The sequence below is a fragment of the Agrococcus versicolor genome (assembly GCF_039531815.1).
Classification (GTDB): Bacteria; Actinomycetota; Actinomycetes; order Actinomycetales; family Microbacteriaceae; genus Agrococcus; species Agrococcus versicolor.
The window spans coordinates 363,839-420,106 of sequence record NZ_BAAAQT010000005.1 but is presented as its reverse complement, the minus strand read 5'-3'; the positions used below and the strand labels follow the sequence as shown (position 1 = coordinate 420,106).

Genomic DNA, 56,268 nt, shown 5'->3' with positions numbered 1-56,268 from the left:
CCTCGGCATCATCACCGAGGTGTCGGTGCAGGTGCACCGCACGCCCGAGGAGCGCGTCATCCACGCGTACTTCTTCCCCCGCTGGGCCGTCGCCCTCGGGGCGATGCAGGCGATCGCCGCCTCCGACGCCGCCCCGTCGATCACGCGCGTGTCCGACGCGCGCGAGACGGCGTTCTCGATGTCGACGAGCAAGACGCGCACCGGCACCTCGCGCATCCTCGCCGAGGAGGTCCTCCCCCGCCTCATGCGCTCGAAGGGCTGGGACCTCGACGAGATCTGCATGTCGTTCATCGGCTACGAGGGCTCGCCGTCGCACGTGCGCAGGCAGCGCGCCGGCGTCGAGCGCATCGTCAAGCAGTACGGCGGCATGGGCGTCGGCACGGGCCCCGGCGTGCTCTACGACCAGAAGAAGTTCGACACCCCGTACCTGCGCGACTTCCTGCTCGACCGCGGCGCCGTCGCGGACGTGTCCGAGACGGTCGCGCCCTGGTCGCGCCTGCTCGAGCTGTACGACGCGACCGTCGCCTCCGCGAACGCCGCATACGAGTCGATCGGCCAGCCCGGCTGGATCATGTGCCACCTGTCGCACTCGTACCACGTGGGCGCGTGCCTGTACTTCACGTTCGCGTGGGTCGCCGGCGGCGACGAGATCGCCGAGTACGAGGCCGTGAAGGGCGCCATCCAGCAGTCCTTCGTCGACCACGGCGGCGCGGTGTCGCACCACCACGGCGTCGGCTTCGAGCACGCCCCGTGGCTCGAGCAGGACATCTCGACCGAGGGCGTGCGCATCATGCGCGGCCTCTTCGCCGCGAGCGACCCGCAGCGCATCCTCAACCCCGGCGCGATCGTCGCCGACTGAGGTCGCGCGCCGGCACGGCCCTCGGTCGTGCCGGCGCTGCCGCGGTCAGGGCGTCCTGGCGCGCAGGCGCGCGATCGCCGCGACGACCTGCTCGAGCGTCTCGCGCGCCGCGACGCTCGTGAAGTGCCCTGCCGCGCGCAGGTGCACGACCTGGGAGCCCGGCAGCGGCGCCGACGCGGGCACGTGCGGATCCCACGAGGGCACGAGCTCGACGATGCGCGCGTTCGCGGCGGTCTCGGCCGCGAGGGCGACGAGGGCGGGCGAGCCGTCGCGCAGCTCGGCGAGGGAGCGCCACCACGGCACGAGCCTCGCGCGCGAGGAGCCGGCGAACGGCGTCGCGATCGTCACGAGCCCGACGAGGCGCACGTCCCCCGGCGCCGTGCCCTCGATGGCGTCCCGCGCCCAGTCGACGAGGACGCGCTTGCCGGTCAGCCCGCCCTTCGAGTGCCCGACGAGCACGACGTCGCCGACGAGGTCGTCGATCGCGGCGCGCACGAGCGGCGCGGCGTCGACGAACGGCGCGAGGTTGTAGCCGAGCGACGGCACGGCGAGCACGCCGAGCCCGCGCGCGGCGAGGCGGCGCGCGAGGGGCTCGAGGTAGCCGGACGACTCCCACACGCCCGGCAGCAGCACGACCGTGACGCCGCCGGCGGGAGCGGGCACGTCGAACGGCAGCGCGCGGCGGGCGAGGGCGCGCAGCTGGCCGCGGGTCGCCTCGACGTAGTCGCGGCCCCACGTGACCGCGCGGGCGAGCACGCGCCCGAGCGCGCCGCCGAGCCGTGCGCCCGCGCTCCCCCGAGGCTCCCCGTCCGGCACGCGACGATCCTATTCGCGAGCCGGGCACGCGATGGGAGGATGGGGGCATGAGCGAGACGCAGACGCACGCGGAGGCAGGCACCGAGCACGAGGAGGCGGCTGCGGCCGCGCAGCGCAACGCCGGACGGTCGACGACGCCGACGTCGAGCCGCTTCGTCGAGCACGTGCAGCAGGGCTGGGCCGAGCGCGAGGAGGTGCTGCCCGCACCGCGCGCCGCGGCATCCGAGGCGGCCGCGCGCCGCGCCGCCCTGTCCGCGCTGCACCCCGGCACCCGCATCGTCGTGCCCGCCGGGCCGCGCAAGCAGCGCTCGAACGACACCGACTACGCCTACCGGGCCGCCCCCGACTTCGCGATCCTCACCGGCTGGGGCGCCGACGCCGAGCCCGACGCCGTGCTCGTGCTCGAGCCGCGCGGCGACGCGCACGAGGCGACGCTGTACTTCCGTCAGCCCGCCGGGCGCGACACGACCGAGTTCTTCGCGAACGCCGAGATCGGCGAGTTCTGGATCGGCGCGCGGCCCTCGCTCGCCCACGTCGCGGCCGACCTCGGCCTCGCCACGCGCGACCTCGCCGACGTGGGCGCCGTGCTCGACGACGCCTCGGTGCCGGTGCTCGTGACGACCGAGGGCGACCCCGCGATCGTCGCCCGCCTCGGCGAGCGCGCCAACGTGTCGGCCGAGGGCGTCGACGTCGCCGGTCGCGACCTCGCCGAGCTGCGGCTCGTGAAGTCGGCGTGGGAGGTCGACGAGCTGCAGCGCGCCGTCGACGCGACGCAGGACGGCTTCGAGGACGTCATCCGCGACCTGTCCGCCGCACGCGCCCACCCGCGCGGCGAGCGCGTCGTCGAGGGCACCTTCCACCGCCGCGCGCGCATCGACGGCAACGCCGTCGGCTACGACACGATCGCCGCGTCGGGCTCGCACGCGTGCATCCTGCACTGGACGCGCAACGACGGCGCCGTGCGCGACGGCGACCTCATCCTGCTCGACGCCGGCGTCGAGGTCGACAGCCTCTACACCGCCGACATCACGCGCACCCTGCCCATCTCGGGCACGTTCTCACCCGTGCAGCGGAAGGTCTACGAGGCGGTGCTCGAGGCGGCGGACGCGGCCTTCGCGATCGCGCGCCCCGGCATCGTGTTCAAGGAGATCCATGCCGCCGCCATGGAGGTCATCGCGCGCCGCACGGCCGAGTGGGGCCTGCTGCCGATGACCGCCGAGGAGTCGCTGCAGCCCGAGAACCAGCTGCACCGCCGCTGGATGGTGCACGGCACGAGCCACCACCTCGGCCTCGACGTCCACGACTGCGCGCAGGCGCGCCGGGAGCTCTACCACGACGGCATCGTCGAGGAGGGGATGGTCTTCACGATCGAGCCCGGCCTCTACTTCCAGCCCGACGACCTCACAGTGCCCGAGGAGCTGCGCGGCATCGGCGTGCGGATCGAGGACGACGTCGTCGTCACCGCAGACGGCGTGCGCAACCTGTCGGCCGGCATCCCCCGCACGGTCGACGAGGTCGAGGCGTGGATGGCGTCGCTCGCGGGCGACGCACGCTGACCGACGCGGGGCCGCGTCAGAGCGCGACGAGGGCGACGGCGATGCCGAGCATGACGACGGCGATGCCGGCGTCGAGGATGCGCCACGCGCGCTCGGTGCGCATGATCGGCGCGAGGTACCTGGCGCCGTAGCCGAAGCCGACGAACCAGATCGCCGAGGCCAGGAGGCCGCCGACGAGGAACGACCACCGCGCATCGCCGTGCGTCGCGGCGATCGAGCCCATCACGAGCGTCGTCTCGATGAGCGCGTGCGGGTTGAGCCAGGTGAGGGCGAGGATCGTCAGCACGGCGGTGCGCCGCGACGTGCGCTGCCGCACCGCGACGCCCGCGGGCGCGCCCGACGCGGCGTCGCTCGCATCGGCGGGGGCCTCGGCGAGCGAGCCGCCGCCCCGCCATGCGCGTCGGGCGCAGACGGCCGCGTAGCCGACGAGGAAGATCGCCCCCGCCCAGCGTGCGACGCCGTCGAGCCACGGCACGTGGGTGACGAGCGCCCCGACGCCCACGACGCCGGCGGTCTGCAGCACGACCTCGCTCGCGATGCACGCGATGACGATGGCGCCGACGTGCTCGCGGCGGATGCCCTGGCGCAGGACGTACGAGTTCTGCGCGCCGATCGAGATGATGAGGCCGAGGCAGATGGCGAGTCCGGCGAGGAAGGCGGCGAGGGAGAGCACGTCATGACGCTACGGCCGATGGACCTGCAGATCCAGCGCATGATCCTGCAGCACCGGAAGCAGCGCTTCAGGTAGCGTGCGAGGCATGGAGCTGCCCCGGGACCTGCTGCGCACCCTCGTCGCCGCCGTCGACGCCGGCACGCTCGATGGCGCCGCGCACGCGCTCGCCCTCACGCCCTCCGCCGTGAGCCAGCGCATCCGGGCCCTCGAGCGCCAGCTCGGCCGCGTCGTGCTCACCCGCACGCGTCCCGTGCGGCCGACGCCCGACGGCACCGTGCTCCTCCGCCTCGGCAGGCAGGTCGCGCTCCTCGAGCACGAGGCGCTCGCCGAGCTCGGCGCCGAGCAGGGCACGGCCGTCATGCGGCTGGGCGTCAACGCCGACTCGCTCGCGGGCTGGTTCCTGCCCGCCGTCGCCGCGGTCGCGAGCGCCCACGACGTCGTCGTCGAGCTGCACCGGGAGGACCAGGAGCGCACGGCGGCGCTGCTCGAGTCGGGCACGGTCATGGGCGCCGTCACGTCGCAGGCCGACCCCGTGCCCGGCTGCGTCTCCTCCCCCATCGGCGGCATGCGCTACGTCGCGGCGGCGAGCCGTGCGTTCGCCGAGCGCTGGCTGCCGCTCGGCGGCACCGCCGACGAGCTCGCCCTCGCGCCGTACGTCGACTTCGACGACTCCGACGTGCTGCAGGGTCGCCACCTCGCCGCGCGCGGCGTCGTCGGCTCGCCGCCGCGGCACCTCGTCTCTGCGTCGGCGGAGTTCCGACGCGCGATCGAGCTCGGGCTCGGCTGGGGACTGCTGCTGCCGTCGCAGCTCGACGACGCCGTCTTCGTCGTGCTCGACGGCGACCCGATCGACGTGCCGCTGCACTGGCAGCGGTGGAATCTCGCCTCGACACTGCTCGACGCCATGACCGACGCCGTGGTCGCCGCCGCCGCCGACGCGACCGACATCGTGCCGATCGCCGCGCGACGCGTCAGGCCTGCGGCGTCTCGGGGGTCGGCGCCACGGGGGCCGCAGCCGGCGCCGTGACCGGCGCGGGCGCGTCGCGCTGCCCGAGGACGTGCATCGCTCGCCCGGCGATCTCCCGCGGCGCCACGATGTCGTAGCGGCTCGCCATGACCTGCTGCACGCTCGAGAACTCGCGGCGCTTGCGCGTCATCGCGTGCGTGACGATCGCGAGCAGGATGCCGATCGCGGCGCCCAGCAGCGGCAGGATGAGCGCCGACTGCAGCGACTCGGGCATGAGCAGGTAGATGGCGAGCGCGAAGAAGACGCCGAACGAGAGGCCGCGCATGAGGCCCGTGAGCGCGACCTTGCCCCACGTGAGCCTGCCCATGACGCGCTCGACGAGCTTGAGGTCGTTGCCGACGATCGCGAGCCCGCGGATGTCGGTGTCGGACTCCGAGACCGTGTTGATCGCCGCCTGCGCCTCGGCGTACGTGGGGTACGAGGCCACGACGACGCCGTCGGGCAGACGCTGCTCGCCGCGGTCGGAGGGCTGGAGGATGCTCACGCATCCATCGTCCCACGTCGCATCGCGCCCGCGTGGGGCGTTCGCGGCCCGCGAAGCCCACGGGTAGCGTTGCACCGTGAGCAGCAAGGCGTTCGTCGCACGGCTCGCGGGCTGTCCCGTCTTCGACCCCCAGGGCGACAAGGTCGGCAGGGTCCGCGACGTCGTCATGGTGCCGCGCGAGGCCGGCCCCCCGCGCATCGTCGGCTTCGTCGTCGAGGTCACGGGCAAGCGCCGCGTCTTCCTGTCGATCGGCCGCGTCATGTCGATCGGCGGCGGCCAGCTCATCACGACCGGCCTCATCAACCTGCGCCGCTTCGAGCAGCGCGGCGGCGAGCAGCTCGTGCTCGCCGAGGTGCTCGGTCGCGGCGTCACGCTGCGCGACGGCGTCGAGGCGCGCCTCGAGGACCTCTCGATCGTCGAGTCGCCCGGCGGCGAGTGGACGGTCGACCAGGTCTTCCTCCGCAAGCCCCGCACGTCGCCGTTCGGCAAGGGACCGACGACGCTCGCCGGCTGGATGGACGTCCGCCACGACGACGAGGGCGAGCAGGAGTCCGACCACATCCTCGCCCAGCTGCAGGACCTCCCCGCCGCCGACGCCGCGACCGCGCTGCTCGACCTCCCCTCGCAGCGCATGCTCGAGGTCGCGGGCGACCTGCCGAACGATCGCCTCGCCGACGTGCTCGAGGAGATGTCGGAGGACGACCAGGTCTCGATCCTCGACGCGCTCGGCGACGACCGCGCCGCCGAGGTGCTCGACCAGATGCAGCCCGACGACGCCGCCGACCTCATCGCGCAGCTGCCGTTCGAGCGGGGCGAGGCCCTCCTCGACCTCATGGAGCCCGAGGAGGCCGAGGACGTCCGCATGCTGCTCGCGTACGGGCAGGACACCGCGGGCGGGCTCATGACCACCGAGCCGGTGATCCTCGCCTCCGACGCGACGGTCGCCGAGGCGCTCGCCACCATCCGCAAGCACGAGATCGCGCCGGCGCTCGCCGCGGCCGTGTTCGTGACGCTGCCGCCGTACGAGCCGCCGACCGGCGCCTTCCTCGGCGTCGTGCACTTCCAGCGGCTGCTGCGCTACCCGCCGAACGAGCGGCTCGGCACGTTGCTCGACCCCGCGCTCGAGCCCGTGCGCGTCGACGCGACGGCCGCGGAGCTCACGCGCATCATGGCGACGTACAACCTCGTCTCGGTGCCCGTCGTCGACGCGACGTCGCGGCTCGTGGGCGTCGTGACGGTCGACGACGTGCTCGACCACATCCTCCCGGACGACTGGCGCAGCCGCGACGGCGAGGTCCGTCGTGGCTGAGCGTCGCGACGAGCGCCAGGACCGCCTCGCGACGCCCAAGGGATCCGGCCGCAGGCTGCGCCGCGGCGGTCGCCAGTCGAAGGACCGCTTCGGCGGCTTCAGCGAGGCGCTCGCGCGCGGCATGGGCACGCCGTGGTTCCTCATCGGCATGACGATCTTCGTCGGCCTGTGGCTCGGGTACAACTCGATCGCGCCGCACGACTCGCAGTTCGACCCGCAGGACCAGGGCTTCCCGCTCCTGACGCTCGCGCTGTCGCTGCAGGCCTCGTACGCCGCGCCCATGATCCTGCTGGCGCAGAATCGCCAGGACGACCGCGACCGCGTGCAGATCGAGCAGGATCGCGTGCGCGCCGAGCGCAACCTCAACGACACCGAGTACCTCGCGCGCGAGGTCGTGGCGCTGCGCCTCGCGATCAAGGACATGGCGACGAAGGACTTCATCCGCGCCGAGCTGCGCAGCCTCCTCGACGACATCGAGGATCAGCGCCGGGCGGAGGCCCACGACGCGGCGGACGCGGCCGCGGACGCCGCGGACGCGGCGGCCGATGCGGCGGCGGACCGCCGACGACCGTGAGCGTCGAGGCCATCCGGGCGGCGCTCGCGACGGTGATCGACCCCGAGATCCGCAGGCCCGTCACCGAGCTCGACATGATCGGCGACGTCGTGCTCGAGGCGGGCACCGCGCACGTCGACCTGCGGCTCACGATCGTCGGCTGCCCCGCCGCCGACCGCATCGAGGCCGACGTGCGCACCGCCGTCGCATCCGTCGCGGGCGTCGACGCCGTCGAGGTCGAGGTCGGCGTCATGACGCCCTCCGAGCGCCAGGCGCTCGTGGAGCGGCTGCGCGGACGGCGCACGATGGCCTTCGGCCCGGACTCCCTCACCCGCATCCTCGCGATCACGAGCGGCAAGGGCGGCGTCGGCAAGTCGACGCTCACCGCCAACCTCGCCGTCGCGCTCGCCGCCGACGGCCTCAAGGTCGGGCTCGTCGACGCCGACGTGCACGGCTACTCGATCCCCGGCATCCTCGGCGTCGACGACGTGCCCACGCGCGTCGGAGACCTCATGATGCCGCCGAGCGCGCACGGCGTGCTCGTGGTCTCGATCGGCATGCTCGTCGAGGGCAATCGCGCCGTGTCGTGGCGCGGTCCCATGCTGCACCGCACGCTGCAGCAGTTCCTCACCGACGTGTGGTGGGGCGACCTCGACGTGCTCCTGGTCGACATGCCGCCGGGCACGGGCGACGTCGCGATCTCGCTCGGCCAGCTGCTGCCGCACGCCGAGGTCATCGTCGTGACGACGCCGCAGCGCGCCGCGGCGGACGTCGCCGAGCGCTCCGCCGAGGTCGCGCGGCAGACGGGCCAGCGCGTCGCCGGGGTCGTCGAGAACATGGCGGGGCTCGCACAGGCCGACGGCACGGTGCTCGAGCTCTTCGGCTCGGGCGGCGGCGCCGAGGCCGCCGCGCGCCTCGACGTGCCGCTGCTGTCGAGCGTGCCGCTGTCGATGGCGCTGCGCGAGGACGGCGACGCGGGCACGCCCGTCGTCGTCGCGCATCCTCAGGACCCGGCGGCCATGGCCATCGCAGCGCTCGCGCAGCGGCTCCGCGGCGGCCTGGGCCTCGCAGGGCGCTCGCTGCCCTTCACGACCCGCTGAGCGGGCCGGACGGCGCGGCGCGGGTCGGACGGCGCGGCGCGGGTCGGACGGCGCGGCGCGCCGCCGCCGGCCTCAGTCGCCGAGCTCGCGCGCGAGCAGCTCGACGAGCAGGCGGTGGACGACGGTGCGCGGCGTCGCCTCGATGACGGCGATGAGCTCGGCGCGGTCGGTGCCGAGCTGCTCGACGCCGAGCTGCGCGAGGATCGCGCCCGCGGTCGCCGCGTCGAGCGTCGTGCCCTCGAGCGCCTGCAGCGGCGCCGCGGCCTCCCCCGTCGCCGCCGGCACGCCGCGCACCGACTCCGCCGTGGACACGAGGGCTGCGAGCAGCTCGTCGAGGTGCGCGTGCAGCGCGGGCGTCACGGTGAGGTGCAGCGTCGTCGGCAGCGCGGGGCCGCCGACCTGCTGCAGGCCCGGCTGCGCCTGCGCGAGGAAGCCGCGGGCGACGAGGGCGTCGCCGAGCCGCAGCGGATCGACGGGCGAGTCGGACGTCGCATCCGCCGCGATCGCGATGGCGACGCCCACGGGCTCGCCGATGACCCGCAGGCCGTCGATGCCCTCGACCGTCGCGCGGATCGCGGCGGCGATGCTCGCGCATCGTCCCTGCAGCTCGCCGAAGCCGACGGTGCCGAGCGACTGCAGCACGGCCCACGCCGCGACGAGGCCCGCGGCCTGTCGCGAGCCGAGCAGCGTCGACGTCGCGACGGGGTAGCCCGGCCAGTCGGCGTCGGCGAACATCATGCCGCGCTGGCGGTCCTGCCCGCGCTGCAGCAGCACCGACGCGCCCTTCGGGCCGTACCCGTACTTGTGCAGGTCGGCCGAGATCGACGTGACGCCGGGGACGGCGAGGTCCCATGCGGGGACGTCCGGCAGGAAGGGCAGCACCATGCCGCCGAAGCACGCGTCGACGTGCACGTCGATGCCGCGCTCGGCGCAGGCGGCGGCGATCGCCTCGATGGGGTCGACGACGCCGTGCGGGTAGCTCGGGGCCGAGACGACGGCGAGGGCGACGTCGTCGTCCAGGGCGGCGACGAACGCGTCGACGTCCGCGACGCCGTCGGCCGTCACGGGCACGACGTCGAGCCGCATGCCCAGGAGGTGGGCGGCCTTCGCGAAGGCGGGGTGGCGGGTCGTGGGGGCCACGATGCGCGTCCGCCCGGGGTTCGCCTCGCGCGCGGCGAGCACGGCGAGGATCACCGACTCCGTGCCGCCGGACGTGCACGTGGAGACGACGTCGTCGTCGCCGTGCAGCAGCGAGCGCATCGTCTGGCCGATCTCGCGCTCGACGACGGCGAGCGAGCCGTAGACGAACGGGTCGAGGCCGTTGAGGTGCAGCACCTCGAGCGCCGCCTCCTCGACCAGGTGGTGCAGCTCGGGGACGCCCGGGTCGTAGACGTACGACAGGACGCGCCCGCCCTTCGTGGGGGCGTCGCGCTCGGCGCGCAGCGTGCGCAGGCGCGCGAGGACCTCGTCGGGCTGGATGGCGAAGGTCATCGGGACGTCTCCTGCTGGGGGTGCACGTCGGCGTCGACGACGGCGCGTGTGAGTCGGTAGCCGCGCAGCGGGAGCAGCGAGACGAGGGCGATGCCGGCGGGGACGACGCTGAAGGCGATGGCGATCGCGACGAGCACCTGCTCGGGCTGGTCGGTGCCGCCGACGCTCTCGACGTAGCCGGAGGCCGAGAGCAGCAGCGCCATGACGATGCCGCCGATCGCGAAGCCCGTCGTCTCCATCGCCGTCCACACGCCGCCGATGACGCCCGAGCGGTCGACGCCCGTGCGCCTGCGGTCGTTCGCCATGGCGTCCGGCAGCATCGCCATGGGCAGCGACTGCATGCCGGCGTAGCCGAGTCCCGCGAGCGCGACGGGCGCGTACACCCACGCGTCGGGCGTCATGAGCGCCGGGACGAGCAGGACGCCGCCGACGATGAACACGATCGACGCGAGCTGGAACGCGAAGCGCTTCGACGTGCGTCCCGACAGCCACTGCCAGCCGGGCGCCGCGATGATCGCGGGCGCGATGAGCGCGACGAAGAGGAAGGTGATGGCGTCCTCGTCGCGCAGCAGGTACGTCGCGACGTACTGGCCGCCCGCGAGCATGAGGCCCGTCGCGACGGCCTGCAGGAAGAACGGCACGACGAGGGCGCGCAGGCTCGGTCCGTGCGCGAGCACGTCGTAGGTCTCGCGGTAGATCGCGGCGATCGAGCGGCGCTCGACGGCGCGCGGGGCGTGCCTCGGGGCGCTCGTCACGGCGACGAGGCCGCCGATCGCGAGCAGGATCGCGCACGCGATGCCCATGAGGAGGTAGCCCGAGTGGTCGTCGCCGCCGAGGCTGCGGAGCGCGGGACCGCCGCCGCCGAAGGCGAGGATCGCGATCGTGAGGACGATGACGCGCGCCGTGAGCAGCCGCGTGCGCTCGTCGTAGTCGTGCGAGATCGACGCGGGCAGCGCCATGTACGGCACCTGGAAGACGCTGAAGGCCGTCGCGGCGCCGAAGAAGGCGATGCCCACCCAGATGGCGGCGGCGACGGGCGAGAGCCCGACGGGCACGGCGAACGTGACGACGAACAGCACCGGCAGCGCGATCGCGCCCGCGAGCAGCCAGCGCCTGCGGGAGCCCGTGCGCGCGTCGTCGTCGTCGGAGAGCGCCCCGATCACCGGGTCGGCGAGGATGTCCCACACCTTGACGGCGCCGATGACGAGGCCGGCCCACAGCGCGGCGATGCCGAGCGTGTCGGTCATGAAGTACAGGAGCACGAGCCCCGGCAGCGTGCTGAAGCCGCCGGTGCCCAGCGAGCCGATCGCATACCGCCAGACCGTGGCGCGAGGGATGCGGGCAGCGGACATGCGACCGAGCCTACGGCAAGAACTGAGACATCGTCACGAGACATCCGTCTCGTCCGACGATCACGCGTCGAGCGGCTGTCGCGATCAGGTGGCCTCTGCGTCGAACGGCGCGCCGTCGACGAGCGGATCGCGCGGCTCGACGCGCCGACGCGGGCGGCTCGCCGACCGCCCGGCCGCCGCCGTCGCGGCCACCGTCGCGGCTGCAGCCGCCGCGGATCCGGGCGCGGGCGCCGCGGACGCGTCGTCCTGCAGCGCCTCGCGCACGATGCGTCGCGGGTCGTACTGGCGCGGGTCGAGCTTGCGCCAGTCGACGTCGTCGAACTCGGGGCCCATCTCCTCGCGCATGCGGTCCTTCGCGCCGTTCGCGAGGTCGCGGAGGCTGCGCACGAGGCCCGCGAGACGCTCGGCGGCCGCCGGCAGCCGCTCGGGCCCGAGGATGATCGCGGCGATGACGCCGATCACGATGAGCTTGTCGAGGGTCAACCCGAGGATCGTCACCCGGCGCCTCCTCTCGACATGCATCAGCCTACGGCGTGCGCGCGGCGCGTGCGGCGCGGCGCGACTCCCAGCGTGCACCACGCGGCTAGCCTCTGCCGAGGGAGGCGCCGTGGAGACTGCATTGACGTCGAAGTACATCGACGGGCTCGCGATCGAGGACGACATCGTCGCTGGAGCGCGCGATGCCGCCGACGAGCTCGGCGTGACGACGATCGAGCCATCGGTCGGGGCGCTGCTCGCGCTCACGACCGCGACGCTCCACGCGACGTCGATCCTCGAGATCGGCACGGGGACGGGCGTCAGCGGCCTCTGGCTCCTGCGCGGCGCGCCCGGGGCGACGCTCACCTCGATCGACACCGAGCTCGACCACCACAGCCACGCCCGCGGCGCGTTCACGCGCGCGGGCTTCGGTCCGGCCAAGGTGCGCCTCATCACCGGCTCGGCCGGCGAGGTCCTCCCCCGCATGAACGAGGCGAGCTACGACGTCGTGCTCGTCGACGCCGACCCGGCAGACCGCATCGAGCACGTCGAGCACGCCCTGCGCCTCGTGCGCGTCGGCGGCACGGTGCTCGTGACGCACGCGCTCCTCGGCGGCCGCGTCGCCGACCCCGCGCAGCGCGGCGATGCCGTCGCCGACGCCCGTGCGCTGCTGTCGGAGCTCAGCACGAGCGACGCCGTCGCGATGGCGCTGAGCCCCGCGGGCGACGGCCTGCTGCACGTGACGCGCCTGCCGGAGCCGTGAGCGACCTCGCGACATGACGAAGGGCGGGCCCGCGGGCCCGCCCTTCGTCGTGTCGGACGCGTCAGGCCGAGACGACGACGCCGCTCAGCGCGGCGTGCAGCTCGGCTGCCTCTGCGTCGTTCACGGACACGACCAGTCGGCCGCCGCCCTCGAGGGGGACGCGCACGACGATGAGCCGTCCTTCCCTCACTGCCTCCAGCGGACCGTCACCAGTGCGAGGCTTCATCGCAGCCATCAGGGGTTCCCCTCTCGTTCCCAGACCCCCAGTATCCCATGTCCCAGGCAGCGAACCCTGGGTTCGCGACGCGATCCTCAGGGAATCGTCCAATCGACGCCCTCGACCCGCCAGCACGCCCACAGCCACGCGACCTGCCCGCACGCCCCCATGACGAGCGCGAGGGGACGCCACCAGCGCCCGGGCAGCACGGCGACGACCGCGACGAGGCCCGCGGCCGGCATGAGGATGCGCGCGGTGGAGGACTGCGGGAACCAGACCGCGAGCAGGTAGAGCAGGTACGCGATCGTCCACGCCCAGGACTCGAGGCCCATCGCCACGCGCGTCGCCCGCTGCGCGAGCAGCCATGCGAGCCCGCCGACGACGAGCACGAGCAGCGTCAGCCCCGCGCCGCCGAGCCACCACTGCGCGCCTGCGACCCAGCCCATCCCCGGCACGAGGCCCGACTCCCCCACGTACGGCGCGCGCCAGCGGAGCTCGGTCGCGACGTACGCGCCCGGCTCGCCCGTGCGCCACGCGGCGTACGCGGGCCAGGCGAGGCCGCACGCGAGCGCCCATGCCGCGAGCGCCGCGAGCGCGATGCGGTCGCGCCGCGCCCACGGCGTCCGCGCACGCTGCCACCATCGGGCCGCCCAGACGATGCCGAGCGCGAGGGCGAGGGCGAGCCCGGAGGGCCGGGAGAACGCGACGAGCGGCACGAGCGCGGCGAGCATCGCCCACCGGCCGTGCCGCAGCGCGAGGAGCGCGCCCACGAGGAGCGCGAGATGCAGCGACTCGGCGTAGCCGACCTGCAGCAGCGGCGAGAGCGGTCCGAGCAGCGCGAGCGCGAGGGCGAACGCCGCGTGCCGCGGGATCGTCTCGCGCAGCAGCCGCATCGCGAGCACCGCGAGCGCCCCCGACGCGACCCATGCGATCGCGAGCGCCGCGACCTCCCCGTCGAGGCCGAGGCGCACGAGGGCGCGCACGAGCATCGGGAAGACGGGCATGAACGCCCAGGCGTTGTCGTCGACCGCGCCCGTCGCGTCCCTCGGCAGCTCGTCGGGGTAGCCGTGCGTGGCGACGTGCTCGTACCAGCGCGCGTCCCACATCGTCGAGAAGTCGACGAGCGACGGCGACGCCCCCGTGTACGGGCTCGCGGGCTGGGCGGCCGCGAACGCCGCGAGCAGCGCCGTCGACACGACGCGGCTCGCCGCCCAGATCGCGAGGGCGTGCGCCCACCACGGCAGGCGCCCCCACGTCCGCTGCACGGCTGCGCCTCGCGACGCGCGCGTCAGGCGGAGGCGCCGGTGAGCCAGGCCCGCAGGCCCCGCTCGACGTCGACGATCTGGTGCAGCGCGACGCGCTCGTCGTCGGCGTGCGCCTTGAGCGGGTCGCCGGGGCCGTAGTTGACGGCGGGGATGCCGAGGCTCCAGAAGCGCGCGACGTCGGTCCAGCCGTACTTCGGGCGCGGCTCGACGCCGACGGCCTCCACGAACTCGCGGGCGAGCGCGGCGTCGAGGCCCGGGCGCGCACCCTCGGCCGCGTCGAGCACCTCGACGTCGAAGCCGTCGAACAGCTCGGTGACGTGGTCGATGGCCTCGGCGACCGTGCGCGAGGGGGCGAAGCGGTAGTTGACCTGCACGCGGCACTCGTCGGGGATGACGTTGCCGGCGACGCCGCCGGCGATGCCGACGGCGTTGAGGCCCTCGCGGTAGACGAGACCCTCCACCTCCACGTCGCGTGCGCGGTACTCCTGCAGCGTCTGCAGCACCTGCGCGGCGTCGTGGATGGCGTTGTGGCCCACCCAGGAGCGCGCGGAGTGGGCGCGGACGCCGCGCGTGCGCACCTCGGCGCGGAGCGTGCCGTTGCAGCCGCCCTCGATGTGCCCGTTCGACGGCTCGCCGAGGATCGCGAAGTCGCCCTGCATGAGGTCGCCACGCTCGTCGGCGAGGCGGCGCAGGCCGTTCTGGTCCTCACCCACCTCCTCGTGGTCGTACCAGATCCACGTCACGTCGACGATGGGCTCGGCGAGCTGCGTCGCGAGCAGCAGCTGGACGGCGACGCCCGCCTTCATGTCGACGGCGCCGCGGCCCCACAGGTGCTCGACGGCGCCGACGGTCTCGAGCCGCGAGGGCACGTTGCCGTTGATGGGCACGGTGTCGATGTGCCCGGCGATGACGACGCGGCGATCGCGGCCGAGCTCGGTGCGGGCGACGACCGTGTCGCCGACGCGCGTGACGTGCAGATGGGGCACGTCGCGCATCGCGGCCTCGATCGCGTCGGCGAGCGGCCCCTCGTCGTCGGAGACGGAGGGGATGTCGAGCAGCTGCCGGGTGAGGTCCACGGCGGATGCGGAGAGGTCGAGCGGGGGGACAGCCATGGCTCCCAGCCTAGGCTGGGACGCATGGTTCGCCTCGCCCACGGTCATGCCCTCGCGTCGTTCGCCGACGACCAGCTCCTCGACGCGTGGTTCCCGGAGCCGCGGCTCGGGGCCGCACCCGAGGGCGACGCGCGCTGGCTCGCCGCGCGGGCGCTCGACGAGCACGCGCACGCCGTGCCGGCGCTCGGCATCGAGCGCCGCGTCGTGCACGCCGAGATCGACCTCGACGCCACCCCCGTCGACGCCCTCGACGTGCACCTGCGCCTGCACCTGCTGAGCCATCGGCTCGTGCAGCCCAACGCCATCGTGCTCGACGGCGTCTTCGGCCTCCTGCCGGTCGTCGCCTGGACGACGCACGGGCCGACGACCCCCGAGCACGCGCGCGCGGCGATGCCGGCGCTGCGCGCCGCGGGCGTGCAGGTGCAGCTCGTCGACCGCTTCCCGCGCATGACCGACTACGTGCTGCCCGAGGGCGTGCGCATCGGCGACGCGTCCCGCGTCCGGCTCGGCGCGCACCTCGCGGCCGGCACGGTCGTCATGCACGAGGGCTTCGTCAACTACAACGCCGGCACCCTCGGCGCGTCCATGGTCGAGGGCCGCATCTCGCAGGGCGTCGTCGTCGGCGACGGGTCCGACGTCGGCGGGGGCGCCTCCATCATGGGCACGCTCTCGGGCGGAGGCACCGAGCGCATCACGATCGGCGAGCGCGTGCTGCTGGGCGCCAACGCGGGCGTCGGCATCTCGATCGGCGACGACTGCATCGTCGAGGCCGGCCTCTACGTCACCGCCGGCACGAAGGTCACGGTGCTCGCGCAGGGGTCGTCGGCGCCGGGCGAGCAGGTCAAGGCATCCCGGCTCTCGGGCGTCGCGGGGCTGCTGTTCCGCCGCAACTCCGTCACGGGCGCCGTCGAGGTGCTGCCGCGCGCCGGGGCGGGCGTCGCCCTCAACGCCGCGCTGCACTAGCGGGTCCTCCGCGCGGTCTCCCCCGCCGGACGGATGCCGCATCCAGGCCGCCCTGGTGGGATGGAGGCATGACCGCTCCCGTGCTCTCCCTCCGATCGCTGCACAAGCGCTTCGGCCAGAAGGTGGCCGTCGGCGACCTGTCGCTCGACGTGCCCGCCGGATCGATGCTCGGCCTCCTCGGCCCGAACGGCGCAGGCAAGACGACGACGCTCTCGATGGCCACGGGCCTCCTGCGGCCCGACGCCGGCACCACGACGGTGCTCGGCGTCGACGTGTGGGCCGACCCCGCCGCCGCCAAGGCGCGCATGGGCGTGCTGCCCGACGGCGTGCGCATGTTCGATCGCCTCACCGGCGCCGAGCTGCTGCGCTACACGGGGCTGCTGCGCGGCATGGCGGAGGCCGACGTCACCTCCCGCGCCGGCGAGCTGCTCGCGGCCCTCGGCCTCGCCGAGGCGTCCACGACGCTCGTCGTCGACTACTCCGCGGGCATGCGCAAGAAGATCGGCCTCGCGTGCGCGCTCATCCACGCCCCGCGCCTGCTCGTGCTCGACGAGCCCTTCGAGGCCGTCGACCCCGTCTCGGGCGAGGCGATCCGCTCGATCCTGCGCGGCTTCGTCGCCTCCGGCGGCACCGTCGTGCTCTCGAGCCACGTCATGGAGCTCGTCGAGTCGCTGTGCGACCGCGTCGCGATCGTCGCCGAGGGGCGGATCCTCGCCGACGGCACGCTCGACGAGGTGCGCGCGGGCTCGTCGCTGCAGCAGCGCTTCCTGCAGCTCGTCGGCGTCCACGAGCTCGGAGAGGGGACGCTCGCATGGCTGCGCTCCTCGTAGGGCTCCGGCTGCGGCAGCTCGGTCGCTCGCTCACGCGCAGCCGCTGGCACGTCGTCGGCCTGATCTTCGGCGTGCTCGGCGCGTTCTGGGTGCTCGGGCTCGTCGGCGTGGGCGCCGTCGGGCTCCGCGTGGGCGCGCCGCAGCTCGTGCCGCTCGTCCTCGTGCTCGTCACGAGCGTCGCGGTGCTCGGCTGGGCGGTCGGCGCCATCCTCACGAGCGCCGACGAGTCGCTCGCCCCCGAGCGGTTCGCGCTGCTGCCCGTGCGCGCCGGGCGCCTGCTGCCCGGCCTCGCGCTCGCGCAGCTCCTGGGCGTCGGCGGCATCTCCACCGCCCTCTCCCTCGCCCTCCTGCTCATCGCCTGGAGCGCATCGATCCCCGCGCTCGTCGCCGCCGTCGTCATGCTGCCCGTGACGCTGCTCACGTGCGTGCTCGGCGCCCGCGTCGTCTCCGGCGCGCTCGCCCGCACGCTCGCGTCCCGCCGCTCGCGCGACCTCACGGCCGTCGTGCTCATGCTGCTGCTCATCTCGTCCGGGCTCGTCCTCAACCTCGGCGTGCAGGCGGTCGCGACCTCCTCCTCGGTGCAGGCCGTGCTCGAGACCGTCTCGGCCGTGCTCGCCTGGACGCCGCTCGGCGCCACGGCGGGCGTGCCGGCGGCGGTCGCGACGGGCGACTGGCTCGCGGCGGGCATCCGCCTCGTCGTCGCGCTCGGCACCGTCGCGATGCTGTGGTGGGCGTGGGGCGCGCAGCTCGCCGCGCGGCTCGTCTCCCCCGTGCAGGCGTCCGGCGGCGGCAGCGTGCACTCCGGCGGCATCGTCGACCGGCTGCTGCCCGCGACGCCCGTCGGCGCGATCGCCGCCCGCGGCGTGCGGTTCCAGCGCCGCGACCCCCGCCACCTGCTCAACGCCATCGCGACGCTCGTGCTGCCGCTCATCCTCGTCGGCACGCAGCTCGTCTCCGGCGGCCTCGATGCGCGCTTCGCGACCTTCCTGCCGCTCGTGATGGCGCTCATGGTGCTGCAGATCGCCCAGCTCTCGCTCGCCTACGACAAGGACGCGCTGGCCCTCCACGTGCTCTCCGGCGTCTCCGGCAGGGCCGATCGCGCCGGTCGGCTGCTCGGCGCCGGCATCGTCATCCTCCCGATGATCGTGCTCGCGAGCGTGCTCGTGGCCGCGTTCACGGGCGGCTGGGCGCTGCTGCCCGCCGGGCTCGGCGCAGCGCTCGGCGCCGCGCTCGTCGCCGCGGGCACCGGATCCGCGGTCGGCGCGTTCCTGCCCGGTCGTGCGCCCGCACCCGAGGACGGCCCGTTCGGGCGTGGCTCGTCGGGCGGTGCGCAGTCGCTCGTCGCGCTCGCCATCATGGCGCCCGTCGCCATCGTCGCCTCCGCGCCCGCCGTCGCGCTCGCGATCCTCGGCGTCGTGTGGATGCCGTGGCTCGGCTGGCTCGCCCTGCCCGTCGGCCTCGGCATCGGCGCGCTCGCCGTGTGGCTCGGCATCCGCATCGGCGGCGACCGCCTCGATCGCGCCTGGCCCGAGGTGCTCGCCGCGGTCTCGAGCGACGACTGAGCCTCGCAGCCCGGGCGGTCGCCGTCGGCGACCGCCCGGCGCGCGTCAGAGGCCGAGCAGCGCCTCGATGGGCCCGCGGACGAAGAACACGACGAAGAGCCCCGCGACGATCCACAGCAGCGGGCTGATCGTGCGCGCGCGCCCCGAGACGGCGTGCACGAGCACCCAGGCGATGAAGCCGATGCCGATGCCGTTCGCGATGTTGTAGGTGAGCGGCATGACGACGATCGTGAGGAACGCCGGCAGCGCGACGCGGAACTCCGTGAAGTCGATCTCGCGGATCTGGCTCATCATGAGCGCCCCGACGATCACGAGGGTCGCCGCGGCCACCTCGAGCGGCACGACCTGCGTCAGCGGCGTCAGGAACATCGCCGCGAGGAACAGCACGCCCGTGACGACGGACGCGAGGCCCGTGCGGGCGCCCTCGCCGATGCCGGCCGCCGAGTCGATGAACACCGTGTTCGACGATGCGCTCGCGCCACCGCCCGCGACGGCGCCGACGCCCTCGACGATGAGCGCGCGCTTGAGGCCGGGGAACGTCCCGTCCTTCGCGGCGAGGCCGGCCTGCTTCGCCAGTCCCGTCATCGATCCCATGGCGTCGAAGAAGTTCAGGAAGAAGAGGGTGAAGACGAGCATCGACGCCGCGACCGGTCCGATGCGCGCGAAGGCGCCGAACGGGTCGACCCGACCCACGAGCGACAGGTCCGGCAGCGCGACGAGCGAGCCGGGCAGCGCGGGCGCGTTGAGGTTCCACGCGTTCGGGTCCTGGCCGAGCGACGGACCGACCTGGAGGATCGACTCGAGCACGATCGCGACGACCGTCGTCGCGACGATGCCGATGAGCAGCGCGCCGCGCACCCTGCGGGCGACGAGGATGCCCATGAGCACGACCCCCAGCAGGAACACGCCCGTCGGCAGCGACACGATCGAGCCGCCCTCGCCGAGCTGCAGCGGCGGCGACGCGCTGCCCGTCGCGCGCACGAACCCCGAGTCGACGAAGCCGATGAAGGCGATGAAGAGGCCGACGCCGACGGCGATCGCGCTCTTCAGCTCGCCCGGGATGGCCTCGAAGATGCGTCGCCGCAGCCCCGTGACGCTCAGCAGCACGATGAGCACGCCGTTCACGACGACGAGACCCATCGCCTCCGGCCACGTGAGCTCGCCCACGAGCGAGAACGCGAGGAACGAGTTGATGCCGAGGCCGGCGGCGAGGCCGAACGGCACGTTCGCGACGACGCCCATCGCGATGGTCATGAGCCCGCCGACGAGGGCCGTGACGGCCGCGACCTGACCGTTCTGGAGCCAGCCGCCCTCGACGTCCGTCGCCGCCTGATCCGGCGAGAAGCCGCCGATGATGAGCGGGTTCAGCACGATGATGTACGCCATCGCGAAGAACGTCACGAGGCCGCCGCGGACCTCCTGCGGGATCGTCGACCCGCGCTCGCGGATGTGGAACCAGCCGTCGAGCCTCGATGCGATCGCGGTGCGTGCCATGGTCTCTCGCTCCCTGGGGCTGCCGCGATCGCGGCTACTGGATGTGGCGCTCGGAGGGTCCGACGTACAGCTGCTGCGGGCGACCGATCTTCGTCTGCGGGTCGTCGACCATCTCGCGCCAGTGCGCGATCCAGCCGGGCAGGCGACCGATGGCGAAGAGCACGGTGAACATGCGCTCCGGGAAGCCCATCGCCTTGTAGATGACGCCCGTGTAGAAGTCGACGTTCGGGTACAGCTTGCGCTCGATGAAGTACTCGTCCTCGAGCGCGACCTGCTCGAGCTCCTTCGCGATGTCGAGCAGCGGGTCGGAGACGCCGAGCGCCTCGAGGACCTCGTCGGCCGACGACTTCACGAGCTTCGCGCGCGGGTCGTAGTTCTTGTACACCCGGTGGCCGAAGCCCATGAGGCGCACGCCCTGCTCCTTGCGCTTCACGCGCTCGACGAAGCGCTGCACGCCCTCGCCCGACTCCTGGATGCCGCGGAGCATCGACAGCACGGCCTCGTTCGCGCCGCCGTGCAGCGGACCGGAGAGCGCGTGGATGCCCGCGGAGACCGACGCGAACAGGTTCGCCTCGGTCGAGCCGACGAGGCGCACGGTCGACGTCGAGGCGTTCTGCTCGTGGTCGGCGTGCAGGATGAGGAGGCGCTCGAGCGCCTTCACCATGACGGGGTTCAGCTCGTACTGCTCCGCCATGAGGCCGAAGTTCAGCTGCAGGTAGTTCTCGGTGAACGACAGCTTGTTGTCGGGGTAGAGGAACGCCTGGCCGATGGACTTCTTGTGCGCGTACGCCGCGATGACGGGCAGCTTCGCGAGCAGGCGGATGGTCTGGAGCTCGACGCGCGCCGGGTCGTGCGGGTCGTGGTCGTCCGCGTAGTACGTGGAGAGGGCGGAGACGGCGCTCGACAGGGCGCTCATCGGGTGCGCGTTGCGGGGCAGCGAGTCGAAGAAGCGGCGCAGGTCCTCGTGCAGCAGCGTGTGCCTGCGGATGCGGGTGTCGAACTCGCCGAGCTGGTCGGCGGTCGGCAGCTCGCCGTAGATGAGGAGGTAGGCGACGTCGAGGAACGACTTCTGCTCCGCGAGCTCCTCGATCGGATAGCCGCGGTAGCGCAGGATGCCCGCGTCGCCGTCGATGTACGTGATGGCGCTGCGCGTGGCGGCGGTGTTCACGAATCCGTAGTCGAGGGTGGTGTGGTCGGTCTCGCGCATCAGCTTCGACACGTCGATGCTGGACCGGCCATCCGTGGAGGCGAGGATCGGCAGCTCGATCGTGCGACCATCGACCGTCAGGGTCGCCGTCCTGGGCGTCTCGTCAGCGTGGGTCACCAGACCACCCTATGTCGTGCGCCGGAGCGGTCGGTAACCGGCGAGCCTCGTCGCCGCCTCGGCGATGCGCTCGTCGGATGCGGTGAGCGCGACGCGCACGCGACGGTCGTCGCCGTAGAAGTCCCCGGGGGCCACGAGGATGCCGTGCGCGGCGAGGTCGGCGACCTGCTCGCGCGCGCCGCGGCCGTCCGTCGCCCACAGGTAGAGGCCCGCGGCGCCGCGCACGTCGAAGCCCGCGGCCTCGAGCGCGCGGCGCAGCACGGCGCGCCGGGCGCGGTAGCGCTCGCGCTGCTCGGCGACGTGGGCGTCGTCGGGCAGGCCGACGGCCATCGCGTGCTGCACGGGCGCGGGCGGGATGAGACCGATGTGCTTGCGCACCTCGAGGACGCGTCCGACGAGCGTCGCGCAGCCGGCGAGGAACGCGGCGCGGTAGCCCGCGATCGACGACTGCTTCGACATCGAGTGCACGACGAGCAGCCCCTCGCGGCTGCCGCCCGCGACGCGCGGGTCGAGGATCGAGGGCACCTCGTCGGCGTCCCACGGCAGCAGCGCGTAGCACTCGTCGCTCGCGACGACCGCGCCGATCGCGCGCGCCCGCTCGACGATGCGGCGCAGCGTCTCGACGGAGGCGACGTCACCCGTCGGGTTCGACGGGGAGTTCACCCACACGAGGCGCGTGCCCTCCGGCCAGTCGTCGGGATCGTCCGCGGGCACGGGGGTCGCGCCGGCGACGCGCGCGCCGATGTCGTACGTGGGATAGGCGACGGACGGATGCACGACGACGTCGCCCGCGCCGAGGCCGAGCCACAGCGGCAGGCCGGCGACGGTCTCCTTCGACCCCACGGTCGGCATGACGTTCGCATGCCCGAGGCCGGGCACGCCGCGCACGCGCGCGAACCAGTCGACGATCGCGTCGCGCAGCGCGGGCGTGCCCCAGCACGTCGGATAGGTGGGCGCGTCGCTCGCGGCAGCCAGCGCATCCTGCAGGATGCGCGGCGTCGGGTCGATGGGCGAGCCGACCGACAGGTCGACGATGCCACCCGCATGCGCGGCGGCCGTGGCCTTCGCGTCGGCGAGGGAGTCCCAGGGGAAGGCGGGCAGCTGGTCCACGGCGCTCCTCGCGTCGATGGCCGACAGGCGGGTCAGGCCTGCGGCGGCAGTGCGCGGACGATCGCGTGGTCGTCGGCGATGACGCCGACCTTCGCCGCGCCGCCGGGCGATCCGTGCGTCTGGAAGAACTGCACGTTCACGTCGTAGTACTCGGCCCACTCCTCGGGGACGTCGTCCTCGTAGTAGATGGCCTCGACGGGGCAGACGGGCTCGCACGCCCCGCAGTCGACGCATTCGTCGGGGTGGATGTAGAGCATCCGCTCGCCCTCGTAGATGCAGTCGACGGGGCATTCGTCGACGCAGGCGCGGTCCTTCACGTCGACGCATGGGAGCGCGATCACGTAGGTCACGAGGGGGTCCTTCCGATCGCTCCAAGCCTACCTGCGACGCATGCGCGCCGAGGACCATCCGCGCCCGACGGGTGCGAACGTGGACGGGCTCAGCCGCGTGCGGCGTCGCGGATGCGCGCGACGCCCTCGCGCGTCGGCCAGCCGACGGCGACGAGCGCGGCCGCGGCGGGCACGAGCACCCACAGCCAGCCCGGGAGGTCGGCGGCGAGCAGCGAGGCCGACGCCGCCGTGCGGAACGGGTCGAGCGCGACGAGGCCGATGGGCAGCAGCACGCCCACGGCCGCCGCGATCGACGCGGCGCGCGACCCCAGCAGGCGCGGGCTGACGACGATGCCCACGGCGGCGGCGAGGGCGAGCACGAGGCCCCACGGCTCGACCGAGCGGTAGGCGAAGGTGCCGACGACCCCGACGACGACGGCGACGAGCCCGACGACGATCGTCGTGCCCCAGCCGATCGGCGTCGACGCGCGTACGGCGCGGTAGTGCTCGACCTGCGCGATCGGCTCGCGCTGCCCGCCGACGTGCACGACGTCGTCGCCGTCGACGACGAGCTGGCTCGCATGCGCCGCGAGCGCGGCGCGCACGCGGTCGGCGACGGGCGCGAGCGGCACCGCGACGTCGGCGGGGGCCGAGACGCGCTCGTAGACGGGGATGCCGAGGTCGCGCCCGATCGCGACGACCGCGCGGTGCACGACGCGATGGTCGGGATGCCCGTAGCCGCCGTCCTCGTCGTACGTGACGAGCGCGTTCGGGCGCAGCCGCTGCACGACGTCGAGCACGAGCAGCTCGACGTCGGTCGTCGACTGCGACGTCAGCGCCGCCGTCGTGACGTCGGCGGCGGGGCCGGCGGCGCCGTCGACCCACGCCATCCCCGAGTCCTCGAAGCGCGCGGCGGGCTCGACGCGCGTCGCCCCGAGGGCGGCGACGGCCCCGTCGAGCTCGGCGCTGCGCAGCGCCGCGACCCCGCCGGCCGCCTCGAGCGCCGCACGGCGCTCCGGCCGGACCTCGCCGCGCTCCCCCAGCGTCACCGTGAGCACCGCCGCGGCACCCGTCTGCGCGACGGTCGCGATCGCCGCGCCCGTCGAGAGCGTCTCGTCGTCGGGGTGCGCGTGCACGAAGAGCACGTGCTCGCCGAGGTCCATCGCACCATCCTCGCATCCGCGAGCGCCCACGACGTGCGCCGCCTCCGGCGCGGGCGCGACTACCAGCGGGCGGGCACCGCCGCCCGCGAGCGGTGCGCGACGAACGGCAGCGATCGCTCGACGGCGGCCTCGATCCGCTCGAGCAGCCGCGGCGACGCGACCCTGCCCTCCGCGAAGTCGCCCGACGAGCCGTACACCCCCGTCGGCAGGGTCAGCGCCTGGAAGAAGCCGAACAGCGGCCGCAGCTGATGCTCGATCGCGAGGGTGTGGCGCTCGCTGCCGCCCGTGGCGGTGAGGAGCACGGGCGTGTCGACGAGCGCGCGCTGCTCGACGAAGTCGAAGAAGTGCTTGAAGAGCCCCGTGAACGACGCCCGGTAGACGGGCGTGCCGACGACGAGCACGTCGGCCTCCTCGACCGCCGACAGCGCCTCGGCCACCTCGTACGACAGCTCGTCGCGTGCCACGGCACCGGCGAACCCCGGCGCGATGGGCGCGAGGTCGATGCGGCGCACGTCGGCGTCGACGCGGTCGCCGATGGCCGCGAGCACGGCGTCGAGCAGCGCCCCGGTCTTCGACGGAGTCTGCAGGCTGCCGTTGACGCCCACGACGCGCAGCGGTGCATGGAGGATCTCGCTCATGCAGGCAGGCTAGGTCGCCGACGCCCTCCCCCGCTGGCCCGTTGCGCCATGTGACGCGGTGCCCCAGAGGACGGAGGGTCCGCGACGGCGGGGTCAGGCCCCCTGCGACTCCCCGTCGCTCGCGAGCAGCGCCTCGCGCACCTCGCGGCGCAGCACCTTGCCGATCAGCGAGCGGGGCAGGTCGTCGACGGCGACGATGCGGCGCGGCACCTTGTACGCCGCGAGCCGCGACCGGCCGTGCTCGCGGATCGCCTCGACGTCGAGCTCGGCGCCCGGCGCGAGCACGACGGCGGCCGCGACCGTCTCGCCGCCGCTCCGGCTCGGCAGCCCCACGACCGCGGCCTCGGCGACGTCGGGATGCGCCACGAGCGCCTCCTCGACCTCGGAGGGCGCGACGTTGAAGCCACCGGTGATGATGAGCTCCTTGCGGCGATCGACGATCGTGACGAAGCCGTCGGCGTCGACGCGCACGAGGTCGCCCGTGCGCAGCCAGCCGTCGTCGAGCAGGGTCTCGCGCGTCTCCTCCGGGCGGTTCCAGTAGCCCTGGAACACCTGCGGGCCGCGCAGCAGCAGCTCGCCCTCCTCGCCCGGGCCGCGGTCGACGGTGGGCTCGTCGGGATCGACGACGCGCAGCTCGGTGCTCGGGAAGGGCACGCCGACGGCGCCCGGTCGCCGCGACGGGCCGAGCGGGTTGCCGATCGCGACCGGCGAGGTCTCGGTCATGCCGTAGCCCTCGATGAGGAGGCCGCCCGTCGCGCGCTCCCACGTCTCGACCGTCGCGACGGGCAGGCTCATGGCGCCGGAGATCGCGAAGCGGATGCTGCCGAGGCTCACGCGCCGCTCGGCGGCGGCCGCGGCGAGCCGCTCGTAGATCGGCGGCACCGCCGGCAAGAACGTCGCGGGCGCGGACCGCATCGCCTGGAGGACGAGCGCCGGGTCGAAGCGCGGGAAGAGGACGAGCCGCGCGCCCATGCTCATCGCGAACGTCGCGCACAGCGTCAGCCCGTAGGCGTGGAACATCGGGAGCACGGCGTAGACGACCTCGCGCCCGCGCTCGAGCCCGGGCACCCACGCCTCGCCCTGCGCGGCGTTCGCGCGCAGGTTGCGATGCGTGAGGATCGCCCCCTTCGGCCTGCCGGTCGTGCCGCTCGTGTACTGCAGCACGGCGACGTCGTCGACCTCGGGGCCGGCGTGCGAGCGCCGGATGGGCCGCGCGTCGGCGACGTCCGACCAGTCGACGGCGCCGGAGGCGAGGACGCCCGTCGTCAGGGCGGCGCGCGACGAGCGCGCCTTCGCGATGGGCAGGCGCAGCGCGATGCGCGTGCGCAGCGGCATCGCCCGCGTGAGGTCGACCGACACGACGCGCGCGACGCCGAGGTCGCTCGGCAGGTCGAGCACGGTCGGCACGACCTTGTCCCACACGATGGCGACGGCGGCGCCGTGGTCCTCGAACTGGTGGCGCAGCTCGCGCTCGGTGTAGAGCGGGTTGTGCTCGACGACGATCGCGCCCAGGCGCAGCACGGCGTAGAAGGCGATGACGTGCTGCGGGCAGTTCGGCAGCACGATGGCCACCCGGTCGCCCCGATCGACCCCGAGCCTCCGCAGGCCGCCCGCCACCCGCTCGATCGCCTCGCCGAGCTCGGCGTAGGTCGTCGTCTCGCCGAAGAACTCGAGCGCGACGGCCTTCCGGTGGCGGCGCACGGCGCCGTCGAGCATCTCGACGAGCGTCTCGTCGACCTCGGGGATGTCGGCGGGCACGCCGGGTGCGTAGGAGGACAGCCAGGGGCGGTCTGCGAAGGCGCTCATGCCTCGATCATGGCCCCCGACGCGCCCTGCCGGGCGCATGCGCCCGGCCACGACGCACGACGGGCAGCCGCGCCCCGGTCCGCTGTCGCGTCACGAGGCACCGCTGCCCGTCGAGCGTCGGTGGTGCAGGTCAGGACTGCGACTGCTTCTTGAGCCTCGACGCCGCGCGGGCGCGCAGCGTGTGGTCGAGCTCGACCTTGCGGATGCGCACGGCGGTCGGCGTGACCTCGACGCACTCGTCGTCGCCCGCGAACTCCAGCGACTCCTCGAGGGAGAGCTGGCGCGGCGGCGTGAGACGCTCGAGCTCCTCGCCCGTGGAGGAGCGGATGTTGTTGAGCTTCTTCTCCTTGGTGATGTTCACGTCCATGTCGTCGCTGCGCGAGCTCTCGCCGACGACCATGCCCTCGTAGACCTCGTCGCCGGGCTGGATGAAGAACTCGCCGCGGTCCTGCAGCGCCATGATCGCGAAGGGCGTCGAGACGCCCATGCGGTCGGAGACGAGCGAGCCCGAGTTGCGCGTGACGATGGGGCCCGACCACCGCTCGTAGCCGGCCGAGATCGCATTCGCGATGCCCGTGCCGCGCGTGATGGTGAGGAACTCGGTGCGGAAGCCGATGAGGCCGCGGCTCGGCACGAGGAACTCGAGGCGCACCCAGCCCGTGCCGTGGTTCGACATCGTGATCATGCGGCCCTTGCGGCCTGCGAGCAGCTGCGTCACGGCGCCGAGGTACTCCTCGGGGACGTCGATCGTGAGGTCCTCGAAGGGCTCGTGCACGACGCCGTCGACGCGGCGCGTGACGACCTGCGGCTTGCCGACCGTGAGCTCGTAGCCCTCGCGGCGCATCTGCTCGACGAGGATGGCGAGCGCGAGCTCGCCGCGGCCCTGCACCTCCCACGCGTCGGGCTGGCCGATGTCGAGCACGCGCAGCGACACGTTGCCGATGAGCTCGCGGTCGAGGCGGTCCTTGACCATGCGCGACGTGAGCTTCGAGCCCTTGACCTTGCCGACGAGCGGCGAGGTGTTCGTGCCGATCGTCATCGAGATGGCCGGCTCGTCGACCGTGATGGGCGGCAGCGGACGGACGTCGTCGGGGTCGGCGAGCGTCTCGCCGATCGTGATGTCGGAGAAGCCCGCGACCGCCACGATCTCACCGGCGGATGCGCTCTCGGCCGGCACGCGCGTGAGGGCCTTCGTCACGAGCAGCTCGGTGATGCGCGCCGACTGCACCGAGCCGTCGTGGCGCACCCACGCGACCGTCTGGCCCTTGCGCATCGTGCCGTTGAAGATGCGCAGCAGCGCGATGCGGCCGAGGAACGGCGACGCGTCGAGGTTCGTGACGTGCGCCTGCAGCGGCGCCTCGTCGTCGTACGTCGGCGCGGGGATGTGCTCGAGGATCGACGCGAACAGCGGCTCGAGGTCCTCGCTCGCGGGCAGGTTGCCGTCGCCGGGCGACTCGATCGACGCACGGCCGGCCTTGCCGGACGCGTAGACGACGGGCACGTCGAGCACGGCGTCGAGGTCGAGGTCGGCGCGCTCCTCGGCGAGGTCGGAGGCGAGGCCGAGGAGGAGGTCCTGGCTGTCGCTCACGACCTCGTCGATGCGCGCGTCGGGACGGTCGGTCTTGTTGACGAGCAGGATGACGGGCAGCGACGCCTCGAGCGCCTTGCGCAGCACGAAGCGCGTCTGGGGCAGCGGCCCCTCGGACGCGTCGACGAGCAGCACGACGCCGTCGACCATCGACAGGCCGCGCTCGACCTCGCCGCCGAAGTCGGCGTGGCCGGGGGTGTCGATGACGTTGATCGTCACGGGCGAGCCGTCGGACGACGGACCGGCGTAGCGCACGGCCGTGTTCTTGGCGAGGATCGTGATCCCCTTCTCGCGCTCCAGCTCGTTGGAGTCCATGACGCGGTCGTCGACCGTGCCGTGGGAGGCGAACGAGTCCGTCTGCCTCAGCATCGCGTCGACGAGGGTCGTCTTGCCGTGGTCGACGTGGGCGACGATCGCCACGTTGCGGATGTCAGGACGCGTGGCAGTGGCCATGCTCTAGCCTCTCGGGCTCGGATGCGGGCCGAGGCGCGCGCCGCCCGACCGGTTCGGCGGGGCAGCACCGCCGCGCTCAGCCGCTGCGTGTACGGATCTCGGGAGCGCTCGATGAGCGTCCCTGCCTTCGATCCTACCGCGTCGGACGGCGCCGCCCCCACATGGACCCTCGCGGGCCGGCGCGATCAGCCCTTCGCGCGGATGCGCTCCTCGCGACGCGCGCGCTGCGCGATGGGATCCGGCAGCGGCACCGCCGAGATGAGGCGCTGCGTGTACGGGTCCTGCGGACGGCGCAGGATCTCGTCGCGCGGGCCCTCCTCGACGATGCGCCCCTTGCGCATCACGGCGATGCGGTGGGCGAGCGAGTCGACGACCGCGAGGTCGTGCGTGACGAAGAGGCACGCGAACTGCAGCTCCTGCTGGATGCCGGTGAGCAGCTCGAGGAAGCGCGCCTGCACCGACACGTCGAGCGCGCTCGTCGGCTCGTCGGCGATGAGCAGCTCGGGCGCGAGCGCGAGCGCGCGGGCGATGCCGACGCGCTGCTTCTGGCCGCCGGAGAGCTCGTGCGGGTAGCGGTTGCGGTACGAGCGCGGCAGCTCGACGGACGCGAGCAGCTCCTCGACGCGCGTCGAGAGCGCCTTGCCCTTCAGCTCGCCCGCGAGCAGCAGCGGCTCGCCGATCGACTCGCCGATGGGCATGCGGGGGTTGAGCGACGACGACGGGTCCTGGAAGACGATGCCCGTGCGGCGGCGCAGCGGACCGAGGTCCTTCATCGTGGCGGCCGAGATGTCGACGCCCGCCGCGACGAGCCTGCCGGACGTGATCGGCAGGAGGCCGATCGCCGCGCGACCGAGCGTCGTCTTGCCCGAGCCCGACTCGCCGACGAGGCCGACGATCTCGCCGGGGTACACCTTGAGGTCGATGTCCTCGGCGGCGCGGAACGCCGGCACGCGACCGCGCTTGGGGTACTCGATCGTCACCTTGTCGAACTCGAGCACGGGCGCGACGCCCTCGACGACCTTCGACGCCTCGACCGCACGACCCGTGCGGTCCTCGTTGATGCCGAGGTACGGCACGGAGGCGAGCAGCTCCTTCGTGTACTCGTGGTTCGGGCGCTGGAAGATGTCGAGCGACGTGCCGCGGTCGACCACGGCGCCGTTGCGCATGACGATCATGTGGTCGGAGAGGTCGGCGACGACGCCCATGTCGTGCGTGATGAGGATGACGGCCGAGCCGAAGTCGTCCTTCAGCTTGCGCATGAGCTCGAGGATCTCGGCCTGCACCGTCACGTCGAGCGCCGTCGTCGGCTCGTCGGCGATGAGGAGCACGGGGTCGCACGCGAGCGACTGCGCGATCATCGCGCGCTGCCGCTGGCCGCCCGAGAGCTGGTGCGGGTACTTGTTGAAGGCGAGCGGCGGATCGGGCATCTCGACGGCCGTGATGAGCTCGATCGCCTTCTCCTTGGCCTGCGCCTGCGTGAGCTCGAAGTGGCTGCGGAGCGCCTCGACGATCTGGAAGCCGATCGTGTAGACGGGGTTGAGGGCCGTCATGGGCTCCTGGAAGATGACGGCGATCTCGTTGCCGCGCACCTTGCGGAGCTCCTTGACGTCGATGCCCTGGATCTCGCGGCCGAGCAGCTCGACGGAGCCCGAGACGCGAGCGTTGTAGGGCAGCAGGCCGAGCAGCGCCATCGCCGTCGTCGACTTGCCGGAGCCGGACTCGCCGACGATCGCGAGCACCTCGCCGCGGCGCACCTCGAAGGACACGTCCTTCACGGCCGGGTAGAAGGTGCCGTCGACCCAGAAGTCGACGTTGAGGCCCGTGGCCTCGAGCACGACCTCGGAGGTCGATGCGGGGGATGCGGTGGGGACGGACTGGGTCACAGCCGTGCTCCTTCCATGCGTGGCGATGGGGCGGTCGCGCCTCTGGGAGACTCGACGGCATGGCCTACTCGAGAGCGGTGTTCCGCTCGGTGTTCGGACGTGTCATGACGGTCGTCATGGCCGTGCTCATGGCGGCGGCGATCGGTGCGATCGTCGCGACGAACGACCTGTGGGGCGTGGCGTGCCTCGTCTGGACGCCCATCCTCGCTGCCGTCCTGACGTGGGCGATCATGTGGCGCCCGCACGTCGTGGTCGACCACGGCGGCGTCGAGGTCGCGAACCTCGTGTCGACGTGGCAGGTGCCGTGGGGCGCCATCCAGCGCATCGACACGAAGTGGGCGCTCGAGCTCACGACGGCCGAGGGCCGCGTCACGGCCTTCGCCGCGCCCGCGCCCAGCCGCTACGGCGTCGCCCGCGTCACGCGCGACGACATCCGCCTCGCTCGCGAGTCCTCGCTCGTGGGCGACGCCATCCGCCCCGGCGACTCGGTCGAGTCGATCTCCGGCGCGGCCGCGCACGTGACGCGCACCCACTGGGAGGAGCTGCGCGACTCGGGCGAGCTCGTCGAGGGCGAGCGGGCGACGCGCACCTGGCATCCAGGCGTCATCGCCGCGCTCGCCGGTCTCGGCGCGCTCGCGCTCGTCGGTCAGCTGCTCCACTGACGCGCTCCTAGCGACCCGTCGCGGGGTCGTCCCCGCGCACGATGGGCGGCTCGTCGCCGTCGGGGCCGCCCGCCTCGGCGGGCGTCTCGTCGACCACGGTGCCGTGCGCTCCCGCATGCGCGGGATCGTCCGACTCGTGACCGCGCAGCACCGCGGCGTCGGCCGCGACCTTCGCCCGGCGACGCATGGCGCGCTCGCTCGGCATGCGCTTCTGGCGCGGGTCGAACGCGTCGCGCAGGCCGTCGCCGATGAAGTTGATGCAGAGCGCGATGATGATGATGAACAGGCCGGGCCACCAGAACAGCCACGGCCGCGTCTGGAACGCGGTCTGGTTGTCGGAGATCACGAGGCCGAGCGAGGTGTCGGGCGCGCGCACGCCGTAGCCGAGGTACGACAGCGCCGTCTCGGCGAGGATCGCACCGGCCATGAGCAGCGTCGTGTTGACGATGATGACGCCGATGGCGTTCGGCAGGATGTGCTTGAAGATGATGCGGCCGTTCGAGGCGCCCGCGACGCGGGCGGCGTCGACGAACTCCCGCTCGCGCAGCGACAGGAACTCGCCGCGCACGAGCCTCGCGAGGCCCGTCCACGAGAACAGCCCGAGCACGAGGCCGAGCACGGCGGCGCCGAGGTTGCCGAACGCGGCACCGATGACGGCGCCGGCGATGATGAACGGGATCGTGATGATCACGTCGGTGAACCGCATGATGAGCGAGTCCACCCATCCGCGGAAGAAGCCCGACAGCGAGCCGAGCACGATGCCGATCGCGGCGCCGATGATGCCGACGATCACCATGATCATGAGCGACTGCTGCGTGCCGCGCATCACGACGGCGAAGATGTCGTGCCCGACGGTGTCCTGGCCGAAGGGGTGCTGCGCCGAGGGCCGCCCGCCGTCGACGACCGGCGGGATCTCGTTCCAGTTGTACTGCCACCATCCGGGGATGCGCAGGCCGAACAGCGAGATGCCGACGGACGTGAACGCCAGGAGGATGACGAGGACGAGGACGATCATCGACGTCACGGCGCCGATGTGGCGGAAGAACCGCTTGCGGACGATCTGCCCCTGGCTGAGGCCCTCGACCTCCTTCAGCTCGAGGTTCGACTCGGCGTCGGTGGCGTGGGGCTCTGAGGGCTGGGTCTGGAGGGTCATGGGTCAGCTCACCCGGATCCGGGGGTCGAGGGCCGCGTAGGCCAGGTCGGCGATGAGGTTGAACAGCAGCGCGAGCGCTCCGGTGACGATGAAGAACGCCATCACCGGATTCGGATCCGTCTGGTTCAACCCCGTCTGGAAGAGGGTGCCCATGCCGTTCCACCCGAACACGCGCTCCGTGATCACCGCGCCGCCGATGAGGCCGGCGATGTCGAAGGCGATGATCGTCGCGATCGGGATGAGCGCGTTGCGGAAGGCGTGGCGCACGACGACGGTGCGCTCGGTGAGGCCCTTGGCGCGCGCCGTGCGGATGTAGTCCTGGTTGAGCACCTCGAGCAGCGAAGCGCGCGTGTAGCGCGTGAAGCCGGCGAACGAGATGAGCAGCAGCGCGATCGACGGCAGCAGCAGGTGCGTGAGGGTGTCGAGGCTGATGACCCAGAACGAGCCCTCGATGTTCGGCGTCGAGGCGCCGATCGTCGCGATCGGGCGTCCGCGGATGCGGCCGGACTCCGAGTACGGCTGCCAGACCTGCTGGATGCGATCGACGACGATGACGAAGCCCGACAGGAACGCGACCCAGCCGCCGACCTTCATGGCCTGCGAGCGCTGCTCGCCGCCGAAGAGCCAGCCGATGCCGACGCCGACGAGCACCGTGACGACCGCGAGGAGCAGCAGGAACGGGATCGACATGACGAAGACGGACGGGTTGAGCAGCGTGTACTGCAGCGGCACGTAGAGCACGATGCCGAGCACCGCGACCGCGAGGCCGACGACGAGCGGGCGCTTGCGCTTGAAGCCGGCGAGGATCGCGGTCACGCCGAAGGCCGCCGCGAGCATGAAGCCGCCCACGAGCACGAGCGTGAGGTCGGCGCTGCCGATGCGGAAGCGCGGGTCGAGGAACCAGCCGGTCGTGCTCATGTAGAGCAGCACGCCCGCCGTCGCGACGGCGGAGATGCCGAACGTCGCGGCTCGACGCTTGAGGTCGCCGCCGATGAGCGACGCCCAGATGAGGCCGGTCACCACCGTGAAGATCGCGATGAACACCGGGGAGATCGCCCCGCCGTCCTGCAGGAAGTCGTTGAGCCCGATGGCGCCGAACTCCTTGAGGAGGACCGCGACCCAGAAGATCGGGAGCGAGAAGAACAGGAACGACACGAACGTGATGCCGTAGTCGTAGGCGCTGTACTGCCGCAGGGCCGTCGTGATGCCGATCACGATGCCGAGGATGATCGCGACGACGTTCGAGATGGTCACGAGCTGGATGGTCTGCCCCATCGCAGCCTCGAGCAGCACGACGACGGGCTGCTGCTGGATCGTGAATCCGAAGTCGCACTGGCCGATGAAGCAGCCGCCGATGCCGCTGAGCCAGATGAAGTACCGCAGCGGAGGCGGCACGTCGAGGTTGAGGAGGCGGATGCGCGCCTCGATGAGCTGCTGGATGTTCGGCGCCTGGCTCCCGCGCAGGTCCTCGAGCGGGTCGCCGGAGAAGGCGACCATGTTGTACACGAGGAAGGTCGCGGCGAGCAGGATGAGGATCGCCGCGATCAGGCGCCGGATGATGAAGGTCGCCATGGAGGCCTCTCTGTTGGAGAGATTTCTGGAAGATCACGCGAAGAGGCGCTGGGCTGCGGGGGCAGCCCAGCGCCTCCCCGTATAGGCGTCAGACCCTAGCAGGGGCCGTCACCTGTGGTGGTACGTCGAGTCAGGACTCGTCGACGTTGCTCTCCGTCGGCTCCCAGTCCCAGATGTTCCAGAAGATCGTCGGTGCGAGCGGGGCCGGGTCGAGACCCGTGATCCGGTCGCTCCAGGCCGAGACCGCCGGGAACTGGAAGATGGTGAGGCCGAAGGCGTCCTCGATGAGGATGCGGTCGATCTCCTGCTGCAGGCGGATCTGCTCGGCCGGGTCGGCCTCGCCGTTCAGCTGCGCGACGACGTCGTCCATCTCCGGGTTGGAGTAGAACGACATGTTGTTGATGCCGTCGGTCGAGAAGTTCGGGCCCGAGGACGCGACGCCGAGCGACGTGGACTGCCATCCGAAGAGCGATGCGTCGTAGGCACCGGGCGTGCCGAGGAGGCCACCCCACTCGGGGCTCGAGCAGTCGGTCAGGTTCCAGCCGGCGAGGGCTGCGGACTGCTGCATGAGCTGGAACTCCTGCACGCGGCGGGGGTTCGTCGATGCGAACAGGAGGCAGACCTCGGTGCCCTCGGCGAGACCGGCCTGCTCGCGCAGGGCGATCGCCTGGTCGATGTCGACCTCTGCGTACGCGTCGACGCCCGAGTTCGCGACCGACTCGTCGTAGCCCTCGGCGCCCGGCAGGAACACCGCGGAGTCGCGGATGGTCGCCTCGGGGTTCAGCGGCACGATGAGGGTGTCGACGATCTCCTGGCGCGGGATCGTGTACAGGAACGACTGGCGAGCCTCGAGCGACGAGAATACGCCCGGGTTGCGGCTCTGGTCGAACTGCAGGTCGACGTGCTCGTACGTCGCGTCGTCGCCGTACTGCACGGTGACGCCGTCGAGCGAGTCGAGCTGCTGGCGCACGTCGGCCGTGGCCTGCGGTGCGATGACGTCGACGTCGCCGTTCTGCAGCGCCTGGACGGCTGCGAGCGGGTCGGTGATGAAGCGCACCGTGACCTGCTCGACCTGCGGCTGGTGGTCGCCCACGTAGTTCTCGTTGGCCGAGAGCGTGATGTAGTCGTTCAGCACGAAGTCGGTGATCTGGTACGGGCCGGAGGCCACGAGGATCGACTCGTCGTCGGGCATCTCGGTGAAGTTGAAGCCCGTGTTCCAGAAGTCGGCGATCGCGGCGAGGTCGGCGGTGTCGCCGTCCTGGATGGCTGCGACGACGGCGTCCTTGGCCTCCTGCGGGTCCTCGATGCCGAGGGCCTGCTGGCCGATGACGTGCGCGGGGAGGCCGGCCTGGAAGGCGAGCTCCCAGTCGACGTAGAACGAGGAGTAGTTCAGCTGCACGCCGCGGCCGTCCTCGTTGATCTCGGGGACCTCCTGGACGAGGCCGAGGCCCTCGGTCGGCGATGCGCCGGAGTCGAAGAAGACGGTGTCCTCGGGGAACTGCGTCGTGAACTCGCCGGTCTCGGGGTCCTGGAACTCGGCGGGGTCGAAGTCCTCGGTGTTGTAGAAGCCCGAGAGCGCCGCCCAGTTGAGGAGCATGTCGGCGGAGTCGACGGCGACGCCGTCCGACCACTGCACGCCCTCGGCGACGGTGTACTGCACCTGGAGGGGGTCCTCCGAGACGAGCTCGTACGAGCCGAACGACTCGTCCTGCTGCAGCTCGGGGGTGGCGTCGTAGAAGTTGAACCCCCCGTACGTCATGTAGTTGATGTTGTTGTTCGCCGTGGCGTTGCCGAACGACGTGCTGCCGTTGGCAGAGAAGAAGGGCTGGTTCCACGCGACCGTGATCGACGAGCCCTCGACGATCTCCTCGCCCGAACCCCCGGGGGTGGGGGTGCAAGCGGAGAGCACGAGCGCGCCGGCGACGAGCGCGGCACCTCCCGCTGCGAATCGATTGATTCTCACTGTTCCTCCTGTGCAGGGTGGGCGCACGACATCGGCCGCGCATCCGTGATTGCCCCCAGCGTAGGGATGGGTGACGAACGCCTGTGACTCATGTCGCCGATCGTTACCAAGGCGTATCCGAACGACCGGCTCCGGCAGGGGGACAGCGCAGCATCGTTGCGTGCGGCGCCAGGTTCGCGCGCGTCTCGCGCGGCAGCGGCGCTCCGATGCAGCGCGATGCGCGCGTAGACTGGGGCCGTGCGCCCAGCCCTCCTCGTGTTCGACGGCGACTGCGGCTTCTGCACGACGAGCGTCGATCGCCTCCGCGCCCTCCTCCCCCGCTTCCCCGAGGCGCGACCGTGGCAGCGCGTCGACCTCGACGAGCTCGGCCTCTCGCTCGACGACGTCACCACCTTCGCGTGGCTCATCGACCGCGAGTCCGGCAGGCGCTGGCACGGAGCGCAGACCTTCGCCGCCCTGCTCTCCGGGCAGCGCGGCGCGCTCCCCCGCATGATCGGCGGCGCGCTCGCGGCCCCCGGGCTCCGGGTCGTCGCGGCGCGCGGCTACGACTGGGTGTCGGCGCATCGCCACCGGCTGCCCGGCGGCACGCCCGCCTGCGCGCTGCCGGAGCCGCCGGCGTCAGCGTCGTGACGACGACCGCGCCCGCGCGCGCGTGGCTCCCGACCGTCGACCCCCTCGAGGGATCCCGCCGCTCCCGCTGGGTCGAGATCGCCTGCGTGCTGCTCGTCTCGCTCGGCGCGAGCGCGATCTGGTCGATCATCCAGCTCGCCGACATCGCGACGCGTCCCGACCCCATCGGCGAGCAGGTCGTCTCGCTCAACCCGACGCGCAGCGACCGCGCATGGCTCGACCTGCTCTACCAGCTCACGGGCCACCTGCTCGACCTCGTGCCCGTCGTCCTCGTGTGCTGGCTCCTCTGGCGCTCCCGCCGGCCGCATCTCGCGCGCCTCGGCATCACGTTCGACCGTCCCGGTCGCGACCTCGGCGCCGCCGCGGGCCTCCTGCTCGTCGTCGGCATCCCGGGACTGGCGATCTTCGCCGCCGGCCGCGCCCTCGGCGTGACGGCCGCCCTCGCGCCGAGCCCCCTCGACGCGCAGTGGTTCACGGTGCCGATCCTCCTGCTCGCGGCGTTCCGCGCGGGCGTCACCGAGGAGGTCATCGTCATCGGCTACCTCTTCGAGCGCCTGCGGAGCCTCGGCTGGGGCCGGTACCGCATCATCGTCGCCGCCGCGGTGCTGCGCGCGAGCTACCACCTGTACCAGGGCGTGGGCGGCTTCGTCTCGAACCTGCTGCTCGGCCTGCTGTTCGGCTGGCTCTACACGCGCTTCGGCAGGCTGCTGCCGCTCGTGATCGCGCACATCCTCATCGACGTCGTCGCGTTCGTGGGGTACCCCGCCGCCGCCGCCGCGTGGCCGGCGCTCTTCGGGCTCGACTGACCCCTACTCCTCCGCCTCGGGCAGCGCCCACTGCGGCAGATCCCACGTGAGGCGGGCGAGGGGACCGTTGCGCGGCTGCACGCCCTCGACCCCGGGGGCGACGACGTCGGCCACGATGACGTTCGACAGCGGCAGCACGACGCCCTGCGACACGATCGACGTCTCGACGGCCACGAGGTCGTCGCGCACGTCGTTCGCCTCCGTCCGCACGCCCGACGAGGCGATGGCCTCGTCGCGATCGGCGGCGCCGACGCCCGTGAGGTTCGCCGATCCGCCCGTGCCCCACTGCGCCGCGACCTCCTCGGCCGTCGTCGGCAGCGCGACGGCGGCGATCACGACGTCCCACCCGCCCTCGGCGATCCGTGCGTCGACGTCGTCGGCGCCGCAGTCGGCCACGGCCCAGCCGGACTCCCCCATGCCGCCGGCGAGCGCCGCGAACGCGCGCGCGGCGTACGGCTCGTCGCGGTCGTACACGACGCACACGGCCGTGCCCGCCGGCACGCCCGCCTGCTCGCGCTCGGCGGCGGCGAGCTCGTCGTCGGACGTGCCCCACGCCGCCTGGAAGCCGGCGTCCTCCTGCACGATGCCGTAGCCGTCGCTGCCGGTGGGGAAGAGCACGGAGTCGGTCGTGCCCATGCGGTCGCCCCACGCGCCGCCCGCCGCCTCGATGACGTCGCTGCGCGGGATGGCGTGCAGGAGCGACTGGCGCGCGAGGGTCGACTGCAGCACGCCGCGGTCGCCGCGCAGCTGCAGCGTCCAGATGCTGCCGGTCTGCGTCGGCGTCAGCGTGAACTCGTCGCGCTCGAGGTCGCGGATCGTGACGAAGTTCTCCTCCGTCGGCACGACCTCCACCGCCTCGACGTCGGTGCCGACCGCGGTGAGCAGCCGATCCTCGGGGATCGCCGCGAGCTCGATCGTCTCGATCGTGGGCGTCGTGCCCGTGAAGCGACGGTTGGCCTCGAGCGTCACGCCGTCGTCGTCGATGCCCGTCACGACGTAGGGCCCGCTCGAGACGAGCAGCGCGGGATCGGTCGACGCGTCGACGTCGAAGCCGTCGTTCCACACGGCCGCGATCGCCGCGAGCCGCTCGGGGTCGGCGAGGTCGATGGCCTCGAGCACCGCCTGCTTCGCCTCCATCGGATCCTCGATGCCGAGGGCGAGCTGCCCGACGACGTGCGCGGGCACCGCGACCTGCAGCATCGTCTGCCAGTCCTGCACCGGACCCGTCAGCGGGATCTCGATCGCGCGCGCGAACTCGTCGACCTCGGGAGCGCCGTCGGCGAGCGCGAGCCCGGCCGGGTCGGCGACGTCGAACCATGCGACGTCGTCGGGCACGACGAGCTCGCCCGCCTCGTCGACGGCTGCGGCCGGGTCGAAGTCCTCCGGCGCGAGGGCGTTCGTGCCCGCCGCCCACGCCAGCAGCAGGTCGGCGGCGTCGAGCGGCACGCCGTCGGACCACGAGACGCCGTCGGCGACGTCGTAGCGGACGGCGAAGGGATCCTCGCGCGCGATCTCGACCGTGCCGAGGTCGCGGTGCTCGACGAGCGTGCCGTCGCCGCCGATCGAGGCGAACTGCGTGCGCGTCGCCGCGGCGACGTCCTGGTTCGCGGGGGTGTCGCCCGTGCGCGAGGCGACGTTGACGCTCGTGAGCTCGCCCTGCCACCCGATCGAGACCTCGGAGCCCTCGATGACGGATGCGGGCAGCGACGCGCCGCATGCCGAGAGCAGCAGGGTCGCGACGACGGCTGCTGCGAGCGGACGCGCACGGCGCATGGCCACCTCCGTGGGGGTCGAGCGGGGAACGGGTGCGCCTGCGATCCTACGGACGCACCCTGACGTCCCCTCCCAGTCGGCGATCGCGCGCCGTGCGCGCGATCAGTCGGCGAAGGCCTCCGGCGGCGGGCACGCGCACACGAGGTTGCGGTCGCCGAACGCCTGGTCGATGCGCGACACCGGCGGCCAGTACTTCGCGTGCTCGACGCCGGGCACGGGGAAGACCGCCTCCTGGCGCGAGTACGGGCGGTCCCAGTCGCGCACGATGCTGCCCGCCGTGTGCGGGGCGCGGCGCAGCGGGCTCTCCTCGAGCGTCCACTCCCCCGCGGCGACGCGCTCGGCCTCGGCCTTGATCGCGATCATCGCGTCGCAGAAGCGATCGAGCTCGGCGAGGTCCTCGGACTCCGTCGGCTCGACCATGAGCGTGCCCGCGACGGGGAACGACATCGTCGGCGCGTGGAAGCCGTAGTCGACGAGCCGCTTCGCGACGTCGTCGTTCGTGACGCCCGTCGCCTCCTTGAGCGGCCGCAGGTCGAGGATGCACTCGTGCGCCACGAGGCCGCTCGGGCCCGCGTAGAGCACCGGGAAGTGCTCGCGCAGGCGCGCGGCGACGTAGTTCGCCGCGAGGACCGCGGCGCCCGTGGCCGCCGTGAGCCCCTCGGTGCCCATCATCCGCACGTAGCTCCACGAGATCGGCAGGATCGAGGCCGAGCCCCACGGCGCCGCCGAGACCGGCAGCGCGCCCATCGTGAGGCCGTCGACCGTGATCGGCGCCGTGCGCGGATCCTGCGGCAGGAACTCGGCGAGGTGCGCCTTGGCCGCGACCGGACCGACGCCGGGCCCGCCGCCGCCGTGCGGGATGCAGAAGGTCTTGTGCAGGTTGAGGTGGCTCACGTCGCCGCCGACGTCGCCGAACGACGCGTGGCCGAGCAGCGCGTTGAGGTTGGCGCCGTCGATGTACACCTGGCCGCCCGCGCCGTGCACGACGTCGCAGACGCGGCGGATGCCCTCCTCGTAGACGCCGTGCGTCGACGGGTAGGTGATCATGAGCGCCGCGAGGCGGTCGCGGTGCGCCTCGACCTTGGCCTCGAGGTCGGCGATGTCGACGTCGCCGGACTCGTCGGTGGTCACGACGACGACCCGCATGCCCGCCAGCACGGCGGACGCGGCGTTCGTGCCGTGCGCCGAGGCGGGGATGAGGCAGACGTCGCGCGCCTCGTCGCCGCGGGAGCGGTGGTAGCCGCGGATGGCGAGGAGGCCCGCGAGCTCGCCCTGGCTGCCCGCGTTCGGCTGCAACGACACGACGTCGTAGCCCGTGAGGGCTGCGAGCCACGACGAGAGCTCGTCGATCATCGCGAGCGTGCCCGCGGCGTCGCCGACGGGCGCGTACGGGTGCAGCTCGGCGAACGCCGGCCACGTGACGGGCTCCATCTCGGTCGCGGCGTTGAGCTTCATCGTGCACGAGCCGAGCGGGATCATGCCGCGGTCGAGCGCGTAGTCCTTGTCGGCGAGCCGCTTGGCGTAGCGCATGAGCGACGTCTCGGACCGGTGCGTCGCGAAGACCTCGTGCGTGAGGAACGCGGTCGTGCGGGGCATCGCGATCGACGGCTCGACGGCACCGGCATCCGAGAGGTCGAGCGCGGCGAGGAGGTCGCCGATGCCGGTCTCCGCCCACACCTCGTCGACGCTCGCCTGCAGCGTGTCCTCGTCGACGACGTGCACGAGCACGCCGCGCGAGCGCGCCGTCTCGCCCGCCTGCCGCGCACGGCCCGGCAGTCGCAGGCGCACGGTGTCGAACACGTCGTCGTGCACGACCTCGACGCCCGCGGCGCGGGCGGCCGCCTGCAGCCGCAGCGCGGCGAGGTGGACGTCCTCTGCGATGCGGCGGATGCCGTCGGGGCCGTGGTAGACGGCGTACATGCCCGCCATGACGGCGAGCAGCACCTGCGCCGTGCAGATGTTGCTCGTCGCCTTCTCGCGGCGGATGTGCTGCTCGCGCGTCTGCAGCGTGAGACGGTACGCGGGGTAGTCGTCGGCGTCCTTCGAGACGCCCACGAGCCTGCCGGGCATCTGCCGCTCGAGGCCCGAGCGCACGGCGAGGTAGCCGGCGTGCGGCCCGCCGAAGCCCATGGGCACGCCGAAGCGCTGCGTCGAGCCGACGGCGATGTCCGCGCCGAGCTCGCCGGGCGACTCGACGAGGGCGAGCGCGAGCAGGTCGGCGCCGACGACGACGACGCCGCCGTCCGCCTTCACGGCGTCGATGACCGCGCGCGGATCCCACACGCGTCCCGACGCCCCGGGGTACTGCACGAACGCGCCGAAGACGTCGACGCCGGTGGGCGCCTCGCCCTCGCGCAGCGCCGTCTCGTGCAGCGCGATGCCGACGGCCTCGGCGCGATGCCGCAGCAGCGCCTTCGTCTGCGGCAGCGCGTCCGCATCGACGAGGAAGACGTTCGAGGAGGCCTTCGACACGCGTCGTGCCAGGAGCATGCCCTCGACGACCGCCGTCGACTCGTCGAGCATCGACGCGTTCGCGGTGTCGAGGCCCGTGAGGTCGGAGACCATCGTCTGGAAGTTGATGATCGCCTCGAGGCGACCCTGCGAGATCTCCGGCTGGTACGGCGTGTAGGCCGTGTACCAGGACGGGTTCTCGAGGATGTTCCTGCGGATCGGGGCGGGCGTGATGGTGCCGTGGTAGCCGAGGCCGAGCGCGCTGCGGCGCACGGTGTTGCGGCCGGCGAGCTCCGCGAGCCGCTCGGTCGCCTCGCGCTCGGTGAGCGCGGCGCCGATGCCCTCGGGCGTCGAGCGGATGCCCGCGGGCACCGCCGCCTCCATGAGCGCCTCGAGCGAGTCGTGGCCGAGCAGCCGCAGCATCGTCTGCTGCGCGCTCGCCCCCGTGCCGATGTGGCGGTCGCGGAACGCCCGCATCAGGAGAGCGTGGCCTGGTAGGCGGCCGCGTCGAGCAGCTCGGGCTCCGATGCGAAGCGCACCTTCACGAGCCAGCCGGCGCCCTCGGCGTCCTGGTTCACGAGGGTCGGGTCGCTCGCGACGTCGTCGTTGACCTCGACGATCTCGCCGTCGGCGGGTGCGAAGAGCTCGCCGACCGACTTCGTCGACTCGATCTCGCCGAGCGCCTCGCCCGCGGCGAAGGTGCGGCCGACGGCGGGGAGGTCGACGTACACGACGTCGCCCAGCTGCTGCTGCGCGTGGTCGGTGACGCCGATGACGTGGACGTCGCCCTCGGCGCGCACCCACTCGTGATCTGCGGTGTACTGCGTGGTCATGCTCGCTCCTGACGGCGGTAGAAGGGAAGGTCGACGATCGAGACGGGGATGCGCGTGCCGCGCACGTCGATGGCGAGCGAGCCCGAGTGGCCCGGGCGCACGAGCGCCATCGCGATGGGGTGGCCGAGGGTCGGCGACAGCGCGCCGGAGGTGACGACGCCGACCTCGGCGTCGCCGTCGACGACGGCGTAGCCGGCACGGCCGGCACGGCGGCCCTCGGCGACGAGGCCGACGAGCACGGGGGCGTCCTCGGCGGGACCGGCCTCGACGGCCTCCCGTCCGACGAACGCGCCCTTCGTCCGCAGCGCGACCGAGCGGCCGACGCCGACCTGCGCCGGCAGCGTGTCGACCGACAGCTCGTGGCCGTACAGCGGCATGCCCGCCTCGAGGCGCAGGGTGTCGCGTGCGGCGAGGCCGCACGGCACGAGGCCGAGCGGCGCGCCGACGCGCACGAGCGCATCCCACAGGTCCTCGGCGGCGTGCGCGGGCACGTAGAGCTCGAAGCCGTCCTCGCCCGTGTAGCCCGTGCGGGCGACGAGCACGTCCTCCCCCTCGAAGATCGCCTCGACGACGCGGTAGTAGCGCAGCTCGTCGAGCGGCTCCGACTCGAGGCCGATCGCCTCGACGATCGCCTGCGACGCCGGACCCTGCACCGCGACGAGCGCGATCTCCTCGGTCTCGTCGACGACCGTGGCGTCGAAGCCCGCGACGCGCTCGGCGAGCGCCGCGACGACGACGTCGCGGTTGCCGGCGTTCGCGACGACGAGCCACTCGGTCTCGCCCAGGCGGTAGACGATGAGGTCGTCGAGGATGCCGCCGGACTCGGCGAGCAGGAGGGTGTAGCGCGCCTGCCCGTGCTCGAGCGCCGACAGGCGGCCGGAGAGCGCGTGGTCGAGGAACGCCCCGGCCTCCGCGCCGCGCACGCGCAGCTCGGCCATGTGGCTGAGGTCGAAGAGCCCCGCGCGCTCGCGCACCGCGGCGTGCTCGGCGAGGTCCGAGCCGTAGCGCAGCGGCATCATCCAGCCGCCGAACTCGGTGAGCTGCGCGCCGGCGGCGACGTGTCGCGCCTCGAGCGGCGTCTGCAGCGGGGTCGCGTGGGACGGGGGCATGAGTCCTCCGGGGTCGGGACTCCCCCTCAGTCGCGGAATGCTCCTGAGCGGCCTGCGCATGCGGTCTTCGGACCTGAGAGGTTGGCGGGGAGTGCTTGCTCCTTCGGTGTCGCGCGAGGCGACTCTTCCGCATGGGCTGCGACGGCCGGGTTCTGCAGTTGTGCCTCGATCGTAGCCGACTCAGTCGGTCGTCTCGTCCTCGATGATCAGGTCGCGCCGATACTGCCGCGCGCGGTACGCGCTGCGCGCGATCATCTGGCTCGCGACGGGCGCCGTGAGCAGCTGCAGCAACGCCACGAGCAGCAGCATCCCCGTCGCGGCGGGCTGCTGCAGCTCGAGCGCGAGGCCGACGGCGAGCATCGCGATGCCGAGCGTCTGCGGCTTCGACGCCGTGTGCATGCGTCCGAGGGCGTCGGGCAGGCGCAGCACGCCGAAGGCGGCGATGGCGGTGAAGACGGCGCCGAGCAGGATGAGCACCGCGCCCGCGATGGTCATGGCGTCGGAGATCCCGCTCATCCCTGGTCCTCCTCGCTGCGCACCGTGCTCGTGCGGCCGGCGACGAAGCGCGCCATCGCGACGGTGCCGGCGAAGGCGACGAGCGAGATCGCGAGCATGACGGGCACGGTGTACGAGTGCTGCGACACCGCGGCCTCGATCGCGAGGGCGCCCACGACGACGGCGACGAGCACGTCGGTCGCGATGACGCGGTCGATGGGCGACGGTCCGCGCACGAGGCGGACGATGGCCATGACGGCGCTGGCTGCCAGCAGCACCCCCGCGGCGACGAGGACCCACATCATGCGGCCACCTCCTGCTGGTAGCGGTCGCGCTCCTCGCGGGAGGCGAACGCGCGCACGAGCAGCCGCTCGGCGTCGCGCACCTCGCGTCTGGCCTTGTCGATCGACTCCGCGCTCGCCGCGTCGAAGACGTGGAGCGTGAGCTCGCTGCGCTGCAGCTCGACGACGATCGACCCGGGGATGAGCGAGACGACCTCGACGGTCATCGCCTGCACGAACGCGCTGTCGGTGTGGAGCGGCACGCGGATGAGGGCGTGCTGCACGGGCTTGTGCACGGAGAGGACGCCGATCGACAGCTCGACGCTCGCGCGCACGAGGCCGACGCCGATCCAGGCGAGCAGCCGCACGAGCGCCACGGGACGGAAGCGCTCCATCTCGGGCACGTCCGGCAGCGGGAAGGCGAGCTGCACCGTGAGCGCGACGACGAGCCCGAGCGCGAGCGTGCCGATCGCCGCGTCGCCCCAGAGGACGGCCCAGACGAGCGTGAGGCCGATCGTCGCCGTCCAGGAGAGCCGCGCCCTGACGCGGGAGTGCATGCGTCGCATCACGGGATCGCCTCCTCGACGGCCTCGACGTACGCGCCGTCGCGCAGGTCGTGCGCCGCGTCGGTCGCGAAGCTCGACAGCGGGCCCGCGACGACCGTGATGGCGCACGTCACGGCGACGAGCGCGCCGGCCGTGACGAGCCAGCTCGCCGGCAGCCTGCGGTGCTTCGCGTCCTGCTCGCGCGCGGGCTCCCAGAACGCGCGGTGCCACACGCGGATGATGGCGAGCAGCGTCAGCAGGCTGACGGCGATGCCGCCGAACACGAGCGCGTACGCGAGCGGCGTGCCCACGTCGATGCCCGCCTGGATGAGCGCGACCTTGCCGAGGAAGCCCGAGAACGGCGGCAGGCCGGCGAGGTTGATGGCCGGCACGAAGAAGAGCACGGCCAGCACCGGGATCGACGCGAGGCCGCCGATCTTCGACATCGACGTCGAGCCGCCCGCGCGCTCGATGAGCCCGACGACGAGGAAGAGCGCCGTCTGGATGAGGATGTGATGGGCGACGTAGAAGATGGCGCCGGCCATGCCCGCCTCGGTCGCGAGCCCGATGCCGAGCACCATGTAGCCGATGTGGCTCACGAGCGTGAACGACAGCAGTCGCTTGATCTCGTTCTGCGCGAGCGCGCCGAGGATGCCGACGACCATGGTGGCGAGCGCCGCCCACAGCAGGAGGTCGGTGAGCGGGCTGTCGGGGAAGAAGAGCGTCTGCAGGCGGATGATCGCGTACACGCCGACCTTCGTCAGCAACCCGGCGAACACCGCCGTGACCGACGCGGGCGCCGTCGGATACGAGTCGGGCAGCCACGACGACAGCGGGAAGATCGCGGCCTTCACGGCGAAGACCGTGAGCAGCAGCAGCTGGATCGTCAGCTGCAGCCCCTCGCCCAGCTCGCCGAGGCGCTCGGACATCTGGGCGAAGTTCACGGTGCCGACCGCGGCGTACACGATGGCGATCGCGAGCAGGAACAGCGTCGACGAGACGATGCTCACGACGATGTACGTGCTGCCGGCGCGCACGCGCTCGCGCGGGGCGCCGAGCGTCAGGAGCACGTAGGAGGCGAAGAGGAGGATCTCGAACCCGACGAACAGGTTGAAGAGGTCGCCGGCGAGGAAGGCGTTCGCGACGCCCGCCGAGAGCACGAGGTACGTGGGGTGGAAGATCGACACCGGCGCCTCGGTGGTGCCGGCGTCCTGGTCCTGCCTCGTGGCGAAGACGAGCACCGTGATCGTGACGATGCTCGACACGAGCACCATGAGCGCCGAGAGCCGGTCGGCGACGAGCACGATGCCGAGGCCCTCGGGCCACGCGCCGACCCACAGCACCTGCGGACCGGTCGTCGAGAACGCGACGAGGAACGCCGCGACGACGAGCACGGCCGAGAGCGACGTCGCCGAGACGATGCGCTGCACGCGCGGGCTGCGCGGGAAGCACAGCGCGACGCCCGCGCCGATGAGCGGCAGCAGCACGGGCAGCGGCACGAGGTTGGCGGCGTCCATCAGCCCCTCCCGTCCGGGTCGATCGCGCCCTGGGGCTCGTCCTCGAGCAGCGGCTCGGGCAGCTCGGGCTCCTCGGTGTCCGGCACGTCGCGCGGGTCGACCTCCTCGGGCGAGAGCTCGGGCGACTGCACGCCGCCGGACTCCGTGTCGTCGTCGACGCCGGGCCGCTCGGCGAACGACGCGCTCGTGAGGTCGGCGTCGGCGCGGCGGCGCACGAGCGCGTCCTCGACGTCGTCCGCGACCTCGTCGTGCCCGTCGAGCTGGAACGAGCGGTACGACAGGGCGAGCATGAACGCGCTCGCCGCGAGCGAGATGACGATGGCCGTGAGCACGAACGCCTGCGGCAGCGGATCGGAGATCTCGGCGGCGCCCTCGCCGATGATGGGCGAGCGGCCCGCGGCGCCGCTCGCGACGAGGAACAGCAGGTTGACGCCGTTGCTCGCGAGGATGACGCCAGCGAGGATGCGCAGGATCGATCGCTCGAGGATGAGGTAGACGCCGCACGCGAGCAGCGCGCCGCCGGCGACGACGAGTGCGAGGCTCGGGATCATCGCGAGTCCCCCGTCTCGACGCGGTCGGACGACGCGATCGGCACGGGCGCGAGGCCCTGGCGGACCTGGACGTCGATGCCGGCGCCGAGGCTGCGGACGAAGTCGAGCATGGCGCCGATCACGATGAGGTACACGCCGACGTCGAACACGACGGTCGTCACGAGGTAGGACTCGCCGAGGATCGGCAGGTCGAGGTCGATGCGGTACGACTCGCCGATGCGACCGCCGACGAGCACGGGCCAGAGCATGCTCGCGACCGCCGTCGCCATGCCGACGCCGAGCAGGCGCCCGGCGTCGAACGGCGCGGCGTTCGCGAGCTCGTCGCGCCCGGCGGCGAGGTAGCGCAGCGCGAACGCGATGCCGCCGACGAGGCCGCCCGCGAAGCCGCCGCCCGGCAGGTTGTGGCCGACGAGCAGCAGGTAGAGCGACACCACGATCATCACGGGGAAGATGAGGCGCGTCATCATCTCGAGCACGGGCGCGGCGTCCTCGGCGCTGATGCCCTGCGCGCCGCGCAGGAAGGCGCCCGAGCGCTCCGTGCCGGTGTCGGGGCGGCCGCGGTCGCCGCGGAGCGTGCCGCGCGGGTCGGCGGAGCGCGTGCGGATGAAGATGAGGCTCGCGACGCCCGTCGCCGCCACGAGCAGCACGGCGATCTCGCCCAGGGTGTCCCACGCGCGGATGTCGACGAGCGTGACGTTCACGATGTTCGAGCCGTAGCCGAAGTCGTACGCGCGGTCGTAGAAGCGGTCCGAGATGGGGATGGCGACGCGGGCGCCGGCGGCCGCGACCGTGACGAGCGAGGCGACGGCGCCGACGCCGATCGCGAGGGACGCGCGCAGCCAGCGCGCGGAGCGCACCGGACGGTCGGTGAAGTACTTCGGCTGCCTGCGCAGCACGAGCACGAGCAGCACGAGCAGCACGGTCTCGCACAGCACCTGCGTGAGGGCGAGGTCGGGGGCGCCGTGCAGCAGGAACAGCACGGCGACGCCGTAGCCGACGACCGACAGGAGCATGAAGGTCTTGAGGCGGCCACGGGTGTTGGCGGCGAAGATCGCGGCGACCGTGATGGCGATCGCGACGGCGAGCTGCCCGATGCCGTCGGCGACGCGCACCTCCTGGAGGAAGGCGCCGCTCGCGACCACGACGACGCCCGGCAGGGCGACGACCGTGAGGAGGATGGCCGAGACGTGGAGCGGGAGCGAGCCCGTCTGCGTCCGGCCGGTGAGCTCGACCGCGAGCCGGTCGATGCCGCGGATCATGCCGCGGAAGCCCTGCTCGAGCGGGTCGCGGTCGTCGACGTCGCCGAGCCTGCGGCCGAACGCGAACCAGATGCCGACGCCGACGGCGAGCGCGGCGAGGGTGAGCACGAGGGGCAGGGTCACGCCGTGCCACAGCGCGAGGTGCTCGACGTCGTCGGCGGCGATCGCCGGCGCGAAGGCGGGCTCGAGCAGCGCCGTCACGGCGTCGCCGGCGAAGCCGAGCGCGAGCCCGGTGGCCGCGAGCGCCACGGGGAAGGCCACGATGGGCCAGGCGGCGGGCGACGACGTCGTCTCGGCGTCGCGGCGCGCGCCGAGGAAGAGCGACACGACGAAGCGCAGGGTGTACGCGGCCGTGAGGGCCGCGCCGGCGGCGATGGCCACGAGGCCGACGACCCCGACCCACGCGTCGACGCCCGGGTCGAGCCCGGCGAGGTGCAGCGCCTGCTCGGCCGCCGCGAGGCCCGACTCCTTCGCCACGAACGCGAGCGCGGGCGGCACGCCCGCCATGGCGGCCGCCGCGACGATCGCCGCGGCGGCGAGCACGGGATGCTCGCGCCCGATGCCGCCGAGCCTGCGCAGGTCGCGCGTGCCGTAGGTGCGGTCGACGACGCCGACGACCATGAAGAGCGCCGCCTTGAACATGGCGTGGGCCGCGAGCATCGCGAGGCCGGCGAGCATCGCCTGCGCCGTGCCGATGCCGAGGATCGTGATGAGGAGGCCGAGCTGGCTCACGGTGCCGTGCGCGAGCAGCACCTTCGCGTCGACCTGTCGCAGCGCCCGCACGGCGCCGAGCAGCATCGTCGCGGTGCCGAGCACGAGCAGCGCCGGGCGCCACCACGGCAGGTCGGCGAAGGCCGGCGTGAGCACCGCGACGAGGAAGACGCCCGCCTTGACCATCGCGGCGGCGTGCAGGAACGCCGACACGGGCGTCGGCGCCGCCATGGCGCCCGGCAGCCAGAACTGGAACGGCACGATCGCCGACTTCGCGAGCGCGCCGACGACGGCGAGCGCGATGCCGACGGACGCGACGGCCGTGTGCGGCGCATCGGCGACGACGGCCGCGAGCGAGAGGGACCCCGCCTCGTGGCCCACCATGAGCACGCCGACGAGCAGCGCGAGCCCGCCGATCGTCGTCACGACGAGGGCGGAGTGCGCCGCGATGCGGTTCTTGCGGACGTGGTGGTTGAGCCCGACGAGCAGGTAGCTGAAGACGGTCGTGAGCTCCCAGAAGACGGCGAGCAGCACGAGGTCGTCGGAGAGGACGAGGCCGAGCATGCTGCCGGCGAAGCCCGTGAGGAGGCCGACGGTGCGCGGCGCGAGCGTCGCCGAGCGGAAGTACCAGGCGCAGTACGCGAAGATCAGCGCGCCGACGCCCGTGACGACCATCGCGAGCAGCCACGCGGGCGGCGTGAGGCGGAGGTCGAGCGCGATGTCGAGCGTCGGCATCCACTCGAGGCGCTCCTGCGCGACGACGCCGGCGGCGACCGCGGGCACCTGCAGCGCGAACCACACGGCGCCGACGGCGCTGAGCGCGGCGGGGATGAGGAAGACCCATCGGCCGATGGTGCGGGAGAGCATGCTCGCGCCGATCGCCACGAGGGCGTATGCGGCGACGAGTGCAAGCACGGCGGCCTCTCTCCGCGCCCAGATGGCGCGGTGGGGTCGGAGTGTCCTCCCAGCATACCGTCAGGGCATGCGTGCCCGCGGCCTCCGGAGCGGGTGCGACCACGCCGAGGACGAACGCCCCCGACGCGTGGATGCCCCCCTCGGGGTGACGCCGAGCCGAGGTCGGGTCTGGCCTCGCGGCCTGCTGGGGCCTACGCTGCGGTCATCCTCCGAGGAAGGAGTGCGCGATGACGCACCGCAGCCCCATCCGTCGCAGCCTCGCCGTCGGCGTCGTCGCGCTCGCCGGCGCAGCCCTGGTCGGCTGCATCCAGCTGCCGCAGGCGGCGCCGGTCGCGAGCCCGCCGCCCGCCGCCTCCGAGCCCGCCCCCGCCTCGAGCGCCCCCGTCTCGGACGCCCCCGCCGAGCCGACGCAGAGCGAGGAGGCCGAGCCCACGAGCGACGGCCTCGGGCCGTTCACCGTCGACGACGGCGCGGGCGACACCTGGACGTACACGGTCACCGGCTACGAGCTGCCGACGCAGATCCAGTCCGGCACCGTGCCCGAGGGCATGGAGGCCGTCTCGCTCGTGCTCGACGCCACGCACGACGACGGCAGCGCGTCCTTCAGCACGTGCTTCGAGGTGCAGGTCGTCACGGCCTCCGGCACGTACAGCACGAGCGACCCCGCGTCGCTCGCCGTCACGGCCGTCGACGACGTGTACGCCGCGAGCGACTCGTTCACCCAGGGCCGCGCCATCGTCGTCGTCCCCGCGGGCACGACCGAGGGATCGTTCGTCGTCACGTCGCGCTTCGGCGACGACGTGCGCGAGTTCCCCTTCTCGGAGTAGCGGCGCGAGCGGGTGCCGCGGCCGTCAGGCCGCGAGCGCCCGCTCGACGTCGGCCGCGATGTCGCGGGGCTCGACCGTGGGCGCGTAGCGCTTCAGGACGGAGCCGTCGCGGCCGACGAGGAACTTCGTGAAGTTCCACTTGATCGCGTCGCCGAGGATGCCGCCCTGCTCCTTGCGGAGCCAGCGGAACAGCGGGTGCGCGTCCTTGCCGTTGACGGCGACCTTCGCCGAGAGCGGGAAGCTGACGCCGTAGTTCACCTGGCAGAACTCGGCGATCGCCGCGTCGTCGCCCGTCTCCTGCTTGAACTGGTCCGAGGGGCAGCCGAGCACGACGAGGCCCTGGTCGCCGAAGCGGCGGTGCAGCTCCTCGAGGCCCTCGTACTGCGGGGTGAAGCCGCACGACGACGCCGTGTTGACGACGAGCACGACCTTGCCCGCGTAGTCGGCGAGCGCCTGCTCGGTGCCGTCGTTCCTGGTGATGGTGAAGTCGGCGATCGTCGTCATGGCGTCAGCCTGGTCCTGCATCCTCTGCGTCCGCTATGCGTCACGACGTCGAGTCGGCGTCGACGCTCGCGGCGGGATGCGCGAGCTCGATCGGGCCGAGCGCGGCGGTCGCGACCTCCTGCGACACCGACTCGCCACCGCGCCGCGAGAAGAACGCACGGCCCTCGCCGAGGTACCACAGCACCATGAGCACGATGCCGGCGAGGAAGAGCGCGATCGCGATCGCGAGGGGGGCGCCGACGCCGAGGATGGGCGTGCCCGAGTACGACGCCTCCGGGTCGGCCTGCTCGATCACGGCGGCCACGAGCAGCACGAGCAGGGTCACGGCACCCACGGCCGGCCCGAGGCCGACGAGCAGGAAGCCGCGAACGCTGCGCGTGAGGGCGTGCCGCCAGTAGACGACGCAGGCGATGCCGGTGAGCGCGTAGTAGAAGGCCACGACGATCGACAGCGCGGTGAGCGAGTCGAAGAGGAAGTTCTCGCTCACGATCGACGCCCCGACGTACCAGACGATCGCGACGATGCCGATGACCCACGTGCCGAAGGCCGGCGTCTCGAACCGCTCGTGCACCTTCGCGAACGCCTTCGGGAACGCCCCCGCGACCGCCATCGACAGCGACGTGCGCGACGCGGGCAGGATCGTCGTCTGCGTCGAGGCGAGCCCGGACACGATGATCGACAGCACGAGGATCCAGCCGAACGGCCCCATGACCTGGCTCGCGACCGCCCCGAAGAGGCCGGCGTCGTCGTCGTAGGCCTCGACGGTCGACAGCCCGGCGACGCCGATGATCGCGATGGCCGTCGTCACGTAGGTCACGAGCAGCAGCACCGTCGAGACGATGCCCGCGAGGCCCGGCGACGTCGAGGAGTCCTTCGACTCCTCCGACAGGTTGACCGCCGACTCCCAGCCCCAGTAGATGAAGACGCCGAGCAGCATGCCCGCGATGAGGCCGCTCGGCTCGACGCCCACGGGGTTCAGCCAGTCGAGCGAGAACGTGGGCGCATCGGCCGCGACGTCCCCCGAGGCCATCGCAGCGATGCCGAGCCCCGCGAACAGCAGCACGGCGCCCACCTGCACGAGCACCATCACGCGCTGCACGGCGGCCGAGAGCTCGGTGCCGAGGACGCAGATGAGCGTCATGACCACGATGATGACGACCGCGAGCGCCACGACGATCCACCGGGTGTCGCGCAGGTCGTCGAGGCCGACGATGTCGAGCAGGTAGTAGGCGGAGACGTCGGCCTGGGCGCCGATGACGAGCACGCCCGTCGTGAAGATCGCCCAGCCGCCCATCCATCCCACCCACGGGCCCATGGCGCGCGTGACCCAGGAGAACGTCGTGCCGCAGTCCTGGTCGGCGCGGTTCATGTACGAGAAGGCGCCGGCGATGAGGAGCATGGGGACGAAGGAGACGAGCAGCACCGCGGGCGCCTTGACGCCGACGATCACGACGATCGAGCCGAGCACGGCCGCGAGCGAGTACGCCGGCGCCGTCGAGTCGAGGCCGATCGCGAGGCCGTCCCAGAAGCCGATCGCGTCGGGCTTGAGGCCCTTGTCGCGTCGCTCGGCGGGTGCGTGCCGCCCCGGCGTCGTCGCGGTGGGCTCGTCGGGTGCCGACATCGGTCTCCTTCGCTCGTGAGGCGATTCTGCACCCTCGAGCCCGGCGGCCGGCACCGGCGGCGCGGCTAGGCTCGCGCCATGCAGTCGAGCACCGGGCGCATCGTCGACGTGGACTCCCTCGCGCAGCTCGACCGGCTGCTCGCGCGCGGCGCGCGCTCGATGGACGGCTGGCGGCTGCAGGACCTCGACCTGCGCGACCGGGACGACGCGCTCGCGGGCGTGGACCCGCAGGGCGCGGTGCTGCTCGGATGCGACCTCTCCCCCGAGCTGGAGGCGCGTCTCGTCGCAGGTGGGGCGCTCGTCTTCCGCGACGTGCCCGAGACGCCGTTCAACGCCTACCGGTCGACCCTCTACTCCCCCGACGAGCTGCTCGACGTGCCGCCCGAGCACCACGAGCGCAGCCTCGACGCCCGCGTCTACGCGTGGTCGCGCCAGCGCTCGCGCGACGTCGCGCACACGCTCGCGAGCGCCATGCACGACCACGCCATCGACGACGCGCTGACCGAGTGGGTGCGCGGCCGCCGGATCGTCGGGGTGATGGGCGGCCACCGCGTGCAGCGCGACGACCCCGCCTACCTCGACGCCGCACGCCTCGGCAGGGCGCTCGCGATCGCCGGGCGCACCGTCGCCACGGGCGGCGGGCCCGGGGCGATGGAGGCCGCGAACCTCGGCGGTCGCGCAGCCGGCGTCGACGAGGGCGTGCTCGCCGCTGCGGTGCGCATCGTCGCGACCGTCCCGACCTACGCGGGCGCGATGGCGGGGTGGCTGCGCACGGGCCTCGAGGCCCGCGCGCTGCTGACCTCGCCGTCCGACACCCTCGGCGTGCCGACGTGGCACTACGGGCACGAGCCGCCGAACCTGTTCCAGACCGCCGCGGCGAAGTACTTCCAGAACTCGGTGCGCGAGGACCTGCTGCTGCGCGTCGCGACCGCCGGCATCGTCGTGCTGCCCGGCGAGGGCGGCACGGTGCAGGAGATCTTCCAGGACGCCTGCGAGGTGTCGTACGCCGACGAGGCGTCGTGGACGCCGATCGTGCTCGTCGGCCGCGCCTACTGGACCGAGCGCTACCCCGCCTGGCAGCTGCTCGAGGCCGTCATGCGCGGCCGGCCGGGCGCGCAGGGCATCGTGCTCGTCGACTCGGTCGACGAGGCCGTCGAGCGGCTGCTCGCGCTCGAGCGCTGACGAGCGCTCGACGGGCGGCGGTCAGACCGTCGCCGTGCCGCGGCCGAGCGCGCCCGCGATGCGCTGCTCGATGTCGGCGGCCGTCGCGTCCGGCAGCACGATGAGCCCGTCGAGCTCCGCCCTCGCGCGGCGGTAGGCGCTCTGCCGCTCGGCGGCGGTCGCGGCGTCGTCGACCGCGATGCCCACGAGCATCCTCGCCGTCTGCAGCCTGCGACGCTCGGCGTCGGTGAAGTCGTGCTGCGCGCGCCTGCGCGCCTCGGCGAGCGCCGCCTCGAACGAGTCCTCGAACGCCTCCACCGCCTCGCGGTACTCGCGCGCGAGCGCCGCGTCGGGCTGCTCGTCGACCTCCGGCCGCAGCGCGTCGGCACGGCGCTTCGCCCGATGGAACTCGCGCGTGAGCGGCTCGCGCATGTCGGTCATGAGCGGGTAGTCGATGACCTTCGCGGCGTCGAGCTCGTGGTCGAGCCAGCGGCGCGAGACGGCGTCGTGGGCTGCGAGCGCCCGGTCGACGTCGCGGCGCACGATGGTCGGCGACGCCTCGTCGGCACGGCCCGGGGCGCTCGCGCCACCCGTGCCGACCGCGCCGCCCGCGACGACGCCGTGCTGCAGGCGCAGCCGCTCCATGCGCATCTCGTGGCGCTGCAGCCTGCCGCGCTCGAGCGAGTGGCCGACGCCCGCGACGCCGGCCCAGACGAAGCCGCCGAACGGGAAGACGAGCCACCAGTAGTCGCCGACGAGCGCGAGGAATCCGTCCACGCGCCGACCCTAGCGCCGCATCCTCCGCGCGCGGTGGGGTCGTCAGGCGTCGACGCGCTCCTGCGTCGGGTGGTCGAGGTCGGTCACGACGTCGTCGGGTCGACGCACCGTCGTGATGAGCACGATGCCGACGACCCAGAGCACCGCGGCGCCGAGGAACGCGAGCCGCGCACCGTCGACGTACGACTGCGCGAAGGAGGCGCCGGCCTCCTGCAGCGAGGCGGAGCGCGTCGCGAGCACGGTGACGAACAGCGCGGTGCCCGCGGCGCCGGCGACCTGCTGCACCGTCGACACCATGGCCGAGCCGGAGCCGTAGAGGCTGCGGGGCACCGAGCCGAGCGCGACGGTGAAGAGCACGGGGAAGGTCGCTGCGAACCCGAGGCTCATCGTCACGTGCAGCACGAGCACGAGCCAGAACGGGCTCTCGGCCGACAGGAACGTCGCGAAGCCCACGAGCGCCGCGAGCACGACGATCGAGCCGGGCACGAGCAGCACGCGCGGGCCGTGGCGGTCGTAGAGACGACCGACGACCGGGCCGAGCACGCCCATGAGCAGGGCGCCGGGCAGCGTCACGAGGCCGACGAGCAGCGAGTCGAGGCCGAGGGCGCGCTGCAGCACGAGCGGCAGCGCGATGATCGCGCCGAACATCGCCATCATCGCGATGGCCATGACGCCGAGCGCTCGCGAGAAGAGCGGGTAGCGGAAGGTGCGCAGGTCGAGCAGCGCCTCGTCGACGCGCTGCAGCACGCGCTGCCGCAGCACGAACGCCACGAGCGACGCGACGCCCACGACCGCCGCGAGCGGCAGCTCCCACGCCGGGGCCTCGACGTCGCCGATGAGCGCGAGCGCGTACACCGAGCCGCCGAAGCCGAGCGCGGCGAGCGGCACGGACGGCCAGTCGAGGCGAGCGGGCCGCACCTCCCCCACGTCGCGCAGGCGCGACAGCCCGACGACGGCGAAGCCCACCGCGATCGGCAGCACGACGATGAAGACGAAGCGCCAGTGGAGGTGCTGCAGGATGACGCCGGAGAGCGTCGGGCCGAGGGCGGGCGCGCACGCGATGACGAGCGACACGTTGCCCATCACGAGGCCGCGGAGCCCGGGCGGCACGAGCTCCATGACGGTCTTCATCATGAGCGGGAACACGATCGCCGTGCCCGCCGCCTGCACGATGCGACCGCCGAGCAGCATCCAGAAGCCGACCGACGCCGCCGCGATGATCGTGCCGAGCACGAACAGGCCCATCGCGAGCGCGTACGTCTGCCGCGTCGTGAGCCGCTGCTGGAGCCAGCCCGTGATGGGGATGACGACGGCCATCGTGAGCAGGAAGCCCGTCGTGAGCCACTGCGCGAGACGCTCGGTGATGCCGAGGTCGTCGATGATCGCGTCGAGCGCGACGTTCATCGCCGTCTCGTTGAGGATGACGACGAACGCCGACAGCAGGAGCACCGTGATGGTGACCTTGTCGGACGGCGCGAGCCGATCGGGCGAGGCCTGGGAGGTCGTGGGCGCGTGCGTGGATGCCATGGGGTGCTCCGGGTGAGGCGACGCGGCGTCGAGCGGCGGCGGGTGCTTCGGGTCGGGCGCGGGCGCGCGTCGCGACGGGTGGGGCAACGCGGCGTCGTCGACCGGCATTCCCCTGTCGCGGGACATGCCGCGACACGATCCGCGGCGAGCCGCGGCAGGCAGGACTCCAGGATGCCAGACTGACGCCATGGAGTCGACGCCGCGCGATGCTGGATGGCGCACGCTGCCGAACCTCGTGACGGTGCTGCGCTTCCTCCTCATCGTGCCCGTGTGCGTCGTGCTGCTGCGCGGCGGCGAGGGCGACTGGCTGCCGGTCGTGCTGCTGGGCGTGTGGGCGTCGACCGACTGGATCGACGGGCAGCTCGCGCGCAGGCTCGACCAGGTCTCGGTCATCGGCGCGAAGCTCGACCCCTTCGTCGACCGCCTCG

The 56,268-nt window shown here is 73.0% G+C and carries 51 protein-coding genes and 1 riboswitch (2 of these 52 only partly in view); of the genes, 16 read left to right on the top strand and 35 right to left on the bottom strand.

Annotated elements, in window-relative coordinates; translation table 11 throughout:
• Positions 1-859, top strand: the 3' portion of a protein-coding gene (locus ABD249_RS04825) for an FAD-binding oxidoreductase (RefSeq protein WP_344340967.1). It extends 809 nt beyond the left edge of the window; the window shows 859 of its 1,668 coding nt (coding positions 810-1,668); its start codon lies beyond the left edge, outside the window; the stop codon is at positions 857-859.
• A gap of 45 nt (positions 860-904) precedes the next feature.
• On the opposite strand, the gene ABD249_RS04820 is transcribed toward ABD249_RS04825, so the two are convergent.
• Positions 905-1,675 (bottom strand): esterase/lipase family protein, encoded by a 771-nt coding sequence (locus tag ABD249_RS04820; protein WP_344340964.1) that lies wholly within the window; start codon positions 1,673-1,675, stop codon positions 905-907.
• A 47-nt stretch (positions 1,676-1,722) separates the two neighbouring features.
• Between ABD249_RS04820 and ABD249_RS04815 the strand changes: the two genes are divergently transcribed.
• Positions 1,723-3,231, top strand: a complete 1,509-nt coding sequence (locus ABD249_RS04815; RefSeq protein WP_344340962.1) for an aminopeptidase P family protein — start codon at positions 1,723-1,725, stop codon at positions 3,229-3,231.
• 16 nt (positions 3,232-3,247) lie between these two features.
• Here ABD249_RS04815 and ABD249_RS04810 read toward each other — a convergent pair whose 3' ends face one another.
• On the bottom strand, positions 3,248-3,904 hold the full coding sequence (locus ABD249_RS04810) for a LysE/ArgO family amino acid transporter (protein WP_344340960.1): 657 nt from the start codon (positions 3,902-3,904) through the stop codon (positions 3,248-3,250).
• A gap of 85 nt (positions 3,905-3,989) precedes the next feature.
• Here ABD249_RS04810 and ABD249_RS04805 point away from each other — a divergent pair, with 85 nt between their 5' ends.
• Positions 3,990-4,931 (top strand): ArgP/LysG family DNA-binding transcriptional regulator, encoded by a 942-nt coding sequence (locus ABD249_RS04805; protein WP_344340955.1) that lies wholly within the window; start codon positions 3,990-3,992, stop codon positions 4,929-4,931.
• Here ABD249_RS04805 and ABD249_RS04800 read toward each other — a convergent pair.
• Positions 4,876-5,415 carry a YflT domain-containing protein gene (locus ABD249_RS04800; protein ID WP_344340952.1) on the bottom strand — a complete coding sequence of 180 codons (540 nt, stop codon included), beginning with the start codon at positions 5,413-5,415 and terminating at the stop codon, positions 4,876-4,878. The two genes, ABD249_RS04805 and ABD249_RS04800, sit on opposite strands and share 56 nt — an antisense overlap.
• A 76-nt stretch (positions 5,416-5,491) precedes the next feature.
• Here ABD249_RS04800 and ABD249_RS04795 point away from each other — a divergent pair, with 76 nt between their 5' ends.
• Genes ABD249_RS04795 through ABD249_RS04785 form a run of 3 tightly spaced genes read left to right on the top strand, consistent with a single transcriptional unit; the run spans position 5,492 to position 8,377 of the window.
• Complete coding sequence (locus ABD249_RS04795; RefSeq protein ID WP_344340950.1) at positions 5,492-6,724, top strand: magnesium transporter MgtE N-terminal domain-containing protein; 1,233 nt, start codon at positions 5,492-5,494, stop codon at positions 6,722-6,724.
• Positions 6,717-7,298 (top strand): DUF1003 domain-containing protein, encoded by a 582-nt coding sequence (locus ABD249_RS04790; protein WP_425546283.1) that lies wholly within the window; start codon positions 6,717-6,719, stop codon positions 7,296-7,298. The genes ABD249_RS04795 and ABD249_RS04790 overlap by 8 nt, the downstream gene beginning before the upstream one ends.
• On the top strand, positions 7,295-8,377 hold the full coding sequence (locus ABD249_RS04785) for an Mrp/NBP35 family ATP-binding protein (protein ID WP_344340947.1): 1,083 nt from the start codon (positions 7,295-7,297) through the stop codon (positions 8,375-8,377). The genes ABD249_RS04790 and ABD249_RS04785 overlap by 4 nt, the downstream gene beginning before the upstream one ends.
• Positions 8,378-8,449: 72 nt before the next feature.
• On the opposite strand, the gene ABD249_RS04780 is transcribed toward ABD249_RS04785, so the two are convergent.
• The 3 genes from ABD249_RS04780 to ABD249_RS04770 form a co-directional block, all read right to left on the bottom strand.
• On the bottom strand, positions 8,450-9,868 hold the full coding sequence (locus ABD249_RS04780) for a pyridoxal phosphate-dependent decarboxylase family protein (protein ID WP_344340945.1): 1,419 nt from the start codon (positions 9,866-9,868) through the stop codon (positions 8,450-8,452).
• Complete coding sequence (locus ABD249_RS04775; protein WP_344340942.1) at positions 9,865-11,220, bottom strand: MFS transporter; 1,356 nt, start codon at positions 11,218-11,220, stop codon at positions 9,865-9,867. The genes ABD249_RS04780 and ABD249_RS04775 overlap by 4 nt, the downstream gene beginning before the upstream one ends.
• Positions 11,221-11,304: 84 nt before the next feature.
• Positions 11,305-11,712 (bottom strand): twin-arginine translocase TatA/TatE family subunit, encoded by a 408-nt coding sequence (locus ABD249_RS04770; RefSeq protein ID WP_344342523.1) that lies wholly within the window; start codon positions 11,710-11,712, stop codon positions 11,305-11,307.
• Positions 11,713-11,827: 115 nt separating this feature from the next.
• Here ABD249_RS04770 and ABD249_RS04765 point away from each other — a divergent pair, with 115 nt between their 5' ends.
• Positions 11,828-12,460, top strand: coding sequence for an O-methyltransferase (locus tag ABD249_RS04765; RefSeq protein WP_344340940.1), 633 nt, complete (start codon positions 11,828-11,830; stop codon positions 12,458-12,460).
• Between the two features lie 61 nt (positions 12,461-12,521).
• Here the strand turns inward: ABD249_RS04765 and ABD249_RS04760 are convergent, their stop codons facing one another.
• From ABD249_RS04760 to dapE, 3 genes are all read right to left on the bottom strand, one after another.
• Positions 12,522-12,695 carry a DUF3117 domain-containing protein gene (locus ABD249_RS04760; protein ID WP_144718937.1) on the bottom strand — a complete coding sequence of 58 codons (174 nt, stop codon included), beginning with the start codon at positions 12,693-12,695 and terminating at the stop codon, positions 12,522-12,524.
• 77 nt (positions 12,696-12,772) lie between these two features.
• Positions 12,773-13,942 carry a hypothetical protein gene (locus ABD249_RS04755; protein ID WP_344340935.1) on the bottom strand — a complete coding sequence of 390 codons (1,170 nt, stop codon included), beginning with the start codon at positions 13,940-13,942 and terminating at the stop codon, positions 12,773-12,775.
• Between the two features lie 23 nt (positions 13,943-13,965).
• The gene (gene dapE, locus ABD249_RS04750) at positions 13,966-15,054 is read right to left on the bottom strand and encodes a succinyl-diaminopimelate desuccinylase (protein WP_344340932.1); all 1,089 of its coding nucleotides are present in this window, start codon (positions 15,052-15,054) and stop codon (positions 13,966-13,968) included.
• Positions 15,055-15,078: 24 nt separating this feature from the next.
• Here dapE and dapD point away from each other — a divergent pair, with 24 nt between their 5' ends.
• From dapD to ABD249_RS04735, 3 genes are all read left to right on the top strand, one after another.
• The gene (gene dapD / locus ABD249_RS04745) at positions 15,079-16,017 is read left to right on the top strand and encodes a 2,3,4,5-tetrahydropyridine-2,6-dicarboxylate N-succinyltransferase (protein ID WP_344340930.1); all 939 of its coding nucleotides are present in this window, start codon (positions 15,079-15,081) and stop codon (positions 16,015-16,017) included.
• A 68-nt stretch (positions 16,018-16,085) separates the two neighbouring features.
• Positions 16,086-16,847, top strand: a complete 762-nt coding sequence (locus ABD249_RS04740; RefSeq protein WP_344340928.1) for an ABC transporter ATP-binding protein — start codon at positions 16,086-16,088, stop codon at positions 16,845-16,847.
• Positions 16,829-18,409: a hypothetical protein gene (locus tag ABD249_RS04735; RefSeq protein ID WP_344340925.1), complete on the top strand. Its 1,581-nt coding sequence runs from the start codon at positions 16,829-16,831 to the stop codon at positions 18,407-18,409. Before ABD249_RS04740 ends, ABD249_RS04735 begins: the two co-directional genes overlap by 19 nt.
• Positions 18,410-18,454: 45 nt before the next feature.
• Here ABD249_RS04735 and ABD249_RS04730 read toward each other — a convergent pair whose 3' ends face one another.
• The 9 genes from ABD249_RS04730 to ABD249_RS04690 all read right to left on the bottom strand — a co-directional run bounded on the left by ABD249_RS04730 (position 18,455) and on the right by ABD249_RS04690 (position 30,197).
• Positions 18,455-19,903 carry an NCS2 family permease gene (locus ABD249_RS04730; RefSeq protein WP_344340923.1) on the bottom strand — a complete coding sequence of 483 codons (1,449 nt, stop codon included), beginning with the start codon at positions 19,901-19,903 and terminating at the stop codon, positions 18,455-18,457.
• Between the two features lie 34 nt (positions 19,904-19,937).
• Positions 19,938-21,227, bottom strand: coding sequence for a citrate synthase (locus ABD249_RS04725; protein WP_344340921.1), 1,290 nt, complete (start codon positions 21,225-21,227; stop codon positions 19,938-19,940).
• A gap of 9 nt (positions 21,228-21,236) precedes the next feature.
• The gene (gene dapC / locus ABD249_RS04720) at positions 21,237-22,337 is read right to left on the bottom strand and encodes a succinyldiaminopimelate transaminase (RefSeq protein ID WP_344340918.1); all 1,101 of its coding nucleotides are present in this window, start codon (positions 22,335-22,337) and stop codon (positions 21,237-21,239) included.
• A 32-nt stretch (positions 22,338-22,369) separates the two neighbouring features.
• The gene (gene fdxA / locus ABD249_RS04715; protein WP_344340916.1) at positions 22,370-22,687 is read right to left on the bottom strand and encodes a ferredoxin; all 318 of its coding nucleotides are present in this window, start codon (positions 22,685-22,687) and stop codon (positions 22,370-22,372) included.
• An 89-nt stretch (positions 22,688-22,776) separates the two neighbouring features.
• Complete coding sequence (locus tag ABD249_RS04710) at positions 22,777-23,829, bottom strand: PIG-L family deacetylase (protein WP_344340914.1); 1,053 nt, start codon at positions 23,827-23,829, stop codon at positions 22,777-22,779.
• A 59-nt stretch (positions 23,830-23,888) separates the two neighbouring features.
• Entirely contained in the window at positions 23,889-24,467 is a 579-nt protein-coding gene (msuE, locus tag ABD249_RS04705) for an FMN reductase (RefSeq protein WP_344340912.1), read from the bottom strand.
• Positions 24,468-24,560: 93 nt separating this feature from the next.
• Positions 24,561-26,273 carry a long-chain-fatty-acid--CoA ligase gene (locus tag ABD249_RS04700; protein WP_344340910.1) on the bottom strand — a complete coding sequence of 571 codons (1,713 nt, stop codon included), beginning with the start codon at positions 26,271-26,273 and terminating at the stop codon, positions 24,561-24,563.
• A gap of 130 nt (positions 26,274-26,403) precedes the next feature.
• Positions 26,404-28,314 carry a translational GTPase TypA gene (gene typA / locus ABD249_RS04695; protein WP_344340907.1) on the bottom strand — a complete coding sequence of 637 codons (1,911 nt, stop codon included), beginning with the start codon at positions 28,312-28,314 and terminating at the stop codon, positions 26,404-26,406.
• Positions 28,315-28,499: 185 nt separating this feature from the next.
• Complete coding sequence (locus ABD249_RS04690; RefSeq protein ID WP_344340905.1) at positions 28,500-30,197, bottom strand: ABC transporter ATP-binding protein; 1,698 nt, start codon at positions 30,195-30,197, stop codon at positions 28,500-28,502.
• Positions 30,198-30,256: 59 nt separating this feature from the next.
• Between ABD249_RS04690 and ABD249_RS04685 the strand changes: the two genes are divergently transcribed.
• Positions 30,257-30,859, top strand: a complete 603-nt coding sequence (locus ABD249_RS04685) for a PH domain-containing protein (RefSeq protein WP_344340902.1) — start codon at positions 30,257-30,259, stop codon at positions 30,857-30,859.
• Positions 30,860-30,866: 7 nt separating this feature from the next.
• Here ABD249_RS04685 and ABD249_RS04680 read toward each other — a convergent pair whose 3' ends face one another.
• From ABD249_RS04680 to ABD249_RS04670, 3 genes are all read right to left on the bottom strand, one after another.
• Positions 30,867-32,012 (bottom strand): ABC transporter permease, encoded by a 1,146-nt coding sequence (locus tag ABD249_RS04680; RefSeq protein WP_344340899.1) that lies wholly within the window; start codon positions 32,010-32,012, stop codon positions 30,867-30,869.
• Between the two features lie 3 nt (positions 32,013-32,015).
• Positions 32,016-33,584, bottom strand: coding sequence for an ABC transporter permease (locus tag ABD249_RS04675; protein ID WP_344340896.1), 1,569 nt, complete (start codon positions 33,582-33,584; stop codon positions 32,016-32,018).
• A 130-nt stretch (positions 33,585-33,714) separates the two neighbouring features.
• Positions 33,715-35,547, bottom strand: a complete 1,833-nt coding sequence (locus tag ABD249_RS04670; protein WP_344340894.1) for an ABC transporter family substrate-binding protein — start codon at positions 35,545-35,547, stop codon at positions 33,715-33,717.
• A gap of 237 nt (positions 35,548-35,784) precedes the next feature.
• Here ABD249_RS04670 and ABD249_RS04665 point away from each other — a divergent pair, with 237 nt between their 5' ends.
• Together ABD249_RS04665 and ABD249_RS04660 are read left to right on the top strand one after the other, a co-directional pair.
• Positions 35,785-36,177 carry a thiol-disulfide oxidoreductase DCC family protein gene (locus ABD249_RS04665; protein WP_344340891.1) on the top strand — a complete coding sequence of 131 codons (393 nt, stop codon included), beginning with the start codon at positions 35,785-35,787 and terminating at the stop codon, positions 36,175-36,177.
• Positions 36,174-36,983 carry a CPBP family intramembrane glutamic endopeptidase gene (locus tag ABD249_RS04660; RefSeq protein ID WP_344340888.1) on the top strand — a complete coding sequence of 270 codons (810 nt, stop codon included), beginning with the start codon at positions 36,174-36,176 and terminating at the stop codon, positions 36,981-36,983. Before ABD249_RS04665 ends, ABD249_RS04660 begins: the two co-directional genes overlap by 4 nt.
• Positions 36,984-36,986: 3 nt before the next feature.
• Here the strand turns inward: ABD249_RS04660 and ABD249_RS04655 are convergent, their stop codons facing one another.
• The 10 genes from ABD249_RS04655 to ABD249_RS04610 form a co-directional block, all read right to left on the bottom strand.
• Complete coding sequence (locus tag ABD249_RS04655) at positions 36,987-38,756, bottom strand: ABC transporter substrate-binding protein (protein ID WP_344340885.1); 1,770 nt, start codon at positions 38,754-38,756, stop codon at positions 36,987-36,989.
• Between the two features lie 102 nt (positions 38,757-38,858).
• Positions 38,859-41,684 (bottom strand): aminomethyl-transferring glycine dehydrogenase, encoded by a 2,826-nt coding sequence (gene gcvP, locus ABD249_RS04650; RefSeq protein ID WP_344340881.1) that lies wholly within the window; start codon positions 41,682-41,684, stop codon positions 38,859-38,861.
• The gene (gene gcvH, locus ABD249_RS04645) at positions 41,684-42,040 is read right to left on the bottom strand and encodes a glycine cleavage system protein GcvH (RefSeq protein WP_344340878.1); all 357 of its coding nucleotides are present in this window, start codon (positions 42,038-42,040) and stop codon (positions 41,684-41,686) included. The genes gcvP and gcvH overlap by 1 nt, the downstream gene beginning before the upstream one ends.
• Positions 42,037-43,149, bottom strand: a complete 1,113-nt coding sequence (gene gcvT, locus ABD249_RS04640) for a glycine cleavage system aminomethyltransferase GcvT (protein ID WP_344340875.1) — start codon at positions 43,147-43,149, stop codon at positions 42,037-42,039. The genes gcvH and gcvT overlap by 4 nt, the downstream gene beginning before the upstream one ends.
• A 51-nt stretch (positions 43,150-43,200) precedes the next feature.
• Positions 43,201-43,289: riboswitch (glycine riboswitch) on the bottom strand.
• A gap of 40 nt (positions 43,290-43,329) precedes the next feature.
• Positions 43,330-43,665 (bottom strand): monovalent cation/H(+) antiporter subunit G, encoded by a 336-nt coding sequence (gene mnhG / locus ABD249_RS04635; RefSeq protein ID WP_344340872.1) that lies wholly within the window; start codon positions 43,663-43,665, stop codon positions 43,330-43,332.
• Positions 43,662-43,949 carry an MrpF/PhaF family protein gene (locus ABD249_RS04630; RefSeq protein WP_344340869.1) on the bottom strand — a complete coding sequence of 96 codons (288 nt, stop codon included), beginning with the start codon at positions 43,947-43,949 and terminating at the stop codon, positions 43,662-43,664. The genes mnhG and ABD249_RS04630 overlap by 4 nt, the downstream gene beginning before the upstream one ends.
• The gene (locus tag ABD249_RS04625) at positions 43,946-44,491 is read right to left on the bottom strand and encodes a Na+/H+ antiporter subunit E (RefSeq protein WP_344342521.1); all 546 of its coding nucleotides are present in this window, start codon (positions 44,489-44,491) and stop codon (positions 43,946-43,948) included. Before ABD249_RS04625 ends, ABD249_RS04630 begins: the two co-directional genes overlap by 4 nt.
• Complete coding sequence (locus tag ABD249_RS04620; RefSeq protein ID WP_344340866.1) at positions 44,491-45,987, bottom strand: Na+/H+ antiporter subunit D; 1,497 nt, start codon at positions 45,985-45,987, stop codon at positions 44,491-44,493. The genes ABD249_RS04625 and ABD249_RS04620 overlap by 1 nt, the downstream gene beginning before the upstream one ends.
• Positions 45,987-46,538, bottom strand: coding sequence for a Na(+)/H(+) antiporter subunit C (locus tag ABD249_RS04615; protein WP_344340863.1), 552 nt, complete (start codon positions 46,536-46,538; stop codon positions 45,987-45,989). Before ABD249_RS04615 ends, ABD249_RS04620 begins: the two co-directional genes overlap by 1 nt.
• Entirely contained in the window at positions 46,535-49,423 is a 2,889-nt protein-coding gene (locus tag ABD249_RS04610) for a Na+/H+ antiporter subunit A (protein ID WP_344340860.1), read from the bottom strand. The genes ABD249_RS04615 and ABD249_RS04610 overlap by 4 nt, the downstream gene beginning before the upstream one ends.
• 227 nt (positions 49,424-49,650) lie before the next feature.
• Here ABD249_RS04610 and ABD249_RS04605 point away from each other — a divergent pair, with 227 nt between their 5' ends.
• The gene (locus ABD249_RS04605) at positions 49,651-50,250 is read left to right on the top strand and encodes a hypothetical protein (RefSeq protein ID WP_344340857.1); all 600 of its coding nucleotides are present in this window, start codon (positions 49,651-49,653) and stop codon (positions 50,248-50,250) included.
• A 24-nt stretch (positions 50,251-50,274) separates the two neighbouring features.
• Here ABD249_RS04605 and ABD249_RS04600 read toward each other — a convergent pair whose 3' ends face one another.
• Together ABD249_RS04600 and ABD249_RS04595 are read right to left on the bottom strand one after the other, a co-directional pair.
• Positions 50,275-50,754: a glutathione peroxidase gene (locus ABD249_RS04600; protein ID WP_344340856.1), complete on the bottom strand. Its 480-nt coding sequence runs from the start codon at positions 50,752-50,754 to the stop codon at positions 50,275-50,277.
• A gap of 40 nt (positions 50,755-50,794) precedes the next feature.
• A complete protein-coding gene (locus tag ABD249_RS04595) occupies positions 50,795-52,375 on the bottom strand; it encodes an APC family permease (RefSeq protein ID WP_344340853.1) in 1,581 nt (526 codons plus the stop codon).
• A 78-nt stretch (positions 52,376-52,453) separates the two neighbouring features.
• Here ABD249_RS04595 and ABD249_RS04590 point away from each other — a divergent pair, with 78 nt between their 5' ends.
• A complete protein-coding gene (locus ABD249_RS04590; RefSeq protein ID WP_344340851.1) occupies positions 52,454-53,557 on the top strand; it encodes an LOG family protein in 1,104 nt (367 codons plus the stop codon).
• A gap of 21 nt (positions 53,558-53,578) precedes the next feature.
• On the opposite strand, the gene ABD249_RS04585 is transcribed toward ABD249_RS04590, so the two are convergent.
• Together ABD249_RS04585 and ABD249_RS04580 are read right to left on the bottom strand one after the other, a co-directional pair.
• Positions 53,579-54,313: a hypothetical protein gene (locus tag ABD249_RS04585; protein WP_344340848.1), complete on the bottom strand. Its 735-nt coding sequence runs from the start codon at positions 54,311-54,313 to the stop codon at positions 53,579-53,581.
• Between the two features lie 42 nt (positions 54,314-54,355).
• The gene (locus ABD249_RS04580; RefSeq protein WP_344340846.1) at positions 54,356-55,840 is read right to left on the bottom strand and encodes an MDR family MFS transporter; all 1,485 of its coding nucleotides are present in this window, start codon (positions 55,838-55,840) and stop codon (positions 54,356-54,358) included.
• Positions 55,841-56,027: 187 nt separating this feature from the next.
• Between ABD249_RS04580 and ABD249_RS04575 the strand changes: the two genes are divergently transcribed.
• Positions 56,028-56,268, top strand: partial view of a CDP-alcohol phosphatidyltransferase family protein gene (locus ABD249_RS04575; protein WP_344340844.1) — the beginning only. 332 nt of this gene lie beyond the right edge of the window; 241 of the gene's 573 nt are visible here — the first part of the coding sequence; the start codon lies at positions 56,028-56,030; its stop codon lies beyond the right edge, outside the window.

What these genes read in the sequence shown, in the direction of transcription:
- ABD249_RS04600 (WP_344340856.1), bottom strand. Translation starts at nt 50,754, where the DNA reads ATGACGACGATCGCCGACTTCACCATCACCAGGAACGACGGCACCGAG.
- ABD249_RS04685 (WP_344340902.1), top strand. Translation starts at nt 30,257, where the DNA reads ATGGCCTACTCGAGAGCGGTGTTCCGCTCGGTGTTCGGACGTGTCATG.
- ABD249_RS04595 (WP_344340853.1), bottom strand. Translation starts at nt 52,375, where the DNA reads ATGTCGGCACCCGACGAGCCCACCGCGACGACGCCGGGGCGGCACGCA.
- dapE (WP_344340932.1), bottom strand. Translation starts at nt 15,054, where the DNA reads ATGGCTGTCCCCCCGCTCGACCTCTCCGCATCCGCCGTGGACCTCACC.
- ABD249_RS04710 (WP_344340914.1), bottom strand. Translation starts at nt 23,829, where the DNA reads ATGGACCTCGGCGAGCACGTGCTCTTCGTGCACGCGCACCCCGACGAC.
- ABD249_RS04620 (WP_344340866.1), bottom strand. Translation starts at nt 45,987, where the DNA reads ATGGACGCCGCCAACCTCGTGCCGCTGCCCGTGCTGCTGCCGCTCATC.
- ABD249_RS04630 (WP_344340869.1), bottom strand. Translation starts at nt 43,949, where the DNA reads ATGATGTGGGTCCTCGTCGCCGCGGGGGTGCTGCTGGCAGCCAGCGCC.
- ABD249_RS04580 (WP_344340846.1), bottom strand. Translation starts at nt 55,840, where the DNA reads ATGGCATCCACGCACGCGCCCACGACCTCCCAGGCCTCGCCCGATCGG.
- ABD249_RS04730 (WP_344340923.1), bottom strand. Translation starts at nt 19,903, where the DNA reads ATGGCACGCACCGCGATCGCATCGAGGCTCGACGGCTGGTTCCACATC.
- msuE (WP_344340912.1), bottom strand. Translation starts at nt 24,467, where the DNA reads ATGAGCGAGATCCTCCATGCACCGCTGCGCGTCGTGGGCGTCAACGGC.
- ABD249_RS04815 (WP_344340962.1), top strand. Translation starts at nt 1,723, where the DNA reads ATGAGCGAGACGCAGACGCACGCGGAGGCAGGCACCGAGCACGAGGAG.
- ABD249_RS04780 (WP_344340945.1), bottom strand. Translation starts at nt 9,868, where the DNA reads ATGACCTTCGCCATCCAGCCCGACGAGGTCCTCGCGCGCCTGCGCACG.
- ABD249_RS04735 (WP_344340925.1), top strand. Translation starts at nt 16,829, where the DNA reads ATGGCTGCGCTCCTCGTAGGGCTCCGGCTGCGGCAGCTCGGTCGCTCG.
- mnhG (WP_344340872.1), bottom strand. Translation starts at nt 43,665, where the DNA reads ATGAGCGGGATCTCCGACGCCATGACCATCGCGGGCGCGGTGCTCATC.
- ABD249_RS04740 (WP_344340928.1), top strand. Translation starts at nt 16,086, where the DNA reads ATGACCGCTCCCGTGCTCTCCCTCCGATCGCTGCACAAGCGCTTCGGC.
- gcvH (WP_344340878.1), bottom strand. Translation starts at nt 42,040, where the DNA reads ATGACCACGCAGTACACCGCAGATCACGAGTGGGTGCGCGCCGAGGGC.
- ABD249_RS04655 (WP_344340885.1), bottom strand. Translation starts at nt 38,756, where the DNA reads ATGCGCCGTGCGCGTCCGCTCGCAGCAGCCGTCGTCGCGACCCTGCTG.
- ABD249_RS04680 (WP_344340899.1), bottom strand. Translation starts at nt 32,012, where the DNA reads ATGACCCTCCAGACCCAGCCCTCAGAGCCCCACGCCACCGACGCCGAG.
- ABD249_RS04615 (WP_344340863.1), bottom strand. Translation starts at nt 46,538, where the DNA reads ATGATCCCGAGCCTCGCACTCGTCGTCGCCGGCGGCGCGCTGCTCGCG.
- ABD249_RS04760 (WP_144718937.1), bottom strand. Translation starts at nt 12,695, where the DNA reads ATGGCTGCGATGAAGCCTCGCACTGGTGACGGTCCGCTGGAGGCAGTG.
- ABD249_RS04625 (WP_344342521.1), bottom strand. Translation starts at nt 44,491, where the DNA reads ATGCGACGCATGCACTCCCGCGTCAGGGCGCGGCTCTCCTGGACGGCG.
- gcvP (WP_344340881.1), bottom strand. Translation starts at nt 41,684, where the DNA reads ATGCGGGCGTTCCGCGACCGCCACATCGGCACGGGGGCGAGCGCGCAG.
- ABD249_RS04775 (WP_344340942.1), bottom strand. Translation starts at nt 11,220, where the DNA reads ATGTCCGCTGCCCGCATCCCTCGCGCCACGGTCTGGCGGTATGCGATC.
- ABD249_RS04605 (WP_344340857.1), top strand. Translation starts at nt 49,651, where the DNA reads ATGACGCACCGCAGCCCCATCCGTCGCAGCCTCGCCGTCGGCGTCGTC.
- typA (WP_344340907.1), bottom strand. Translation starts at nt 28,314, where the DNA reads ATGGCCACTGCCACGCGTCCTGACATCCGCAACGTGGCGATCGTCGCC.
- ABD249_RS04675 (WP_344340896.1), bottom strand. Translation starts at nt 33,584, where the DNA reads ATGGCGACCTTCATCATCCGGCGCCTGATCGCGGCGATCCTCATCCTG.
- ABD249_RS04590 (WP_344340851.1), top strand. Translation starts at nt 52,454, where the DNA reads ATGCAGTCGAGCACCGGGCGCATCGTCGACGTGGACTCCCTCGCGCAG.
- ABD249_RS04700 (WP_344340910.1), bottom strand. Translation starts at nt 26,273, where the DNA reads ATGAGCGCCTTCGCAGACCGCCCCTGGCTGTCCTCCTACGCACCCGGC.
- ABD249_RS04805 (WP_344340955.1), top strand. Translation starts at nt 3,990, where the DNA reads ATGGAGCTGCCCCGGGACCTGCTGCGCACCCTCGTCGCCGCCGTCGAC.
- dapD (WP_344340930.1), top strand. Translation starts at nt 15,079, where the DNA reads ATGGTTCGCCTCGCCCACGGTCATGCCCTCGCGTCGTTCGCCGACGAC.
- gcvT (WP_344340875.1), bottom strand. Translation starts at nt 43,149, where the DNA reads ATGCCCCCGTCCCACGCGACCCCGCTGCAGACGCCGCTCGAGGCGCGA.